Below are 57,671 nucleotides of genomic sequence, written 5' to 3' on the forward strand. Positions count from 1 at the left end.
GGCGACCGCCACTTCCTGCTCATCGCCGACGCCTACGGGGCCGTCCTGCACCCTGCAGGCGCCGAAGAATTCGCGCGCGCGGATTCGGCGCAGCGCCCTGTCGATCACAGGCTGGATGACGGCGTGCTGGTGCTGGGATGCCGGCGAATCGCGCTCGATGTGCCGGAGCAGGGTCTGGCGGTGTGCGCCACCGCCGCGACGATCGCCGTCACCTCGCCGTACACGCACGCGATCCGCCTGCTGGCCCGGAGCGAACGATGAGTCTTGACGCGCGTTCTCCGGGCGCCGAGGCGCTGATGCAGAGCTGGCGTGCCGCCTGGCCCCGTGCCCTCGATGCCTGGAGCCGCTACACGCGCCTGCACGATGCGCGTCTTTGCCGCAGTTCCCTCGAAGCGGCGCGGGAGGGCTTGAGCGGCAGCTTCGCCATGATCCGACTGCTCGACCAGACCGTGGTGATCGACCTGGAAGCGGTCGCCGCCCACGGCCTGCACGACCATGCCGTGGAAATCCTCGCGCACGAGATCGGACATCATGTCCTGGCGCCCGCCAACGCCACCGATCACCTGCGCATGCTGGCGCGGATGCGGCGCGCGTTGCCGACGATCGAGGCGCAGGCGCCGATGCTCGCCAACCTGTACACCGACCTGCTCATCAATGACCGTCTGCAGCGCCAGTCAGGGCTGCGCATGGCGGATATCTACCTCGCCCTGGAACGCGGGCGGCAGGGGCGGGCAGGGCAAGCGCCTGCGAGCGCGGTCTGGACGCTCTACATGCGCATGTATGAGCACCTGTGGAAGCTCGACAGAGGCTGCCTGGCAGGCCGCGCCATCACCGATGCGATCGATACCGACGCCTGGCTCGGCGCACGGCTGATCCGCTCGTACGCGAACGACTGGATGACCGGGGCTCCACGCTTTGCCACGTTGGTGCTGCCCTACCTGCTGGACGATGCGAGCGCGCTGGACGCGCTGTCCATGCTCCACGACACCGGGACTGCGGCGGCGGGATGCACCCCCGGCGCCGTGCACCAGATCGACCCGGACGAACTCGACCCCGTACCGCACCCGGTCCACGATCCGCGGGTCACCGGGGAGGATGCTGCGGCCCCGGCCCCCGGGCCAGGGCACCCGGCGCAGCCGGTCGGACAGGCCCGTGAACCCTTCGAGTATGGCGAGATCCTGAAGGCCGCCGGGATCGCCCTCGACGACCACGAGATCGCGGTGCGCTACTACCGCGAGCGCGCGTTGCCGCATCTGGTGCCATTGCGGGCGAAGGCCACGGCGCGCGAACTCGAACCGCAACCGGCAGGTGTCGAACCCTGGGAGCTCGGCCAGCCGCTCGAGGACATCGACTGGCTGCACAGCCTGGCCTTGAGCCCGCGGCCCGTGCCGGGCCTCACCACGGTCCGTCGCCAGTTCGAGCACGACGCCAGCCGCGAGCGCCAACCGGTGCCGGTCGATCTCGACATCTATGTCGACAGTTCCGGCTCGATGCCGAACCCGCAGCAGCGGGTGTCCTACCTGGCACTGGCCGGCGCCATCATCGCCCTGTCCGCCCTGCGGGCAGGCGCGGCGGTGCAGGCGACGCTATGGAGCGGCAAACGCCAGGTCCTGGGGACGAAGGGCTTCGTGAATCACGGCGACGACATCCTGCGTGTGCTGACCGGATTCTTCGGCGGCGCGACCTGCTTTCCCATCCACCGGCTGCGCGACACCTATCGGGAGGGGCTGGTCCTGCGCCGACCGGTGCATATCCTGATGATTTCGGACGATGGCATCACCACCATGTTCGGGCAGGATGAGCGGGGCAATAGCGGTTGGGACGTCGCTGCCCGGGCCTTGCGCATCGGCGCGGCGGGCGGCACGATGGCCCTGAACCTGCGCGAAGACTGGGCCTCTGCAGGGAATCCAAGCCGCGGTTCTCCGACGCGCGATTTGCTGCGCGCCAGGGACGAACAGGGCTGGGACATCCACGCGGTGGCCGACATGGCGCAACTGATCACGTTCGCGCGCGCCTTCAGCCGGCGTCACTATGGGCGCCCGGCGCCGCAAGCTGCAGCCGAACACGGAAAGCGATCATGAACCAGCCCGGACCGGACCTCGAAACGCTCACTCGCCGGCTGGCCGATACGCCGGTGGACTTCCTGGACGAGCCCCGCGTCGCGGCCAGCGGCCGGGTCGCGGTGCCGGCCCTCGTCAATGACCTGGCGCGCATGCATGGCGGTCGTGCCCAGCGCGAAGCGCTTGCCGGATTCGAAGGCCAGAGCGCACGCGGCGACAGGAACCGGCTCGCGGTGGCCATGATCGGCGCGTGGCTGCTGGCCGATCCGTGGTTCCTGGCGCAGCGCCTTGACGTGGCGGCGCTGGTGGAGACCCTTGCGCAGCTGTCGGCGGAACTGGCCGCCGTGACCCCTGCCCACCGTTTCGCATCGGATCCCGAGCGGCGCGAGGAGTTCGCGCGCGCGATGCTGGCCAGGCTCGGCTACAGCCCGGCCGGGGAAACCGATGCCCAGGCCACCGACCGCCTGGCGGCGATCAGTGCGAGCGAGCGGCGCCGCCTGCTGGAGGCCAGCAGGGCCGCGGAGCAGCGGGCACGCGAGATCCGCGAGGCCCTGGCCCGCAAGCTTGCCGAGGAATCCGCCGACAAGTGGACGCGCGAATGAAAGCGGCCAGCTGCGACGGCGATCCGCTTCACCGCGAACGCTTCCCCACGCTGACGCCCGACGGCCAGGGCATGCTGGACTTCATGCTCGGTCATCCGTGCGCGCCGGTGTACCGCAACAAGAGCGGTAACCGCCTGCTGGCGCACGAGGTCGAAGCGCTGCGCGCCTACGAAGGCGAAGTCGCGGCCGCCCCGGTGGGCTGGCTGCCGGGCAGGGCGCCGGCCTGGGTTCCGGGCTTCATCGAGGAGGTGTTCGCGCAGGTCCCGCATTACCGTGCGCTCGGTTCGCCGCCGCGCTCCCTGGAGGACGTGGCGCCTGTCGGTCGTGCCGATTTCGCGGCCGGCATCGCGCATTTCGTGCCGGACGACGTGCCGCTCGAGCGCATGATCCATTTCCGCACCACCGGCACCACCGGTCATCCCTTGCTCCTGCCGTCCCATCCTGTCGTGGCGGGGCGTTACGCGGCCTTCCACAAGCGCGCCCTGCGCCGTGCCGGCATCGCGCCCGCGCATGGGCGCGGACAAGTCGGCGTCGTCCTGCTTGGTTACCAGCGGCAGTGCTTCACCTATGTGTCGGTGACGCCGACCATGAACGAGGCGGGGCTGGCCAAACTGAATCTTCACCCTGACGACTGGCGCGATCCGGATGACCGCGCCCGCTACCTCGACGCACTGGCGCCGGAGATCGTCTCCGGCGACCCGATATCCTTCGCGGAATACCTCAAGCTGCCGGTAACCCACGCGCCGCGGGCCTTGATCTCGGTGGCCATGACTTTGCTGCCGGGCTTGCGCCAGCGTCTCGAGCAGCGCTTCGGCTGCCCCGTGCTGGACATCTATTCGCTCAACGAGGTGGGCCCTGTCGGGGTGTTCGACCCGGGTCTGGGCGGACACCTGCTGCTGCAGCCCAGGCTCTACGTCGAGATCCTGGACCACGCCGGACGACCTGTCCCGGCCGGTGCAAGAGGCGAGATTGCCGTCACCGGCGGCTTCAATTTCTGCCTGCCCCTGCTGCGCTACCGCACCGGCGATCATGCGTCGCTGGGGTTCTCTGACGAAGGTCCGGTGCTGCTCGGTTTGTCCGGACGCCGGCCGGTGCGCTATCTGGCGCGCGGCGCCTGGATCAACAACATCGACGTCACGCACGCGCTCCTGCCGTTCCCGATCTCCCATTTCAATGTGCACCAACGCGCGGACGCCAGCGTGGTGCTGCGCCTGGCGCCGGCTGCGATGGCGCATGCCGGCGCCGCCGTGACCGCGCTGGAGCGCCTGTTCGGCCCGCACAGCCTCACGGTAGAACCCTTGCATGCGGAGGGCAAGACCCTGCAGTACACGTCCGACCTGGAAGGAGCCCACTCGTGAGCCCGGACCAGGCCCTTGCTCCTGGCGCGTCGTCCAAGCCCTTCCGGCACGGGCTGGTGGTGGGGAAGTTCTGCCCGCTTCACCTGGGCCACATGCACCTGATCCGGAACGCGATCGCCGCCTGTGGCGAAGTGCTGGTCATCAGCTATACCAAACCCGAGTTCCCAGGCATGGGGCGGGCCACGCGAGAAGCGTGGCTGGGGCAACTCTTCCCCGAAGTGCGTGCGCTGGTGCTCGATGATGATGCGCTGGGCAGGCTGTGCGCCAGTCGCGGTCTTGCGCTCCGAAGGCTTCCCGACAATGACGACGATGCCGACGTGCACCGCGAGTTCACGTTCTGGCTGTGCTGGGCGGTCTGCGAAACGACCGTCGATGCCGTGTTCACGAGCGAGGACTATGGCCATGGTTTCGCCTCGGCGCTGTCGACCTACTTCAGCGCCGTTCAGCCTGGCTCGGCGCCGGTACGTCATGTCTGCGTCGATCTGTCGCGCACCACGGTGCCGATTTCGGGAACCCGCATCCGCGGGGACGTCCATCGTCATCGCAGCTTCCTGCACCCGGAGGTCTACGCCAGCTTCGTGCAGCGTATCTGCCTGCTGGGCGGCGAGTCCAGCGGCAAGTCGACCCTGGCCCAGGCGCTGGCGCAGCGCCTGGGCACTGTCTGCGTGCCGGAAGTCGGGCGGGAACGCTGGGAAGAACGGGGCGGTGCGCTCACTTACGCAGACATGCGCCTGATCGCCGAAGGCCAGGCGAGGCGCGAGGATCTCCTTGCACGGGAAGCCCGGCAGTGGCTCGTCTGCGACGGCAGCGCCCTGAGCACGGTGTTCTACAGCCTGGACGGGTTCGGCCGGGTCGATCCCGCCGTGCGCCGCCTGGCGCAGCGGCCGTACGCATGGACCTTCGTGTGCGCGCCGGACTTCCCTTTCGTCCAGGATGGCACCCGGCGCGACGCCGCATTCCGCCAGCGCCAGCACCATTGGTATTGCAGTGTGCTGCGGGCGCGCGGCCTGCCCTTCGTGGTGCTCGAGGGGCCGGTGACACAGCGCCTGGATGCAGTCTGCAAGATCCTGGGCTCGCCGGTAGGCGAAAGCAGCTGATGCAAGGAGTCGCGGCGCGACGTCCTGGCTTGCCGCAGGCCGTCTTCCGCGTTGCGGGCCGGCCGTCTAGCGATTCAGCCTGTTGAGCAGATGGCTGCGCAGCGCCCGCGCGCCATCCTCGTCCAGCGGCGCCAGCATCCGCCGCGCGGCGGGCGGAATATGCTCCGCCTCGGACCCGTCGCTCTCGAAGATGTAGTGCCGGAACAGCTCTTGCCAGGCGCGCCGCTGGGCCGGCGGCAGCTCGCGCAGGGTGAGCAGTCCCAGCATCAGTGCGCTGATCGGCGAGTCCATGTAGGCGGGCGTCGCGCGCCACCAGTAATTGACCAGGGCGTTGAAGGGCGCGAGCGCTTCGATGTGGTGCCACCACATGGAGGGGATGAAGATCGCGTCGCCCGGCTCCAGTTCGGCCACCTGCGCGCTTTCCATGGCCTGGGCAAAGCGCGGGAAGCGCTCCAGATCGGGTTTGGCGAAGTCCACCAGGCTGATCGCCTGTCCGGCAGGGTTGAAGTCGAGCGGTCCGATGTAGAGGTTGGACACCTGCTCCGGCGGGAACAGGGTGAAGCGGCGGCGGCCGGCTGCGACCACCGCGATATTGTCGGGCACGTCGTGGTGGGCGGCGATGCGCGAGCGGTTGCCGATCCAGATGCTCACCAGGGGCTGGCGCGCGCCCAGGTCGAGGTCGTTCTCCCCGCGAAAGCCCGGCAGGTAATGGTCGATCATGGTCGAGCCGACGTAGACCGAGGAAGGACGCGGGTCGTCCCTGTGCTTGTCCAGTTCCTCCAGCACCCGGTCGAGCGGGGCCTTGACGGTGGCGTAATTGAAGCCGCTCAGGTCCTCGTTGTAGAAGTAGCGTCCTTCGATCTCGGGCGCCCCCAGGAAGGCCAGCACCTGCTGGCCACGGTAGAAGCGGCGCAGGTAGTCGCCCGCTTCGCGCTGCGAGGCGCGCGCCGCTGCGACCATGGGCCAGCTGGAGGCCAGGCCGCGCAGCACCACCGGTTCGGTCGAGCCCATGAGCGCGTCGTCGAGCACGCCGGGCGCGAGGCCGTCGAGCTCGCGGATCGGCGCCGGTTCAGGCAGCCTGGCGGCCATCCCGGGCCTCGCGGCGCGCGATCAGCGCGCGGAACTGCGAGAGCGATGCCACCGCCATGTACATGGCCTCCAGGTGGCCGTCGCGGCTCAGGCGTTCGAGCACCGGGCCGGGCAGGGCGCGCAGGCGCTCCTCGTTGATCGTGTAAAAGCCCATCAGGCGGTGCTGCGCGCCGCTCTCGAGTTCGATGTCGGCGACGAAGGACTCGAGCAGCTCGTGCTCCACCAGGGCCGCCACGAAGGCCGGCATGGTCTGCAGGCCCTGGTGCAGGGTCAGCAGCACCGAATGGATGCGCTCCAGGTAGGGGCTGGTGCCGCCGTAGGGCAGGAACAGCGCCTCGCCTTCGGTGCGGCTCACGCGCGGGTGTTCGGGGTCGATGTGGACGTTCAGCTCGTCCCCGTGGCGGCCGATCAGGAAAGGCCGGCGCTCGACATTCAGCGGGATGTAGTGGGCGTCCCAGCCCTGCGGACCGAGGAACAGGTTCTCGCCGGTCTCGAAGCCGAACAGCGCCAGCGCTTCGTAGCCATCGGCGTCGTCGGTGCGGCGGAAGACGATGGGGTAGTGGGCCTGCACATGGCGGAACTCCTGCGGGAAGGTCAGGGTGAACATCAGGTCGTCGCCGTAGGCGGCGCCGCGCTCGGTGATCACGCGCAGGTCCTTGTGTTCCAGGTTATGCAGCAAAACGGATTGGCTCATGGTCTCCTCTGCTTTTGTTTTTTTCTGTGGTCTTGAAAGTTTCGCACACGCATAGCCATGCGTGTGAAAAAACAGGCCGTACGAAGACGGCCTGTCGGAAAAAGGCGGCTATGCGACACCGCCCGGCACCAGGAGTGCTACACCTCAGAACTTGTAACGTGCACCGACCATGTAGCGGCGTCCGCCGGTCGAGATCGACAGCACCTGCATTTCGGTGCGGCCGTGCACGCGCTGGGTCTCGTCGTTGACGTTGATCGCCTCGAGCGACAGGCTCAGGTTCTTGCTGACGTTGTAGCCGATCGAAATGTCCAGCTGGCCGTAGGGCTCGACATAGGTCGGGTTCGGACGGTTGTTGTTGTTCGTAGACGAGAGGAACTTGTCACGCCAGTTGTAGGCGGCGCGCACCGACCAGGTCGGGTTCTCGTAGATACCGACGAAGTTCGCCGAGTCTGACAGGCCGACCAGCGCGAACTGGTTGCCCACACCCAGGTTGTCGAAGGTCAGGTCCGACTTCACGTAGGTGTAGTTGGCCTGGAAGCCGAAACCGTTGGCGAACATGTGCTGCCAGTTCACCTCGGCGCCCTTCAGGGTCGCGCCCTGCGAGTTGACCAGGGTGGACACCTGGTAAGGCAGGGCCGGGTCGCCCGCGATGCCACGGATCGTGCCTTCCGCATTGCCCGCCGAGTTGATGCCGGTGCGGGTCACGCCTTCCTGACCGTTGAAGTTGTTCAGGATGTAGTTGCGGATGCAGGTACGGTCCGAGGACGCGCAGCCGGCAGCCAGCGCTGCGTTCCAGTACCTGCCGCCCACCGGGGTGGTGGCGGTCGGCGAACCTTCGGTGATGACGGTCGAGCCGGTGTAGTCTTCCAGTTTCTTGTGGAAGGCGCCCAGCGAGAACATGCTCTGCTTGTTGTAGTACCACTCGGCCGACAGGTCCAGGTTCTTCGACTTGACCGGTTCCAGCGCCGGGTTGCCGCGGCTGACCGTGGTGCCGGTGACGGTGGCGGTGGTGCCATAGGTGCTGCCGCCGGCGATCTGGTCATAGCGGGCGCGGCCGATCGACACGCCGTAGCTGGCGCGCAGCTTCAGGTCGGAACGCAGGTCCATGTCCCAGTCGAGGCTCGGCAGGAAGTTGTTGTACTTGCCGGTCAGGGTCTCGAACACCTGCGAGCCGAAGTCCACCGGCAGTTCGTTCGCCGAGATCCAGCGGATGCCGGTCGGGACCTTGGTCAGGCCGGTCGAGGCGACCCGGGTCTGCTCCCAGCGGAAGCCGATACCGGTGTGCATCGGCAGCGCGGTATCCCAGTCGGTGTTGAACTGGAAGTAGACCGACCGGGTCCGCTCGATGGTGGTGCGGTTGTAGGCCGGGTTGGCCAGGCTCGGGGTGTAGCCTGCCTGGTCGCCGGTGATCGCGATCGCCTGGTTGCGCACCGCTTCGAAGTCGAACGGGTTGATCTGGGTGAACAGGGCCGGATTGCCCGCGCCGCCCAGCTTGCCGAAGTAGTCGCGCAGGTCGGCCGGATGCCACAGGCTCTGGTCATAGGCGGCCGAGGTGTTCGGCACGGTGCCGGTCCAGGTGTCGCGCTGCACCTGCTGGAAGATCGAGAAGTTCTCGTTCTTGGTGAAGGCCGTGCCGAAGTTCAGGCCCGAGCGCTCGAACAGCTTCAGCTTGCCGCCCAGCTGGAGCTGGTCGAGCTTCATCTTGTTGCGGCCATCCTGGAACCAGGAGCCGGCGACCTGGTGCGGCGCGCGGTTGAAGTCGATGCCCGTGACCGACAGCACCGGCATCTCGTTGGTGAAGTCGGCGCGGGTGGTGCGGCGGCTGAAGCTGGCGGTGGCCAGGTCGTTGTTGATGCCGTAGGGGCTGTCCGACTTCGCTTCGGCGACCGAGTGGTGGGCGTCGACGGTCAGGGTCAGGTCGGGCGTGGCGCGCCACTGGGTGTTGAAGCCGATCGAGTTCAGGGTCGACTTGGTGGCCGAATCGCCGCCGTTCATCGACAAGTCCTGGTCGGTGTTGTGGCGCTCTTCGTAGTACAGCGGCGAAGCGATGCCGCTGCCGTTGCCGGTGAAGCTGGCGCCCTGGATGTCCACGTTGTGGCCGAACCAGGCCGACAGCTCGCTGTAGCGGTGCTCGATCTTGTTCTCGGCGTAGGTGTAGTCGAGGGTGGTGGTCAGGTCCTTGGTCGGGCGGAACTGGAAGGTCAGCTGGCCGTTGGTGCGCTTGCGCTGGTAGCCGTTCATCTTGTACGACAGATTCTGCGGCAGCTGGTACAGGGTGTCCCCGGTCGGCGGGTTCACGATGTTCGGGAAGTTCGGGTGGCCCGGCTGCGTCAGCGCGCCGTCGCCGGTCTGGCCGATGCGGTAGGGGCCCAGCCAGCCGTTGATGACGGCGGCCGTGTTGACGCCCATGTTGCGTTCCTGGTAGCTCGCGCTGGCGGACAGGCCGAACATGCCGTCGTTCCAGGTGGTGCTGTACAGGCCCGACAGTTCCGGGGTGTAGGAACGGCTGGCCTTTTGCTGCTGCGGCAGGTTGTCGTTCGAGCTGTCGTACATCACCTTGGCGCCGAAGCTTGACTGCTTGCCGAGGTCGAGCGGACGGCCGGTCATGACGTTCAGGGTGGCGCCGATGCCGCCCGGGGTAACGTCGGCGCGCACGCTCTTGTACACCTGGATCTGCGACACGGCTTCCGCCGCCAGGTTGCTGAAGTCGAAGGCGCGGCCGGACTGGTCGCCCAGGTTCGCGGTCGGCATCTGGCGGCCGTTGAGCAGCACCAGGTTCAGGTCCGGACCGACGCCGCGCACGGTCACCAGGGCGCCTTCGCCCCGGTTGCGGTCGATCGACACGCCGCTGATGCGCTGCAGCGCTTCGGCGAGGTTGGTGTCCGGGAATTTACCGATGTCGTCGGCCGCGATGCCGTCGACGAAGCCGTCCGAATTGCGCTTCAGGTTCAGCGTCGATTGCAGGGCGGCGCGGATGCCGGTCACGACGACGGTGTTGGTAGCGGCCGGCGCCAGCGGATTGCTGGCGCCCTCCGTGTTCGCCTCCTGCGCATGGGCCTGGGCGCCGACGGTGGCGCAGGCGCTGGCGACCGCCAGGGCGATCAGGCGATGCCGGGTGAGCGGGTGGAGTGAGTTTCCCTTCCGATTCTTGTGCAGCACAGTGTCTCCTTTCTTCTTCTACAAAATATGGCGCTGAGCCCTGATGGGAACGTGCCACTCGTGGTGGTGCCGCGGGGCACCTTGTATTGCAACTTTTTGTAGGGGGCTGGTCCGGGTGGCGGGGGATCTCTCGTCCCTTTCAGAAAATTCCACGCGGACTCACATTTACTGTAGATTAATCATCAATTTTTAATTAGTCAATTCATCGAACAAATTAATTCGCGTCGTGTCGCAGCGAGGCGCTGCCGAGGGAGCTGTCGGACTCGAGCGGCATTCTGGATCCGACATGGGCGCAAGTCATACTACCTGAAATCGATTTCATAAACAAATCAAAGACTTCCCGCCTAGGAGGACAATGATCAATGTGGAAAGACGCAGTTATAATTGCCCTTCTTCAATCGGCCACGCATGATCCGCAGCGGTTTGGCAAGCTCTGCTTGGTGTCGGAAAAAACACACACTCATCTCTACATTCGCGTATGCCAGTCACCGGTGACCACCAACTGCTGAAGCAACTCAACCGGATGGCGCTGGTGCGACAAGTGAGCACCCAGCCTGGTTTGTCGCGGGCGTCCCTGGCCGAAGTGCTGGGACTGACCAAGTCGACTGTCAGCATGCTGGTGCGCGAACTGATGGACGAAGGCTGGCTGGTCGAACGCGACCTGATCGCGACCGGCGACGTGGGCCGGCGCGCCACGCCCCTGCATCTCGATCCGGGACGCCTGGCCCTGCTCGGGGCCGAGATCGGCGTCGACGAAGTGCGCGTGGTCGCCACCAATCTGCTGGGCGAGGTGCTGGACATGCGCGTGCTTCCCTATGACGAGAGCCGCGATCCGGCGCATTGCATCGAGCTGGCGGCCGCCGGCCTGCTGCGCCTGGCGCGCCGGCTGGGAAGCGGCGCGGGCGGCGGCGGGGCGCGCCGGGTGCTGGGCATCGGCGTCGGCCTGCACGGCGGGGTCGACGAGATGCTCGGGGTGCTGCGCTACGCTCCCCACCTGGGCTGGCGCAACGTGGACGTCGACGAGCAGCTGCGCGCGCACTTCGCCGGCACCGCGCTCGAAGGGCTGCCGCTGTACATGCAGAACGAGGCGAACGTCGCGGCCCTGGCCGAATTCGAGTTCACCGGGCAGTCGGGCACCGATCCCCTGGTCTACCTGTCGATCGGCTATGGCGTGGGCGCCGGCGTCATCGTCGGCGACAACCTGCTGACCGGCCTGAACGGTTTCGCGGGCGAGGTCGGGCACGCCATCCTGCAGGAAAACGGCCCGGTGTGCTCGTGCGGACGGCGCGGCTGCGCCGATGCGCTGATCGGACTGGCCTCGCTGCCGGGCATGGAAAAGCCGAGCCGCGCGGCGCTCGAGCGGTTGGTCGAGCAGGTGGCGCAGGGCCAGCACGAGGCCTGCGCCGCGGTCGCGGCGGCCGGCGGCCAGCTCGGCGTCCTGCTGAACAATCTGTGGGTCGCCTTCGATCCGATGGCGATCGTCATCGGCGGGCCGGCCCTGCGCCTGGGCGACGCGCTGGTCGAGCCGGCTTGCCGGGTGCTGGCGGCCTATGCGGACGCGGCGATGCTGAGCGCGCCCGAGCTGCGCACCTCGCGCTTCGGCGCGGACGCGGTGGCCATCGGCGCCGCCGCGCTGGCGCGTCACCGCCTCACCCGGCCCCTCGACCTGCAGAGCATGGCGCGGCGCACCGACAAGGCGGGGCGCCACAAGCCCGCCTACTTCCTCCAGTAAGCCGGAAACTCCGCATGGCGCTCCGTTCCTGCCTCGCCCTGCTGGTCTTCGCCGCCGGGATGGCGAACGCCGCGGAGCGCTTCGACATCGCCATCACCGTCGACGACCTGACCGCCCACGGACCCCTGCCGCAGGGGATGAGCTGGACGGGCGTCGCGCAATCCACCCTGGCCAGCCTGAAGCGCCACGGTGTGCCGGAAGCCTATGGTTTCGTCAACGCCGCGCTCATCGCCCGGCATCCGGGCAGCGGGCAGGTCCTGGCGCGCTGGCGCGAGGCCGGCTACCCGCTGGGCAACCACACCTACAGCCACATGAACATCAATGCGGCGCCCTCGCTGCAGGCCTGGCTGGACGACGTGAAGGCCGGCGAGCCGGCGGTCGCGGCGCGCATGCAGGACGGCGACTGGCGCTACCTGCGCTTTCCCTACCTGGCGGCGGGCGAGGACCGCGCGCGCCGCGAGGGCGCGCTGGCCTGGCTGCGGGCGCGCGGCTACCGGATCGCCGAGGTCACGCTCAGCTTCAACGACTGGGCCTACAGCGAGGCCTATGGGCGCTGCCTGGCCAGCGGCGACCAGGCCGCGATCGCGGCGATGCGCACGCGCTACCTGCGCGAGGTGGACCAGGAGATCGCGCGCGTCAAGGCCTTGTCGCAGCGTGTCTACGGCCGCATGATCCCGCAGGTGCTGCTGACCCACATGGGCGCCTTCGGCGCCTTGACCCTGCCGGAAGTGCTGGCCAGGCTGGACGCCGCCGGCGCGCGCTACGTCGGCCTGGCCCAGGTCCAGTCCGACCCGGCCTACCGCGAGGCCGGCGGCGCGCCGGGGCAGGGGACCCTGATCGAGCGCCATGCGCGCGCCGCCGGGATCCCGCTCGCGGGCCTGCCGCAAGCGGCCTCGCTGGACGGCATCGACGCGCTATGCCGGCCCGACCCTGCTGGGGCCGGGCCGGCGCAGCCATGACGGTCGCGGGCGCCGGCCGCCAGGTTCAGGCGCGGCGCACCGGCATGCCGCGCAGCGAGGCGGCGATCGCCTCGCGCATCGGCTTGGCGCGCAACTGGGCGTCGTAGGGCGCCGGGCGTTGCGGCAGGCCGTCCGGGCGTTTCGCCTCAGCCCAGTATTGCAGCCAGTTCAGGTGGTCGGCCATGCCCCACAGGAGGAAGTCGCGGCAGGTCGGATAGCTCAGGGTCAGGTCGAGATAGTCGCGCGCCAGCGCCGCGGTGGCCCCGTCGCGCTTGGCGACATCGGCGGGAAGTCCCCTGTCGTTGACGTCGAACTCGGTGATCAGGAGTTCGTAGCCCATGCCCGTGACCTCGTCGAGGAAGTCGCGCCAGGCCCGTTCCACCGCCTTGCCCTCGGATCCCGACATGGCGTCCTTGATGCCCACATGGCTTTGCAGGCCCAGCGCATCGACCGGGGCGCCGCGCGCCTTCAGGTCGGCAAGCAGCTTGAGCACGCCCTTGCGGTGGGCGGCGTTGTCCAGGGCCGGCCCCATGTAGTCGTTGTACACCAGCTGGGCATGTGGCGCGTATTCGCGCGCCAGGCGGAAGGCGAGATCGATCTGCTCCAGGCCGCCCATGCGCTGGCTGAACACGTTCTGCACCAGGCTGCCGTCGGCGGGCGTCACCGCTTCGTTGACCACGTCGTAGCTGATCACGTCCTTGCCGAAATGGCCGCAGACGGTCTTGATGTGCTCGCGCAGGATCCCTTCCGCGTGGCTTACCGGCTTGCCCGCCAGATCGAGCTCGTTCACCCAGGCGGGCAGCCACTTTGGCGCCTGCCAGACCAGGGTATGGCCGCGCACCAGCATGCCCTCCTTGCGCGCCCAGGCGAACATCTCGTCGGCGGCGGCGAAGCGGTAGGGCCCCGGTTGGGGCGCCAGGGCCTGCCACTTGGTCTCGTTCTCGGCGACGATCATGTTGCACTCGCGCGCCATCAGCTGGCGGTAGGCCGGGTCCTGGAACACCTTGTGGGCCGCGCCCTGGGGCGGCATGCCCATGGCGTTCCCGAAGCGCATGCCCTTGATCCGGGCCAGGTCCTTCAGGGCGGTGCCGGTGTCGGCGGCCGGCGCCGGCGCCGCCAGCATGGCGCCGGCCGCGGCGCCGAGCAGTTTGAGGGTGTCGCGTCGGGTCGTCATGCTCCCTTGTCTCCTGGTCTGGTCGCCGGCAGGTTCAAGCCTGTTCCTGGCGGTAGGGCGAGATGGTGAGGATCTTGCCGTCCTCGTCGTAATGCAGCTCGGTCACCTTCACCGAGCGCAGGTGGGTGACGCCGCCGGACAAGCTGCTGTCGTGATAGAACAGATAGGTCCGGCCTTCGAATTCGCAGATCGAATGGTGGGTGGTCCAGCCGATCACCGGGGTCATGATCTGCCCCTGATAGGTGAAGGGGCCGTAGGGGTTGTCGCCGGTCGCGTAGCACAGCAGGTGGGTGTCGCCGGTCGAGTACGAGAAATAATAGGTGTCGCCGCGCTTGTGCATCCACGAGGCTTCGAAGAAGCGGCGTTCGTTGTCGCCCGCCAGCAGGTCCTTGCCGTCGGCGTCGAGGATGCGCACGGCGCGCGGCGCTTCGGCGAATTCCAGCAGGTCCGGAGTCAAGCGCGCCACCCGGGGCTGCAGCGCAGCCTCATGGGCCGCCGGCTCCTGGTTGTCCTCCGCATAGACGTTGTCGCGGTACTTCTGGAGCTGCCCGCCCCAGATGCCGCCGAAATAGAGGTAGTACTCGCCGCCGTCCTCGAACACGGCCGGGTCGATCGAGTAGCTGCCGGCGATCGCCTGCGGCTGGGGCGTGAAGGGGCCGGCCGGATGCTCGCCCACCGCGACCCCGATCTGGAAGATGCCGTCGGCGCGCTTGGCCGGGAAGTAGAGGCAGTACTTGCCGTCCTTGCTGGCGCAGTCGGGCGCCCACATCTGGCGCTCGGCCCAGGGCACGTCGCGCACGTGCAGCGCCACTCCGTGGTCGACGGCCTCCGCGCCCGGGTGCGCCATCGACACCACGTGGTAGTCCTCCATCGCGAAATGGTCGCCGTTGTCGTTGAAGGGGACGCCCGCCTCGATGTCGTGGGACGGATAGATGTAGATCCTGCCCTCGAACACGTGGGCCGAGGGATCGGCGATGTAGATGTGCTCGAGCAGGGGTTGCGAAATGGCGAGCGCCTGCAGGGCCTGCACTTGCTCCTTGTTGATGATCTCGGACATGAGTGTGGATAGGGTCTGGGTTGATCGTGGATGCGGTGGCTCAGTGGGCCGCCACCGAACGGCGGGCGCCGAGCTCGCGCTCGATCTGCAGTTCGGTGGACTTGCGGATGTCGTACAGGACCAGGCTGCACACGCCCAGCAGGAAGGGCAGGCCGGCATAGACGCTGATCGACATGCGGATGCCGTCGGCCACCGCGGGCGCCTGGACCGCCTGGGCGGCGTCGTAGCCGAAGGAGGACAGGAGGGCGGCCACCAGCGCGCCGCCGATGCTCAGGCCGGCCTTCAGGCCGAAGATCATGGCCGAGAACAGCAGGGCGGTGGCGCGGCGGTTGTTCTTCCATTCCGAGTAGTCGGCGACGTCGGCGATCATGGCCCACAGCAGCGGAATCGTGATGCCGTAGAAGAAGCCGTGGAAGAACTGGGCGCCGAAGACCAGGCCGATCGAGGTCGGCGCGAACCAGTAGAAGGCCAGCATGAACAGGGTCGAGACCAGCAGGGCGGCGCCGAACACGTCGCGCTTGCCGAAGCGGTCGGCCAGGGGCTTGGAGAAGCCGATACCGACGATCATCATCACGATGCCGACCCCGTTGAACAGGCTGAAGGCGGAGGTGGCGGCGTCTTCCGGCCAGTGGAACTTGGTCAGCCCCATGCCGGTCAGCGTGGCGTTGACGCCGTCGATGAAGGCGACGAAGCCGGTGTCGCGAAGAAAACCCGCCAAGGCCGCCTGGTCCAGGTAGACCCGGAAATAATAGATGTACATGCCGCCCTTGAGGGCCAGGGTAATGAACACCAGGATGGTCAGGGTCAGCATCACCAGCCAGGGCCGGTTGCCGATCAGGTCGGCGAGATCCTGGCGGATGCTGGAGCGCTGGCCCGGGCTCGGGACCACCCGCTCCCTGGTGGTGAAGAAGGTGATCAGGAAGCAGATGGTGCCGGCCACGGCGAAGATCATCATGGTGTTCTCGAAGCCCGCCACCTTGTCGCCGCCGCCGAGGATCAGCACCAGCGGCAGCAGCAGCACCTGGATGATCAGCTGGGCCACCAGCACCGCGACGAAACGGTAGGACGACAGGCTGTTACGCTCGGACATGCTGCCGGTCAGGACGCCGCTCAGGGCCGAGTAGGGCAGGTTGTTGGCCGAGTACACCAGCATCAAGAGGATGTAGGTCAGCAGGGCGTAGATGTACTTGCCGCGCTCTCCGAGATCGGGCGTGCTGAAGGCCAGGATCGCCACCAGTCCGAAGGGCACCGAGGTCCACAGGATCCAGGGGCGGAACTTGCCCCATCGGGTCGAGGTGCGGTCGGCGATGATGCCCATCACCGGGTTGAAGCAGGCGCCCACCAGGCCGCCGACGAAGATGATGCCGGCCGCCGCGTCCGGCGCGATCTGGTAGACGTCGGTGTAGAAGAACGCGATGAAGGTGAGCAGGGTTTGGAAGATCAGGTTGGCGGCAAGGTCGCCAAGCGAGTAGCCGATTTTTTCGAGTGTCCCCAGCGTCGGCAACGCCTTAGTTGTTGTTGTCATGTGCAGCCATTCTCATTCTATGTGTTAAGCGGCGCAGGACCGTTGCCGGGGCAGCGGACCGGCGCACCCGCGACGGCCATGTTACTGTTAGACGATGCGCCAATTCTTCAAGAAGAGATAGCGCAATCATCGCGTCGATTCTGGAGCAAGACCCCGTCAACGTCAATCGATTTTGTTGACATCGCGGCCACGTTCTCCTTGCTGGCGCGGGAAGCCGTGCCGGCAGGGCGCTGATAAAGGCTGCATACTCTCCGCGCTGCCGGAACGCGCCTGACAATGCGTTTCTAGGCTAAGATGATTGCGCTAACTATAACGCTGCGCCAGCCGTCGCCGCCCCCGGCCACGGCAGGGCCGCCTGACGGAGACATCACGTGAATTTTTTCCATCGAGCTTACCTGGCGGTCCTGTGCGTCGCCCTGTTCGGCCTGAGCGCTTGCGCGACCTCGCCATCGCGGGAGCCGGCAGCCGGCCAGCACTGGGTTGCGAGCTGGGGAACGTCCCCGCAAGCCCTGGGCCAGCCCGAGTCCCTGCCGGCCACCCTGTGGCGCGACGGCACCGTGCGCCAGATCGTGCGGCTGTCGCTGGGCGGCTCCCGGGTCCGGGTCCGCGTCAGCAACGTCTACGGCACCCAGATGATGGTCCTGGGCGAAGCCAGCATCGGCCGCGCGCTGCGGGCTGGCTCTTCCGAGGTGGTGGCGGGCTCGCTGCAGCCGCTGCGCTTCAATGGTCAGGCCGCGGTGCGGATCCCGGCCGGCGGCGAATACCTGAGCGACCCGGTCGAGATGCCGGTGGCGGCCGGCCAGGACCTGGCCGTCACGCTGCACCTGTCCGGCGATCCCGGGCAGCAGACCGGCCACGCCGGCGCGCGCACCCACAGCTTCCTGGCGCCGGGCCGGCAGACCAATGCGCCCAGCCTGGACGGCGCCCAGGCGGTGACGCGCTGGTACGCGCTGGCCGGGGTCGAGGTCAGCGCCGACTCGCCCGCGCGGGCCCTGGTGGTGGCCGGCGATTCGATCACCGACGGCTACGGCGCCACCACCGACGGCAACAACCGCTGGACCGACTACCTGGCGCGGCGCATCGCGCGGGAGCGCAAGCAGCCGCTCGCCGTGATCAATGCCGGCATCGGCGGCGGGCGTTTGCTGCGCGATGGCCTCGGCAGCAACCTGGCCAGCCGCTTCGAGCGCGACGTCCTGGGACGCGCTGGCGTGAGCCACGCGATCGTCTTCATCGGCGTCAACGACATCGGCGTGCTGCGCCGCGCCAAGGAAGACACGCCGGAAGCCCTGGCGGCCATGCTGGACGACTTCAAGCAGGCCCACCTGCAGATGATCGCCCGCGCCCACGCCAGAGGGGTATGCGTGATCGGCGCCACCATCACGCCCTTCATGGGGAGCGGCTACTACCAGCCGGCGGCCGCCAACGAAGCGCTGCGCCAGGCCGTCAACGACTGGGTGAGGCGGTCCGGCGCCTTCGACGGCGTGCTCGATTTCGACCGGGCGCTGCGCGATCCGCAGCAGCCGTCCTACCTGAGCAAGACCTATGACAGCGGCGACGGCCTGCATCCCTCCCATGCGGGCTACGCGGCCCTGGCCGAGGCGGTGCCGCTGGAGAGCCTGGAGCGCTGCGCCTACTCCAGGCGCGTGGGGTCGACGCAGTAGGGACGCTCGCGGTAGTCGAAATAGTCGAAGTCCGCATGCAGGCCGGCGCCCGACATGTCCTGGCAGGCCATGCCGACGAAGGCGCCGGTGAAATTGGGCTGGCCGGGGGCGCTGGCTTCGTCCGACAGGATGCTGGCGTCGAATTGCTGCGCCAGCCATTGCCAGGGGCCGCCGTCCAGGCGGTAGGCGAACAGCAGGCGTTCCTCGTCGACTTCCACCCGCAGTTCCAGCGGCACGCCGGCGGGCAGGGCCAGCGGCGCGCTGAAGCTGTCGGCCTGCACGTGGTTGGGCAGGCTGCTCATCACCCGCAGGTGCTTGCCCAGGACCTCGTCGTGCGAGACGTAGAGGTAATGGAACTTGGCCGCGCCGTAGTAGCAGACCAGGCCCGCCTGTTGCTGGAAATGCTCGGGTTCGAAGTCGAGCAGGGTGCGCGCGCCGTAGCAGTGCGCCTGCTGGCGGCGCGCCACCAGGGCCTGGCGGAACTGGCTGCCCAGGCTTTCGCGGCCGTACAGGCGCAGGTAGCCGGGCCTGGCCGTGAGGCTGAACAGCTCTTCCGGCCAGGGGGTGCGCAGCCACTGGAAGTCGATCGGCAGTTCCGGGGCGTCGAAATCGGCGCGCGCGGGAGCCTCCTCGAAGCGGTGTTCCGGCAGGCCCGGCGCGGGCGCCTGCGACTGCGCCGTGCCCTGGGCGTCGAGGGTGCGCAGCCAGCCGTCATCGCCCCAGACGACCGGCTGGATCGCGGTCTCGCGTCCCAGCGTGCAGGCGCCGCGGTTGCGCAGCGGCCGCCCGCACAGGTAGGCCATGTAGGTCTGGCCGTCCTGGGTTTCGACCAGGTCGGCGTGGCCGGCGCGCTGCAGTGCAACGTCCGGGCGGTGGCGCGAGCTGAGGATGGTCCGGTCGGGGTGCAGCTCGTAGGGGCCGAGCAGGGAGCCTGACCGGGCCATGGTCACGCCGTGGTTCCAGCCGGTGCCGCCCTCGGCGGTGAGCAGATAATAGTAGCCGCCGCGCTTGTACAGGTGCGGCGCTTCGGTCAGGCCGTGCTCGGTGCCTGCGAAGATGTTGTGGCGGCTCCCGACCAGGCGCCGTTCCTCCACCGAATACTCCTGCAGCACGATGCCGGCGAAGCGCTTGCCGCCCGGACGGTGATCCCAGAGCTGGTTCAGCAGGTACTTGCGGCCGTCCTCGTCATGGAAGAGCGAAGGGTCGAATCCGCTGCTGTTGAGGTAGACCGGATCCGACCAGGGACCCTCGATGCTGCTGCTGGTGACCAGGTAGTTGTGGAAGTCGCGCAGGGACGCGCTGCCGCCGGCCGCGCCGGTGGAGGTGCGGCCGTAGCGCTTGACGTCGGTGTAGATCAGCCAGAACAGCCCGTCCGCGTGGGTGAGGCAGGGCGCCCAGACGCCGCAGGAATCGGGCGCCCCGAGCAGGTTGAGCTGGCTGGCGCGCGAGAGCGGCCTGCCCAGCAGGCGCCAGTGGACCAGGTCGCGCGAGTGGTGGATCTGGACCCCAGGATACCACTCGAAGGTGGAGGTGGCGATGTAGTAGTCATCGCCCACCCGCAGGATGGACGGGTCCGGGTTGAAGCCGCGCAGGATGGGGTTCTGGATCATGGGTCTTGGCTAGGACGGGTTGAGGTGGTTCGGGTTCGCGCACCAGGCACCACAGCAGGACGGCGGCGACCAGGTCGAGCACGGCCAGGCTGACGAAGAAGGGCGTGTAGCCGACGCTGGCCATCAGGCCGCCGATCAGCAGCGAGAAGATCAGCAGGCCCAGGTTGCCGAAGGTGCCGCACATGCCGGCCACGGTGGCCACTTCGTTGCGCCGGAACAGGTCGGAGGACATGGTGATGACGGTGACCGACAGGGTCTGGTGCGCGAAGCCGGCCAGGCTGAGGAGGGCGATCGCGGTGTACGGGCTCTCGACGTAGCCGACGAAGGCCACGCCCATCATCATGCAGGCGCCGAGCGTGAAGGCGCCGCGCCGCGCATTGATCAGGCGTACGCCGCGCTTTTGCAGGAACAGCACCACCAACGGCCCGAACAGGCAGCCCAGGTCGGCCGCGAGGAAGGGCAGCCAGGCGAACATGGCGATCTGCTTGAGGTCGAAGTTGCGCACCGTGGTCAGGTAGAGGGGCACCCAGAATGCCAGCGTGCCCCAGGCCGGGTCGGCCAGGAAGCGCGGCAGGGCGATGCCCCAGAAATTGCGCAGCTTGAGGATGCTGAGGATCGAGGGCCGCGCGCCGTCGCCCTCCAGGTGGCGCTCCTGGCCGGCGGCGATGTGCTGGGCCTCGGCGGCCGACAGGCGGCGGTGGCGCGCCGGGGCGTCGTAGAGCAGGAGCCAGAGCGCCACCCACACCAGGCCGAGCGCGCCCGTGATCACGAAGGCCGATTGCCAGTTGTAGTGCAGGATGGCCCACACCACCAGCGGCGGCGCCAGCATCGAGCCGAAGGAGGCGCCGATGTTGAAGACGCCGCCCGCCATGCCGCGCTCCTTGGCCGGGAACCATTCGGACACCGCCTTCATGCCGGCCGGATTGGCCGAGCCTTCGGCCAGCCCGAGCAGGCCGCGCAGGACGGCCAGGGTCTGCCAGTTGGTCGCCATGCCGTGCAACATGCAGATCACCGACCAGGCGGCCGCGAAGATCGCGAAGCCGGCCTTCAGGCCGATCACGTCCAGCACGTAGCCGCACAGGGGCTGGAGCATGATCGCGCCCTGGAAGGCGGCCGTGATGTACGAATATTCCTTGGTGCTGATGTCGAGGTCGGCGAGCACGGTGGGCGCCGCCACGGCCAGCGAGCTGCGGGTCAGGTAGTTGATGACCGCCCCCAGCATGATCAGGATGATCATCCACCAGCGCAGTCCCTTGATCGTCTTGCGCAGCATGATCAGCGTCCCAGGCTAGGGCGTTTCGGGTCGTAGACCCAATCCGGCACCAGGTAGCGCATCGCCATGGCGTCGTCGCGCGCCCCGCCGGCGACCCGCTTGTACAGGTCGTGGGCGTCGGCGATGCGCTCCATGTCGGGCTCGATGCCCAGGCCCGGGCGTTCCGGCACCGCGACCTGGCCGTCCTCGATGCGCAGCGGCTCGCGGGTCAGGCGCTCGCGCCCCTCCTGCCAGATCCAGTGGGTGTCGATCGCCGTGATGGCGCCCGGCGCGGCCGCCGCGCAATGGGTGAACATCGCCAGCGACACGTCGAAGTGGTTGTTCGAGTGCGAACCCCAGGTCAGGCCCCAGTCGTGGCAGAGCTGGGCCAGGCGTACGGAACCGTGCATGGTCCAGAAGTGCGGGTCGGCCAGCGGGATGTCGACCGCGCCCAGCAGGTGCGCGTGACCCATCTGGCGCCAGTCGGTGGCGACCATGTTGGTGGCGGTGCGGATGCCGGTGGCGCGCTTGAACTCGGCCATGATCTCGCGCCCGGAATAGCCTTTCTCCGGGCCGCAGGGGTCTTCCGCGTAGGCCAGCAGATGGCCCTGGCCGCGGCAGGCCGCGATCGCCTCGGCGAGCGACCAGGCGGCGTTCGGGTCGAGCGTCACGCGCGCCTGCGGGAAGCGGCGCTTGATTTCCGCGACCGCGGCGATTTCCTCCTCGGCCCGCATCACGCCGCCCTTGAGCTTGAAGTCGCGGAATCCGTAGCGCTCGACCGCCGCCGCGGCCTGCTCGCCGATCGCCTCGGGTGTCAAGGCTTCCTGGTTGCGCAAGCGGTACCAGCCCTCGCGGCCGGCGTCATCGTCGTAGGGCAGGTCGGTGCGGCCACGGTCGCCGATGTAGAACAGGTAGGCCAGCACCGGCACGTGGCTGCGCTGCTGGCCCGCGCCCAGCAGTTCGCACAGCGGCAGGCCGAGGTGCTGGCCGAGCAGGTCGAGCAGGGCCGCCTCGACCGCCGTCACCACGTTCTCGAGCCGCAGGTTGATCTCGTGCGGCTGGGTCATGACGGCCGCCTCCTGGCTCGAGGTGACCCGGTGGCTGGGACCGGAAAGGCTGGCGCGCAGCCGGTTCAGGGTCTGGTGGTGGCGTGCGATCTCGGTTCCAGTGACCAGCGGGACCAGCTTCTGCAGGGCCAGCAGGATGCCGTTCGAGCCCGGCACTTCGCCCATGCCGGTGTTGCCCGCGCTGTCCTTGAGCAGCACCAGGATGCGGGTGAAGTAGGGCGCGTGGGCGCCGCACAGGTTGAGCAGCATGCTGTCGCGGCCGGCGACCGGGATCACCTGCATCTCGACGACGGTGGGACTGGTGGCGCGCTTCACAGGGATCATCGATGGACTCCGGTCTGGCGGTGGCGGTGGCGGTGACGGAAACGGGGCGCGGCGTTCAACCGTGTCCCGGGGCGTAGGGGAAGCTGAGCGAGCGGTAGTGCTCGAGCGGCTGCGCGGGCGGGCGCACGCCGGCGGGCAGGGGCAGGCCGGAGGCCTGCTGGAAGTAGGCGAGGCAGGCGTCGCGCCACCACTGCGCCTCGCGGTGCTGCTGGGCCAGGCGCTGCGCCACTTCCTCGAAGCGCTCGGCATCGACCAGCGGCCGCAGGCGCTGCCACTCGGCCTGCATGGCCGCCACCTCGGCCACGCCATGGTCGTAGCGGGCCACCAGCTCCTCCCACAGGGTGCGCCCGGAGGCCATGCGATGGTCCCAGGGCAGGCGGTGGAACCAGAGCAGCAGCGAAGGCGGGGTGGTGGCCGGCGAGGCGAAGCGGCGCGCCACTTCGGGCGCGTACTGGGCCACCGCATTGCTGCCGCGCGGACCGCGGTCGAAGCCGATGCCGTCGCGGCCGGCGCGGTGGTAGTAGACCGGATTCCAGTCGGCGCGCTCCAGGTTGTCGACCCAGGGCGCGGGGCCGTGGTGATGGCCGGTGCCCATCAGGTGGTGCAGGCCGAGCGGCGTCATGTAGTCCACCACCGCTTCGCGCGAGCGCATCATGATGTCGGTCACCGGATCGAGCAGGCGACGGTCCGGCGAGAAGGTCTGGGCCGCCCATTCGCGCGCGATGGCGCGGCTGTCCAGGCCCTGGTCCCAGGCCAGGCGCCCGAAGGCGTACCAGTTGGCCTGGTCGAAGGTGGAACCGCTCCAGTTGCGGCTGCTGCCGATGTTGGCCACGCCGGCGATGCCGCCCACGCGTCCGGCCTGTTCGCCGCGCACCACCTGGGCCACGCTCAGGCTGCGCCCTCCGATGCGGGTGTCGAAGCCCAGGGTCTCCTGGAACATCGGTCCCAGGTAGGCGAGGTGGGTGGCGAAGCCGAGGTACTCCTTGGTGATCTGGAATTCCATCATCAGCGGCGTGCGCGGCATCGCCCCGAACAGCGGATGGGCCGGTTCGCGCGGCTGGAAGTCGATCGCGCCGTTCTTCACCTGCACCAGCACGTTCTTGTCGAACTTGCCGTCCAGCGGCTGGAACTGGGCGTAAGCCTCGGTGGCGCGGTCGTGGATCGCGCCGGGGGCGTCCTTGCCCTTGCTGGCCGCCCTGGCTTCTTCCGGCGAGGCGTAGACGAATGCGCGCCACATCACGATGCCCTGGTGCGGGGCCAGCGCGCGCGCCAGCATGTTGGCGCCGTCGGCGTGGTTGCGGCCGTAGTCCTGGGGCCCGGGCTGGCCTTCCGAGTTGGCCTTGACCAGGAAGCCGCCGAAGTCGGGAATGCTGCGGTAGATCTCGTCGGCCTTGCGTTTCCACCAGGCGGCGACCTCGGGGTCGAGCGGATCGGCGCTCCGGGTTTCCTTCAGTTCGAGCGGGGTCGACCAGCGCACCGACAGGTAGACCTTGATTCCATAGGGGCGCAGGAGGCCGGCGACGGCGGCGGCCTTGGCGATGAAGGGCGCGCCCAGCACTTCGGCCTTGGCGTTGACGTTGTTCAGCACCGTCCCGTTGATGCCGAGCGAGGCATTGGCGCGCGCATAGTCGAGGTAGCGCGGATCGAGGATGCCCGGCAGTTCCCACCAGTTCCAGATCGACTCGCCAGCGTAGCCGCGTTCCACGCTGCGGTCGAGGTTGTCCCAGTGGTTCAGCACCCGCAGCGGCAGGGTGGGGCGGGAGGCGAGGGCGATGCCCTCGGCCGGCGTTCCGAGCTGGAGCTGGCGCAGCCAGGCGAAACTGCCGTACAGGAGGCCGATGTCGGCATTGGCGGCGACCAGGGTGACCGGCACGCCGTTCAGGCGCGCGCGCCGCACCAGGTAGCCTTCGTTCCCGAGCTGGCGCAGGGCTGCGCGCACGGCGGGGGCGTCGTCCAGCGCGGCCGGCAGGTCGGCGCCGCGCGCCAGCACCAGGGTGTTCGCGCGGGCCTGCGGGACGAGGGCAAGCTCCCGGCCGAGCAGGCCCTGGAGGCCACGGCGCAACTCGGCGCGCGCCGCCTCCACGGTGGGGCTGGTCACGCCGACGGCCAGGATGGAGTCGGGAACATGCGCGCGTTGCGCGTCCGGCAGGGGGCGGTAACGCAGCCACAGCTGGTACCCGTCTTCCGCCACGGCGCCCATCGGAATGCAAGCCACAGCCAGCACCAGGGCGGCGCGCAGCCACCTGAGAAGTCCTCGCATGTCGTCTCCAGTATTTTTGTTACGGGACCACGTCGAGGTGATACCCGCTGCGACGGATGTTAGCGCGAACTTTACGAATTTGAAAGCTTTTTCTAGGGACAAGCTGGGGGCGGGACGGCGACTTTGTGTGATGGTTGTGGTAAGGTCAGTGTATTAAGATTGCGCAATCACATCCAAAAGGCCAGCACGTGAAGAAAAATAAGATCGACGCCTTCCAGGGAGCATCCGGGCGGCGCGCCGCGCCGACCATGGTCGATGTCGCAGCGCTGGCCGGGGTGTCGGCGATGACGGTCTCGCGCGTCATGAACGGCAAGGGCCTGGTGAGCGAGAGCACGCGCCGCAAGGTGGCCGAGGCCGTGGCCGCGCTGAAGTACGCGCCCAACCAGGAGGCGCGCAATCTCGCCGGTTCCAAGCCGATCCGGATCGGCTTCGTGTACAGCAATCCTAGCGCGGCCTACCTGAGCGAGTTCCTGGTCGGCCTGCTGGCCACCTCGGGCCTGAACAACGTCCAGCTGGTGGTGGAGAAATGCGACGCCGACGCGGCCGGCACGGCCCTGGCCAGCCAGCTGGTCGGGAGCGGCCTGGACGGCGTCCTCCTGCCGCCGCCCCTGTGCGACAACGGCACGGTGCTCGCGGCCATCAAGGAGGCGGGCGTCCCGGCGGTGCTGGTGGCTTGCGGGCTGCCCGATGCCTTGCTGGGCGCGATCAGCATCGACGACTACGAGGCCGCCCACCGCATGACCCGCCACCTGATCGCGCTCGGGCACCAGCGCATCGGCTTCGTGGCCGGCCACCCGAACCAGACCGCCAGCGCGCGCCGCTACGAGGGCTACCGCGCGGCGATCGCGGAGAAGGGCGCCGATGCGGCCGAGGAACTGGTGGTGCAGGGCCTGTTCACCTACCGCTCGGGACTGGACGCGGCCGAACAGCTGCTCTCGCTGCCCGAGCGCCCGAGCGCCATCTTCTGCAGCAACGACGACATGGCCGCCGCCACGGTGGCCGTGGCCCACCGGCTGGGCCTGGACGTGCCCGGCGACCTGACCGTCACCGGCTTCGACGACACGCCCCTGGCCACCACCATCTGGCCGGAACTGACCACGGTGCGCCAGCCGATCGCCGGCATGGCCCGCGAGGCGGTCCTGGCGCTGGTGCGGCGGGTGCGCAGCCTGCGCGACAGCGAACCGGCCAAGCCGGAACACCTGCGCATGGATTTCGAGCTGGTGCGCCGCCAGTCCGACGCCGCGCCGCGGGTGCGTCCGCCGACGCTGCGCCGGCTCGGCTAAGGCCGGCCTGAGATCGATGCGGCCCAACGCGGGCCAATGCGGCCGCGCGCGGAGAGCCCGGCCCTGATTGTGTCGATTCCTTATTTATTCGTTGACAAGCCACATTTTCGCGACTTAGACTCGGATGGTTGCGTTACCATTTTTCGTAGAAAAAATGTTCGTAACATCGTGGTGAATACGACAATAACGAGGAGACAGGCATGCAATATCAGGACGTCAACGTACGGCCGTGCATCCGGGCCGGCGGTCGCATCATTCAACTCACCCTGCTCGCCTCGCTGGTTCCGGCGGCGTGGGCCCAGCAGGCAAGCGAGCTCACGCCGGTCCAGACCGTGACGGTGACTGGCTACCGCGGCAGCCTTGAATCCTCGGCGCGCGACAAGAAGGAAGCGACCGGCTTCCAGGATTCGATCTTCGCCGAGGACCTCGGCAAATTCCCCGATACGAACATCGCCGAGTCGCTCAACCGCATTCCCGGCGTGCAGGTGTCGCGCGAGATCAGCGGCGAGGGCGTGAACGTCCAGATCCGCGGCCTTGGCACCAGCTTCACTAAGATCCTGCTTAACGGCGCCCCGGTCGCGGTGGCTTCGACCGGCAGCACCGACAGCCAGAACACCAACCGCGAGGTCGACCTCGACCTGCTGCCCACCGACCTGTTCACCAAGCTCACGGTCAGCAAGAGCCCGAGCGCCTCCCTGCTCGAAGGCGGCGCGGCCGGCGTGGTGGACATGCGCAGCGCGCGCCCCTTCGACCGCAAGGGCAGCTATACCGCCGTCAACCTGGGCGGCACCCGCAATGCCGTGGCCAAGAAGTGGGGCAACCGCGGCTCGGTCCTGGCCTCGAAGACCTGGGACAACACCTGGGGCATCCTGGGCGGCGTCGCCTGGAGCAAGTCCAAGGTCCTGACCACCGGCTACGAGACCATCGGCTTCACCAACCCCAACCTGAGCGCGGCCCAGAACCCCAGCCCGACCCGCAACAACACCGGCGGCGGCAATTTCAGCATCCCGGCCACGGTGCCCAGCAACGCCGGCAACGGCTTGAGCCCGGGCGCGCCCATCGACCAGGCCTTCCTGCTCGCGCAGAACCCCGGCCTGTCCATCCAGCAGATCGACAACGCCCTGATTCCGCGCCTCGGGCGCGGGATGGCGCAGTACGGCGACAAGGACAAGGTCACTGCGATCCTGTCGGGCGAGTTCCGCCCGAACGCGGACCTGCACTTCTACGTCGACACGATGTACAGCGAGAAGGACAACGACCTGCAGCGCATCGACACCGCCTGGATCGGCCGCAACGGCGCCGTCATTCCGCTCAACATGAAGGTCGACCGCAGCGACTGCGCGGCCGGCTGCGTGGTGGAGAGCGGCACCTTCGCCAACGCCCAGTTCTTCGCCGAGTACCGGCCCTATCTCGAGGACGTGCGCCTGAAGGGCATCAACCCGGGCATGGAATGGCACATCGGCGACAAGCTCAAGCTCAACGCCCAGCTGAACTACACCAAGTCCGAGTTCACCCGCGAATCGCCGACCGTGCTGCCGGTGACCGCGCCGAATTCGGGCACCACCGTCACCTTCACCAATGGCGCGGTGCCGACCATCGCCAGCTCGCGCGACGTCAGCAACCCGGCCAGCTTCCTGCTCGACACCTCGGCGGGCGGGCGCGTCAACCTGCAGCAGGAAAAGCGCGAGACCAGCACCAAGGGCCTGCGCACCGACCTGAGCTGGGGCGATCGCGACTTCAAGCTCACGGGCGGCTATGCCTACGACGACATACTGCGCCGCATCACCGCGCGCGACAACTCGACCGCCTGGCAGAACCTGATCTGCGGCGGCGTCGCCAACTGCCAGGGCGCGGGCACGGTCGGCGCCCGGGTCGGCGAATACCTGACCCGCGGCCCCAACGGCCTGATCGCAGTGGACTGGGCGCGTTTCGCGGCCGACACCAACTACGCCCAGCTGCTGGCCGAGGCGCCGATCACCGGTGCCTCCAACACCGGCGCCTCCACCGGCTTCATCCAGGAAAAGACCCACGGCGCCTTCCTGCAGGTCGACGGCACGACCCAGCTCGCCGGACGCCAGTTGCGCTACAACGCAGGCGTGCGCTACGTGCGGACCGAGCAGAGCGTCGGCGCCTACAACTCGGTGGCCGACCCGCGCAACGCCAACCTGCCGGCCGGCACGCCGCCCTTCCCGAACGTGAACCAGTGGGTCTACGTCGACAAGACCTACAACAATACGCTGCCTTCGGCCAGCGCCGCCCTTGACCTGGCCAAGGACCTGGTGCTGCGCGCCTCGGCTTCGCGTACCATGACCCGGGCCAATCCGGACGCCCTGCGTCCCGGCATCAACTTCTCCAACCCCTCGGCCGATATCGGCAGCCTGGGCGCCCCCAACCTGGAGCCCTACCTGTCGGATAACCTGGACCTGGGCCTGGAGTGGTACACCGGACGCGAAGGCTATATCGCGGCGACGGTGTTCCAGAAAAAGCTGAACGGCTTCACCGTGAACCAGAGCACCACGCAGCCTTTCTCCAGCCTGGCCCAGTACGGCGTGACCTATGCCAGCCTGACACCGACCCAGCAGCAGGCGCTCGATACCCGCGGCGGCCCGGACCAGGCCACCGTGGTGATGACCGCCCAGCGCAACGCCGGCGGCAAGCTGAAGATCACCGGCCTGGAGCTGGGCTGGGTGCAGCCGCTCGACCGCCTGCTGCCGTGGCGCGGCTTCGGCTTCTCCGAGACCCTGACCCTGATCGACCAGAAAGCCAGCGGCGAGGGCACCCAGGGCTTCGTCGCGCTCGGCGTGCCGAAGCGCAGCAACAACTTCCAGTTCTATTACGAGAACCGCGGCTTCATGGCGCGCCTTTCGCACACCTACTCGGAGGGCAGCCAGGTGTCGGGCCTGAACCAGAACGGCATCGCCTCGGCGGCGCTGTTCAGCGACGACTTCAAGCAGCTTGATTTCTCGTCCAGCCTCGACCTGGCCAGCCTGCTCGACCGCGACGGCCTGCCGACCCTGACCTTCGACGTGGTCAACCTGACCGACACCGTGCGCCGCACCTATTTCCAGTTCCCGAACGCGACCTTCAACAGCTACAAGCCGGGACGGACGCTCGCGATCGGCCTGCGCGGGAGGTTCTGAGCGGCGCGGCGCCTTTCGCCGCGGCGGACAAGCTGCGGCGGATAACACGCCCCGGCGCCTGGCGGCGCGGGGGCACATGACAACACCACAAGGAGACGTAGCAGATGGGTATCAAGCGCAGGGAATTCTTGGCCTCGGTCGGCGGCATGGCCGGCATGGCAGGCGTGGCGGGCGTGCCGTTCGCGGCGACGGCCGCCGCCGCTCCGGGCAAACCGGAGGCCAACGCCGTCTACAAGCAGGCAAGGGCGCCGATCGCTGCGCGGGTCGAGGACCTGCTGGGGCGCATGACCCTCGAGGAGAAGGTCGGGCAATTGCTGTGCGTGTGGCAGAAGAAGGCCGCGATCCAGAACGAGGACACCAGTTTTTCGGGCGCCAAGGCGGCCGCCGCCTATCCGCACGGCTTCGGCATGCTGGGACGCCCGTCGGACCGGCGGGTCGGCAAGGCCAGCGCGGCCGGCGACGCCGGCGAGGTGGAGAACCGCGGCCCGCGCGAAACCGCCGACTACGTCAACGCGGTGCAGAAGTGGGCGGTCGAGGGCACCCGGCTCGGCATCCCGGTGCTGATGCACGAGGAAGCCCTGCACGGCTACACGGCGCGCGAGGCGACCAACTTCCCACAGGCGATCGGCCTTGCGTCCAGCTTCGACCCGGGACTGGTGACCGAGGTGTGCGCGGTGGCGGCGCGCGAGATGCGCGCGCGTGGCGCCCACCTGGCGCTGGCGCCGGTGGTCGACGTGGCGCGCGACCCGCGCTGGGGCCGCATCGAGGAGACCTATGGCGAGGATCCGCACCTGGCCGGCGAGATGGGTAAGGCGGCGGTGCTCGGCTTCTCCGGCGACACGCTGCCGCTGGCCAGGGACAAGGTCTACGCGACCCTCAAGCATATGACCGGCCACGGCCAGCCCGAGAGCGGCACCAACATCGGCCCGGCCAACGTCGGCGAGCGCGCGCTGCGCGAGATCTTCTTCCCGCCCTTCGAGAAGCTGATCCGCGAAACCAAGATCGCCGCCGTCATGCCCTCGTATAACGAGATCGACGGCCTGCCTTCGCACGCCAACCGCTGGCTGCTGACCGAGGTGCTGCGCAAGGAATGGGGCTTCGACGGCATCACCGTGTCCGACTACATGGGGGTGGCGGAGCTGGTGTCGCGCCACGGCCTGGCCGGCAGCCCCAAGGAAGCGGCGCTGCAGGCCTTCAAGGCCGGCGTCGACATCGAGACGCCGGATCCGCTGGGCTACCCGAGCCTGGTCGAGCTGGTGCGCGAGAACCGCGTCGCCATGCAGGAGATCGACGCCTGCGTGCGCCGCGTGCTGAGGCTGAAGTTCGAAGCCGGCCTGTTCGAGCAGCCCTATGCCGACGCCGCCGGGGCCGCCGCCCGCACCGCGACCCCGGAATCGATCGCGCTGGCGCGCAAGGCGGCCCAGCGCAGCGCCGTGCTGCTCAAGAACGACAAGGGTCTGCTGCCGCTGCAGCCGGCCAAGGTGGGCAAGATGCTGCTGATCGGGACCCACGCCAGGGACACGCCGATCGGCGGCTATTCGGACATCCCGCGCCGCGTGGTCTCGGTCTACGATGGCTTGCAGGAGGAGGCGCGGGCCCAGGGCTTTTCGCTGTCCTACTCGGAAGGCGTGCGCCTGACCGAGGAGCGGATCTGGGGCCAGGACGAGATCAGGTTCACCAAGCCGGAAGTCAATGCGCGCCTGATCGCCGAGGCGGTCAAGGCGGCCGCCTCGGCCGACACCATCGTCATGGTCCTGGGCGATAACGAGCAGACCGCGCGCGAGGCCTGGGCCGACAACCACCTCGGCGACCGCATCACGCTCGACCTGATCGGCCAGCAGAACGACCTGGCGCGCGCCATCTTCGCCCTCAACAAGCCGACCGTGGTGGTGCTGCTGAACGGGCGTCCGCTGTCGGCCAATCTGCTGGCCGAGCGCGCCGACGCCCTGCTCGAGTGCTGGTACCTGGGCCAGGAGACCGGGCACGCGGTGGCCGACCTGCTGTTCGGCCGCGCCAACCCGGGCGGCAAGCTGCCGGTGACGATCGCGCGCGACCCGGGCCAGCTGCCGATGTTCTACAACCGCAAGCCGAGCTCGCGCCGCGGCTACATCGACGGCCCTGCGACGCCGCTGTACCCCTTCGGCTACGGGTTGTCCTACACCCGCTTCGAGCTCTCGGAACCGACGCTGGAGCAGGCGCGCATCGCGCCGAACGGCAGCACCAGGGTAAGGGTCCAGGTGCGCAACGTGGGCAAGCTGCGCGGCGACGAGGTGGTGCAGATGTACATCCGCGACGACGTCAGCTCGGTCACCCGTCCGCTGCTGGAGCTGAAAGGCTTCCAGCGCGTCAGCCTGGCGCCGGGCGAGACGCGCACGGTGGTGTTCACGATCACGCCGGCCGACCTGCAGTTCTATAACGCGGACATGAAGCGGGTCGTGGAGCGCGGCAGCTTCACCGTGTTCACGGGCCCGAACAGCGTGGACCTCAAGAAGACCACGCTGACGGTTGTCTGAGCGCAAGCGGCGCCTTCCCACGGCTCTGCAACAAGGCAGAGCCGGCCCTCTTCCTGCCGACGGTGAAGGGGCGCCGGGGCCGGCCACGGGCCCCCGACCTGGTGTAGAGTAGTTTGCGCCGCCGGGTATCCGGAGCTCGCACAGGGAAGGGGGCTGGCAATGCTGACGCAAGAGACCAAGGACATCGTCAAGGCCACGGCGCCGGTCCTCGCCGCACACGGTGTCGACATCATCCGGCACTTCTACCGCAGCCTGCTGTCCGCCCATCCCGAACTGAAGAACGTGTTCAACATGCGCCACCAGGAGCGCGGCGAGCAGCAGGAAGCCCTGGCGCGCGCGGTGTACGCCTATGCGGCCAACATCGAGGATCCGTCCAGCCTGGCGGCGGTGCTGGAGGGGATCGCCAACAAGCACGCCAGCCTGGACGTGCGGCCGGAGCAGTACCCGATCGTCGGCGAGCATTTGCTGGCCTCGATCAAGGCCGTGCTGGGCGTGGCGGCGACCGATGCGATCATCGGCGCCTGGGCCCAGGCCTACGGCGAACTGGCCGACATCCTCATCGCGCGCGAGCGCACCCTGCGCGCGCAGCGGGGCGAGGTCTCGGGCGGCTGGGTCGGCTGGCGCGACTTCATCGTCACCGCCAAACAGGCCGAGAGCGAAGTCATCACCTCCTTCGTGCTGGACCCGGCCGACGGCGGCGCGCTGGCCGATTTCGAGCCCGGACAATACATCAGCCTCAGGATCGCGGTGCCGCGCCTCGGCCTGCAGCAGATCCGCCAGTACAGCCTGTCGGACGCCCCGAACGGGCGCAGCTATCGAATCTCGGTCAAGCGCGAGGAGGGCGCCGTGCCGGAGGAGAAGGGCTATGTCTCGACCCTGCTGCACGACGAGGTCGGGGTGGGCGACCGCCTCCAGCTCGCGCCGCCCTACGGCAACTTCTTCATCGACGTCAACGCCAGCACGCCGGTGGTCCTGATCAGCGGCGGGGTCGGCCTCACGCCCATGATCAGCATGCTCAACCGGGTGCTGCAGTCGCCGGGACGCGAGATCGTGTTCGTCCATGGGGCGCGCAACAGCGGGGTGCACGCGATGAAGGACCACCTGCGCGCGACCGCGGCGCGCCATCCGAACTTCAAGGTCATCATCTTCTACGACCAGCCGCTGCCGCGCGACCAGGCGGGCAGGGATTTCGACTACGCCGGCATGGTCGACCTCGACACCGTGGCCGACGCCATCCTGCGGCCCGACGCCGACTATTACATCTGCGGTCCGATTCCTTTCATGCGCAAGCAGCACGACGCCTTGACTGCGCGCGGCATCCCGGAGACCCGGGTGCATTACGAGGTGTTCGGCCCGGACCTGTTCGCGCAGTGAAACCGGCCACGCCCGCCGGCCACGGTCCTGCTCAGAGCGGGCGCACCCAGACGTTGCGGAAACTGACGGCGTCGCCGTGGTCCTGCAGCTTGATCGGCGCCGGGCCGTGCTTGCGGTAGGACGGCTTGCCCACATACAGGGTCTCGCCCGGCAGGGCGACGTGGTGCTGGACCAGCACCCCGTTGTGCAGCGCCGTGACGTAGGCGGGCGAGAGCAGGGCGCCGTCGGCGGCGAAGCGCGGCGCAGTCCAGATCACGTCGTAGCTCTGCCACTGGCCGGGGGCGGCGCAGGCGTTGACCAGCGGGATGTGCTGCTTGTAGATGCTGGCGGCCTGTCCGTTGGCATAGGTCTTGTTGTCGGCGCAGTCGAGGATCTGGAGCTCGTAGCCGCTGCCCTTGCCGGTCGAGGCGAGGAACAGGCCGCTGTTGCCCCTGGCCTGGCCGGCGCCGGCGAGCGTGGTGGGCGCCCGCCATTCGAGGTGGAGCTGGTAGTCGGTGAACAGGCGCCGGGTCTGGATGTCGCCACTGCCGCCGCGCACGCTGAACGCGCCATCGGCGACGGTCCAGCCGGCGGGCTTGTCGGGCGCGTCCGCCGAGACCCATTCGCGCAAGTCCTTGCCGTCGAAGAGCACGATCGCGTCCGAGGGGGCGGACGCCGGTCCGCCGGGGACCACCCGCTTCGGTTCCGGCGACCACACCTCGGTCGCCGCCGGGTCCTGGACGGGCTGCTGCTGGGCGAGGGCGCCCAAAGCCAGGCTTGCGGCGCATGCCGCCACACAGGTTTTTGCAATCATCGTCGAACCATCCTCATCCAAGAGAGGGGAGCAGCATAGCATGCGGTCCGTACAGGCCGGCATGGGCCCTGATCAGCTGGACCGGCGGCCGGAACGGGGCCGCCGGGGGCGGCGCATGTGCGCAGAGGCAGCATGTCGAGCGCTGACCTACCCAGAGTGAATGAGCCGCGCCAGTCCCGTTGCGCATTTCCCCGCTAAACTGCGTCCCGGACAGCGAATCCTTGCCTGCGCCGTCAATGTTGCGATTAAGATATGTGGTTAAACCACATGACAGCCCTGTCAAGGGCGCAACCGGGGCACGCAATGTCGACGCACACCCAGCAACGCATGCATCTGCTGTTCCTGACCGCGGTCTGCGGACTCGGGGGACTCCTGTACGGGATCGACATCGGCATCATCGATCCCGCCTTGCCTTACCTGCACCGGGCCACCAGCCTGAGCGAAGCCCAGCTCTCGCTGGTGGTGGCGGCCGTGATGGGCGGCTCCATCCTGGGGTCGGTGGTGGCCGGCATGCTGGCGGACTGGCTGGGGCGCCGGCCGATGATGGTGGTCAGCGCGCTGCTCTTCGTCGGCAGCGTGGCCGTGATCTACCTGTCGCAGTCCTTCGTCCCGCTGATGCTCGGGCGCCTGCTGCAGGGCCTGAGCGGCGGCGTGATCGCGGTGGTGGTGCCGCTCTACATGGCCGAGTGCCTGCCGGCCGACCAGCGCGGACGCGGCCTCGCTTTGTTCCAGTTCGCGCTCACCGCCGGCATCGTGCTGGCCGCCTTCATCGGCAACCACTACCTGGGCAACGCCGAGCTGGCGATCCAGGCCGCCGGCAACGACGCCGTGGCGGTGGCGGCCGCCGCCGACCGGGCCTGGCGCAGCATGTTCCTCGCGGTGCTCTACCCGGGCAGCCTGTTCCTGCTCGGTTGCCTGTTCGTCGCCGAATCGCCGCGCTGGCTGATGCGGCGCGGGCGCGACAGCCAGGCGGCGGCCGTGCTGGCGAAACTGCGCCCGGCCGACCAGTCGCAGGCCGAGCTGGCCGAGATCCGGGCCGCCCTGGCGGAAGAACAAAGCCGGCCCAGGCCGGGACGCGTGGCCGCCCTGGCCGAGATGCTGACCGAACGCCGCTACGTGCTGCCCTTCGTGCTGGCCTGCGTGATCCTGGGCTGCAACCAGGCCACCGGCATCAACTCGATCCTCCAGTTCATGTCGACCATCCTGCAGCACGCCGGCCTCGATCCGGTGAGCGCGGCTGGCTACGGGACGGCGATCAAGATCCTCAACATGGTGATGACGGTCTTCGCCATCATGTTGGTCGAGCGCAAAGGCAGGGTATTCCTGCTCAAGATCGGCACCGCCGGCATCATGGTCTCGCTCTGCCTGCTGGCGCTGCTGTTCCACCGCTTCGAGTCGCAGCGGGTCGACGTGCGCGCCGAGGTCAGCGCGCTGGTGCGCGGCAATGCGCTCGACCTGAACCTGCTGGACGCGCGCTTCGCGCAGTCCGCAAGGGGGCCGGTGCAACTGACCGTGCTCTACCAGTTCGGCGACAAGCAGCAGGTGGCCGAAGCCTATACGCCCACGCCGGAGGCCAAGGCCGTGCTGGCGCGCGAGCAGGCGCTGGTGCGCAGCCTGCCGGGCGAGCAGCAGGCCTTGCTGGCGCGGGCCAGGGACGCCTGGGCCGGGCGCGGCGACCCGGCGGCGGCGGAGGCGGCGCTGCCGCTGATCGCCGGCCTCGCGCCCGAGGCGCGCGCCACCCTCGACGCCGCGCGCCGCGTCCACCTGTCCCAGCGCATCGCGATCAAGGCCGATGGCTTGACGGGCGCGCCGCTCGAGATCGTGCGCGCGAGCGTGACGCCGATCCCCGACAAGGACAGCGGGCTGCTGGCGGCCCTGTGCATCGCCGGCTTCATCGCCGCGTTCTCGATCGGCCCCGGCGTGTGCGTCTGGCTGGCCTTGTCGGAGCTGATGCCGACCCGGATCCGCTCGGTGGGCATGGGCGTGGCCCTCCTGATCAACCAGGGCACCGGCACGCTGATCGCCGGCGCCTTCCTGCCCATCGTCGGCAATTACGGCTTCCACATGATGTTCCTGTTCTGGGCCGCCTGCACCGCGGTGTACTTCATCACGGCCGCCTTCTTCCTGCCGGAGACCAAGGGCAAGTCGCTGGAAGAGATCGAACGGGTATTCGCGCGTCCGGGCGCGGCCGGGCGCGGCCGGGTGCGCACAGGGAGAGGGATGTGACGAACAAGACGATGTCGCGGGGCGCGAGCGCGCTGCTCTTCATGGCGGCGCTGGCTGCGCCCCTGGCTGCGGCCAGTGCCGTGGCGCAGGGCGTCGCGGACCCCGCCAGGCTGCAGCTGCGCTGGGAAATGCAGCGGGCGCCGGCCGGCCCGCAACTGGCCCAGGGCGGTTCGCCGGCCCGCTTCGTGCTGAGCAATGGCGACAGCCGCGCCTTGCCGGCGTCCGCATGGTCGATCTACTTCAGCGGCATCGACCGCATGCCGGCCGGCGCCCAGTCGAACGGCCTGGTGATCGAGCCGGTCGCCGGCGGCCTGTTCCGCCTGCGCCCGACGCCGGCCTTCCAGGGCCTGGCAGCGGGAGAAACGCTGGAATTCTCCTACCGCCATCCGGATTCGGTGTTCATGCCTTCGCGTTCCCCGGCCGCGCCCTATCTGGTGTACGACGCGGCGCCGGAGACGGGCGTCCCGCTGCGCTACACGGTCACGCCCTTGAGCGAGCCGCCCCAGCGCGGCAAGGTCGGCAGTCCCCATGCGGCGGTGACGCCGGAAGACACCTACTGGCGCAACGCCCGCGCCGGGCTGCTGCCCGCCGACCAGGTGCCGCCGGTCTTGCCGACGCCGCTGGAACTGCGCCCCGGCGCCGGCCGCCTGGCGCTCGCGGCCCGGCCGCGCATCGCGGCGGGACCGGCCCTGGCCACGGAAGCGGCGCTGGCGCGCTCGCTGTTCCCGGCCGGGCTGCCGGCGGGCGAGGGGCCGCCGCTGCGCCTGGCGGTCGGCAGGGTCGAGGGCCAGGATTCGCCGGAAGCCTACCGGCTCTCGGTCAGGGCCGCCGAAGGCATCGAAATCGTCGGCAACAGCGCCGCCGGCGTCGCCCATGGCCTGCACACCCTGCGCGAGCTGATGCCGCTGCCGGGCGCCGTCTCGCCGTCCCTTCCGGAACTGGAGATCGTCGACGCGCCGCGCTTCGCCTACCGCGGCTTCATGCTCGACGTCGCGCGCAACTTCCATGGCAAGGAAACGGTGTTCAAGTGGCTCGACCTGATGGCGCGCTTCAAGCTGAACAAGTTCCACTTCCACCTGACCGACGACGAGGGCTGGCGCATCGAGATCGCCGGCCTGCCGGAGCTGACCGCGATCGGCGCGGTGCGCGGCCACAGCGCCAGGCCCGGCCTGCGCCTGCCGCCGGCCTATGGGTCCGGGCCCGACCCGGTTGATGCCGCCGGCAGCGGCCATTACACGCGCGAGGACTACAAGGAGATCCTGCGCTACGCGGCCGCCCGCCACATCGAGGTGATCCCGGAAATCGAGATGCCCGGCCACGCGCGCGCCGCCGTGCAGGCGATGGAGGCGCGCTACCGCCGGCTGCAGGGGGAGGGCAGGCGCGATGCCGCGCGCTACCTGCTCAACGATCTGGAGGACCGCTCCGAGTACGTCTCCGCCCAGTACTTCAGGGACAACGTGATCAATCCGGGCCTGGAGTCGAGCTACACCTTCATCGAGCATGTGGTCAAGGAGGTGGCGGCGCTGCACCGCGAGGCCGGCGTGCCGCTCAGGACCATCCACATGGGCGGCGACGAGCTGGCCAGCGGGGCCTGGGAAAAGTCGCCCGCCAGCCTGGCCATGATGCGTAAGCAAGGCCTCAAGAGCAGCGCCGACCTGTGGGACTATTTCTACCAGCGCGTCGACGCCATCGTGCGCAAGCACGGGCTGCGGACCGCCGGGTGGGAGGAACTGGCGGCGCGCAAGACCACGCTGGACGGCGCGCCCAAGCTGATCCCCAACCCCTATTTCACCCGCCAGGGCTTCGTCGCCTATGTCTGGAACAACACCACCGGCGCCGAGGACCTGGCCTACCGGCTGGCGAACGCCGGCTACGACATCGTGCTCGCGCCGGTCACGCGCATGTACTTCGACATGGCGCGCAACCCCAACCCCGAGGAGCACGGCGTCAACTGGGGCGCCTACGTCGACCTCGACACCGTGTACGACTTCGTGCCCTTCGACCTGATGCGGGACATGCCGGAGGCCGCCCGCGCCGGCAAGGACCGCCTCACCGATTACGGCAAGCGCCGCGTCCTCGGCATCCAGGCGACGCTGTTCACGGAAGCGGTGCGCGACCCGGCACGGATCGACTACATGCTGATGCCGCGCATGCTGGCCCTGGCCGAGCGGGCCTGGGCGGCCGACCCCGGCTGGGCCACTGCCAAGGATCCGGCCAAGGCCGCCGCGCTGCACCGCGCCGCCTGGACGGGCTTCGTCAACGCCCTCGGTCAGCGGGTGCTGCCGCGCCTGGACCTGGACGGCTCAAGGGTCGCCTACCGCATCGCCCCGCCGGGACTGGTGCTGGACAAGGGCCGGGTGCTCGCCAACCACCTGCTGCCGGGGATGGTGCTGCGCTATACCAGCGACGGCAGCGATCCGACGCCCGCCAGCAAGGAGGTAGCGGGCCCGATCCTGGAGAAGGGCAGGATCCGCGTGGCCGCCTTCGACCGCAATGGCCGGCGCGGCGCGATCGCCAGCATCGACGCGCGCTGATCAGCCGGCCAGCCCGAGTTCCGTCGCCACCTGCTGGCGCAGCAGGTACTTCTGGATCTTGCCGGTCACCGTCATGGGGAAACCGGGCACGAAGCGCACGTAGCGCGGAATCTTGTAGTGCGCAATCTGGCCCTGGCAGAACTGGCGGATCTCGTCCTCGTCCGCCTGCATGCCGGGCCGCAGCACGATGCAGGCGCACAGTTCCTCGCCGTACTTCGCGTCCGGTACGCCGACGCACTGCACGTCCAGCACCTTCGGATGCCGGTACAGGAATTCCTCGACCTCGCGCGGATAGATGTTCTCGCCGCCGCGGATGACCATGTCCTTGGCGCGGCCGACGATGGCCGCGTAGCCCTGGGCGTCGATCACGGCGAGGTCGCCGGTGTGCATCCAGCCGGCGCGGTCGATGGCCTCGCGCGTCTTTTCCTCGTCGTCCCAGTAACCCAGCATCACCGAATAGCCGCGCGTGAGCAGCTCGCCCTTGACGCCGCGCGGCACGATGCGCCCGTCCGGGTCGACGATCTTGACCTCGAGGTGAGGATGGACGCGGCCGATGGTCGAGACGCGCAGATCGACAGGGTCGTCCACCGCGCTCTGGAAGCTGACCGGCGAGGTCTCGGTCATGCCATAGGCGATGGTGATCTCGGCCATGTGCATCCTGGCGATCACCCGGCTCATCACTTCGGCCGGGCAGGGCGAGCCGGCCATGATCCCGGTGCGCAGGGTCGACAGGTCGTAGCGGGCGAAGTCCGGATGGTCGAGCAGGGCGATGAACATGGTCGGCACGCCGTGCAGGCCGGTGCAGCGCTCCGCCTGCACCGTGGCCAGCACCGACTGCGGCTCGAAACCCTCGCCCGGGAAGACCATGGCCGCGCCGTGGGTCACGCAGGCGAGGTTGCCGAGCACCATGCCGAAGCAGTGGTAGAGCGGGACCGGGATGCACAGCCGGTCCGCGCTGGTGAGGCGCATCGCCTCGCCGACGAAGAAGCCGTTGTTCAGGATGTTGTGGTGGGTGAGGGTGGCGCCCTTGGGCGCGCCGGTGGTTCCGGAGGTGAACTGGATGTTGACCGGCTCGTCGAACTGCAGCGCGGCCTCGACGGCCTCAAGCCGGGCGCGCTGCGCCTCGTCCGGCGCCGCCAGCAGGCTGTCGAAGTTCAGCATCCCGGGCGTGCGTTCGGCGCCGAGCCGGATCACGTGGCGCAGCGCCGGCAGGCGCGCGCAGGCCAGCCGCCCGGGCTCGCTGGCGCCGATCTCGGGCGCCACGTCCTGCAGGATGGCGAGGTAGTCGCTGGACTTGAAGGCGGGCGAGAGGATCAGGCAGGCGCATCCCACCTTGGCCAGCACGTATTCGAGCTCGGCGCGCCGGTAGGCCGGGTTGATGTTGACCAGGACCAGCCCGGCGCGCGCGGTGGCGAACTGCGCCAGCACCCATTCCGCGCAGTTCTGCGACCAGATGCCGACCCGTTCGCCCGGCTGCAGGCCGATGGCGAGCAGACGGGCCGCCACTGCCGTCACGCGCTCGTCGAACTCGCGGTAGGTCCAGCGCACGTCCTGGTGTGGCACCACCAGGGCCTCGCGCTCGCCGTGGCGCGCGGCGACCTTCCTCAGGAAAGGGCCGATGGTGTCGCCGATCAGCGGCACATCGTGGGCGCCGTGCACATAGCTCAGGTTCTCGGGCATGTCGTCTCCTCGTTTCTTGGGAAACTCTAGCAGAACCGGCGCAGCCTCCGCCACGCGCCAGGCCGGCCGTAGCGCCATTCGTTTTGGATACTCGCCTCGTAAAGAAAACATGGACATCGCTTCTTGTTGATAATGAGTTCTCATTATTGCATAATTGGGATCCTTATCAGACAAGAGAGCTTCGACATGCCATGCACTCCTGCGCCGGCGGCGCTCGCCGCCGGTCTGTTCCTGTGCGCCCCCGGGGCGCAGGCCACCGATCCGGTCGTCGTGATGGGCGAGGTGCGGGTCAGCGCCCAGCGCGCCGGCGGGCCGCTGCGTGCTTCCAGCGTCCTGAGTTCGGTCGACGTGCTGGGCGCGGACAAGGTCGAGGACAAGAACGTCATGAACAGCTGGGAGCTGGTGGGCCAGCTGCCCGGGGTGCAGCTGACCGAGACCCGCATGGGCGCGGAATCGGGCAAGGCCAGCTTCCGCGCCTTCAACGGCGAAGGCTATATCAACGGCATCAAGGTGCTGATCGATGGGGTGCCGAGCAACGTCAACAGCGGCAACCAGCGCTTCATCGACATGATTTTTCCGCTGGAGATCGACAGCATCGAAGTGGTGCGCGGCACCAACGACCCGCGCTATGGCCTGCATAACATCGGCGGCAACATCAACTTCAACACGCGCCAGGGCGGCAACTACCTCGACGGGCGCGTCAGCGCCGGCAGCTTCGACACCCGCGAACTGCAACTGGCCGTCGGCCGCGAGCAGGACGGCTTCGCCCAGAACTACATGGTGGCAAGGCAGGACAGCCATGGCCACCGCGCGCACAGCGACTCGGGCAAGCATACGCTTGGCGCCAAATGGTTCCTGAGCTCCAGCGACCGGCGCCTCAGCGCGGGCCTGGTGCTGCGCAGCTACCGCCACCAGGCGGATGAGCCGGGCTTCCTGACCGCCGCCCAGCTGGCCGCCGACCGCGACCAGTCGCCGCCCAAGAACGCGCGGGACCGGAGCAAGCGCGAGATGCACCACGCGAGCGCCCACCTCGACTGGCAGATCGGGCCGGACGCCTTCCTGAGCAGTAAGCTCTACACCAACCGCTACCACGACGACCGCCGGGTCACCTTCACCAGCAACCCGCTCGGCACCGCGCCGCGCCAGCGCCGCCTGTGGGACGAGGACCAGCTGGGCTTCATGAGCACCCTGACCTGGCGCGTCGCCCCACGCGTCACGCTCGACGGCGGCGTGAATACCGAGCGCCAGGACAACCGCTACCGCCGCTACCGCTTCGCGTTCGCGCTGCCGACCGACTTCGGCAGCCCGGCCGCGGTCCAGAACGACGACAGCTATACCCTCAACAACCTCGGCGCCTACGCGCAGGCGGTCCTGACGCCCTTCGACTCGCTCAAGATCGTCCCCGGCTACCGCGTCGACCGCTTCACCGGCCGCAACACCTTCAACCGGACCGGCGCGAGCGCCGCGCTGCAGGACTATGGCTGGATCAGGCAGCCCAAGCTGAGCATGGTGTACAGCCCGCTGCCTGCGCTCAGCCTGTACGCCAACTGGGGACGGACCTTCCAGATCCTGACCGGCTCGGGCGGGCCGGCCTACCTGGTCCCCGGCCAGGCCGCCTATGCGCCGTCCACCAACACCGGCAAGGAGGTCGGCATCAAGTTCAAGCCCGGCGCCGCCAGCGAGCTGCGGCTGGCGCTGTGGCGCCAGGACGCCGAGGACGAGGTCGCGAACATGCCTTCCACCGGCACCACGGTGGGCCTGGGACGCACCCGGCGCGAAGGTCTCGACCTGCAATGGTCCGGGCGGGTAAGCAAGACGCTCGCGCTGTGGGCCTCGCACTCGCTGCAGAAGGCCGAGGTGGTGAGCGCCTTCGGCGCCGATGGCGCTTCGCTGGCGGGCAAGGAGGTGTTCTCGACCCCGCGCTACATCGCCAATGCCGGGGCCGAATTGCGCCTCTCGGAGCGCTGGCGCGCGGGGCTGCAGGGCAGGGCCCAGGGCAGCTACTACATCGACAACGCCAACGCGGCCGGCAAGTTCGGCGGCTTCGTCCTGTTCGACGCCAGCCTGCGCTACGCGCTGTCGGAGCGCGTGAACCTGGACCTGCAGGTGAAGAACCTGGCCGACCGGCGCTACGAATACGCCTGGTACGACAACTTCTTCTGGCCCGCCGCCGAGGCCCAGGCCATGTTCTCGCCGGGGCCGGGGCGCGCGGCCTACCTGTCGCTGAGCTTCAAGCTGTGAGCCTGGGCATGGATCCCGCCCTGGATCGCCAGCGGATCGCCGCCATCGACGCCCTGCGCGGCCTGGTCATGGTGCTCATGCTGGCCGATCACGTGCGCGAGACCTTCCTGCTGCACCTGCAGGTGGCCGATCCGATGGACGTCGTGTCCACTCCCGGCTGGCTGTTCCTCTCGCGCCTGGTCTCCCACCTGTGCGCCCCGGTGTTCGTGTTCCTCACCGGCCTGTCGGCCTGGCTGTACGCCGCGCGCCAGCCGGACGGCCCGGCCGCCGCCTCGGCTTTCCTGTTCAAGCGCGGCCTGTTCCTGGTCGTGCTCGAACTGACGGTGGTGAACTTCGCCTGGACCGCGCGCTTCCCGCCGACCGTGATCTACCTGCAGGTAATCTGGGCCATCGGCGTGTCGATGATCGTGCTGGCGGCGCTGGTGCGCCTGCCGCGCAAGGCGCTCATCGTCCTGGGCCTGCTCATCGTCGCCGGACACAACTTTCTCGATCCGCTGCACTTCGCGCCCGGCCATCCCCTGCACATGCCGTGGGCGGTGCTGCACGACCGCGGCTGGCTGGAGTTCGGCCAGACGCTGCGCGTGCGCACCTCCTACCCGGTGCTGCCCTGGATCGGCATCATCTGCCTTGGCTATGCCTGCGGTCCCTGGTTCGGCCCGGGACGCGATGCCCGTGAGCGCCGCGAGCGCCTTGCCGGCTGGGCGCTGGCGCTGCTGACGGGCTTTGGCGCGCTGCGCTGGGCCAATGTGTACGGCGACCAGCCCTGGGTGGCCGGCGCGACCGGCATCGAGACCTTGCTGAGCTTCTTCAACGTGAAGAAATATCCGCCTTCGCTCCTGTTCGCCATGCTGACCCTGAGCGTCGGCCTCGGCCTGCTGGCCTGGCTGGACGCACGCAGGGGCGTCCTGGTTCGCGGCCTCGCCGTGCTGGGATCGGCGCCGATGTTCTTCTACCTCGTGCACCTGTACGCGCTCCAGCTGCTCGCACGGGCGGCCATTGCCGCAGTTGGCGAAGATGGGGCGCGCCTGGACAGCGTCTGGCCCGTGTGGCTGCTGACGCTGGCGCTGACGCTGCTCCTGTTCCCGGCGGTGCGGGCCTTCGCCAGGCTGAAGGCGCGCCGGCGCGACCTTGCCTGGCTGAAGTACCTGTAGGCGCCGGCGCCGGGATCATGCCGCCCTGAAGCGCGCCGGCTCGAGCGGCAGGGAATACGCCCGCACGCCGCTTGCCGCGCCCACCGCATTGGCGACCGCCGCGATCGTGCCGGGCGTGCTGAGTTCGCCCGCACCGCCCGGATTCTCCCGGTTCTCGACGATGTGCACCTCCACCACGGGCGCCGCATGCATGCGCAGGACGGGATAGGTGTCGAAGTTCGCCTGCGCCACGCGCCCTCCCTGGACGATCACGCGCTCCAGCAGGGCGGCCGAGACACCGAACACCACACCGCCTTCGATCTGCGAGCGCACGATGTCGGGATTGACCGCCAGCCCGACGTCGACCGCGCAGGTCACGCGTTCGACCGCGATCTCGCCGCCGGGCGCGAGTTTGACCTGGGCGACGATCGCGGCGTAGCTGCCGAAACCCTCGTAGACCGCGACGCCGCGCCCCGAGCGTGGCGGCAGCGGCGAACCCCAGCCGGAGCGGGCCGCGGCCAGCTCCAGCACGTGGCGGATGCGTGGCTGCGCGCCCCGCATCAGCGCCAGCCGGTAGGCGACCGGGTCCTGTCCGGCGCGCGCCGCCAGCTCGTCCATCACGGTCTCGACGATGAAGACGTTGCGGGTCGGCCCCACGCCGCGCCAGTTACCGACGTTCATGCCGGGCGGCGGCTCGTGGCGGGTGAATTCGATGAAGAGGTTCGGAATGTCGTAGGGGCCGCTGGCCCCATGGACCACACTCAGGTCGACCCCGTTGCGCTGAAAGCTGGGCAGCCAGCGCTGCATGATGTTGGGGCCGACGATCCGGTGGTGCCAGCTGAGCGGGCGCCCCTGGGCGTCGAGGGCCACCCGCACCCGGCTGTGGTTGTGGGCGCGGTAGTAATCGTGCTGGAAGTCCTCGGCGCGGTTCCAGGTGACTTTCACCGGCGCCGCCACCTGGCGCCCAATCGCCACCGCCTGGGCGACGTAGTCGACTTCCAGCCGGCGTCCGAAGCCGCCGCCCAGCAACTGGTTGTGCATGCGGACCCGCTCCAGCGGCAGCCCGGCAGCCTCGGCGGCCGCCTTGTGGGCGCGCCCCAGGATCTGGCTGCCGCACCAGACGTCGCAACGGCCTTCGCGCAGATGGACGGTGCAGTTGAGCGGCTCGATCGCCGCGTGGGCCAGCGACGGCAGGCGGAACACCGATTCGTGCACCCGGGCGGCGGAGCGCTCGGCCGCCGCCACGTCGCCGCTGCGCAGGTGCGGCAGGCCGGCCTCCTCGAGGGCGGCGTCGGCCCGCGCCACCAGCGCGGCGCTGTCGAGGGTGGCGTCGGCGCCGCCTTCCCAGGCGATGTCCAGGGCCTGCACGCCCTGGAAGGCAGACCAGGTGGAGTTCGCGACCACCGCCACCGCATCGGGCAGGCGCAGCACCTGGCGCACGCCCCGGACCTGCAGCGCGCGCGCGTCGTCGACGCGGCCCAGTCGGCCGCCGAAGACCGGGCAGGCGGCGACGGCGGCGTACAGCATCCCTGGCAGGCGCACGTCGATGCCATAGCGGGCGCTGCCATTGACCTTGGCTGGCGCGTCCAGCCGCCGCAGCGACTTGCCGACCAGTTTGTAGTCGTCCGCCTGCTTGAGCGGCGGCTCGGCCGGCACCGGCAAGCGCGAGGCGGCATCCACCAGTTCGCCGTAGGCCAGGCGCCGTCCAGAGCCCGGATGCTGGACCGCGCCGCCGGCGGTCCGGCAATCCGCTACGGCGACGCCCCAGCGCTGGGCCGCTGCTTGCACCAGCATCGCGCGCGCCGCGGCGGCCGCGCCGCGCATGCTGCGCCAGCTGCCGCGCAGCGAGGCCGAACCGCCGCTGATCTGCGCGCCGAGCAGGGGATTGGCGTACAGCGTGTCGTCCGCCGGGGCAGCCTCCAGCACGATGCGCTGCGGATCGAGATCCAGTTCTTCCGCCACGATCATCGCCTGGGACATCATCGCGCCCTGGCCCATCTCGGCATAGGGCATGAAGAGCGTCACCTTGCCGTCGCGGGCGATGCGCAGGAAGGCGTTCGGGGCGAACGCGCTCGCGGAGCCGGCCCCGTTCGCGGGCTCGGGCGCCATGCCGATCACCAGCGCGCCGCCGGTGGCGAGGGAGGCGAGCAGCCAGGCGCGCCGTCCGTGGTCGATCGCCTCGGGCCGATCGGGGTAGTGGTCGGGAAGTGGCTTCATGAGGTCTCTCCACGGGCGGGCGCGCCATCAGCCGGCGCGCGCACTATTATCTTCTTTGCACCTGCCGGCTTGTAGGAAGCGATTGCCTGAATTTGGTACGCCATTGCTGTGTGCCGCGCCCTCATTCCAGACCTTCCTGGCGGCGCGGGCTGGCGCCAAGGGCGAACGCGAGGGCGCAGGCCAGCGCGCCCAACGCGCACACCCCATGCCAGCCGAAGCTGGACCAGCTCAGGGCGCTCAAGCCGGCCATCGTGCCGCCGCCGATGAAGAGGCCCAGGATGTAGATGGTGGTGACGCGGCCGCGGATGTCCTCGCCGAGGCGGTAGATGATGGCCTGGTTCGACACGTCGGAGGCGGTGACGCCGAGGTCGAGCAGCAGCACGCCGGCAGCCAGGCCGGCCAGGCTGTCGCCCCAGCCTGCGAACACCAGCCAGGAGGCGGTCGCCATGCCGGTGCCGGCGCGCACCGCGAAGCGCGCGCCGCGGCGGTCGGCGAGCTTGCCGAACAGGGGCGCGGCCAGGGCGCCGGCGAAGCCGATGACGCCGAACAGGCCCGCGGTGTCGCTGCCCAGATTGAAAGCCGGTCCTTCGAGCAGGAACACGAGGCTGATCCAGAAGGCGTTGAAGGCGCCGAACACCAGGCCCTGGCGCGCCGCCGCGCGGCGCAGCTCGGGCTGGGCGCGGAAGATCGCCAGCAGGGAGCCGAGCAGGGCGGCGTAGCCGAGCCGCGCCTGCTGGCGGATACCCGGCATGCGGCGCGCCAGCACGAGGCCGAGCACGATCATCGCCGCCGAGGCGATCCAGTAAATGGTTGACCAGCCCAGGTGGTGGCCGACGAAGCCGCTCGCGGTGCGGGCCAGCAGGATGCCGGCGAAGCTGCCCTGGGCCAGCAGGCCGGCGACCTGGCCGCGCTGCGCGGGACCGGCGAGCTTGGCGGCGTAGGCGGGCAGCAGGTAGGGCGTGACGGTGGTGAGACCCATCAGCACCATCGCGCCGAGCAGGGTGGGCGTGTCGGGCGCCAGCGTCACCAGGACCAGGGCGCCGACGTGGGAGGCCACCATGCCGAGGATGAGCTTGCGGTCGTCGACGATGTCGCCCAGCGGCAGGAACAGCAGGGCGCCCAGGGCGATGCCGAGCTGGGTGAACATGGGGATGGCGCCGGCCAGCTGCTCGGACATGTTGAAGGCGCGTCCGATCTCGCCCAGCAAGGGCTGCGAGTAGTAGGCGCTGGCGATCGACACACCGCACATCAGGGCTAGCAGGCGGATCAGCCCTGCCGGCAGGCTTGCGGGAACGGTCGCTGCCTTGGGCAGGGCCGGGGATGGCGCACCCTGGACGGCGCCGGTCAGCTTGAGCAAGAGCGCTTGCATGATGTCTCCTGGTGGATGGTGGCGGGGCGGCGGACCGGGTTCAGATCGGGTTGTCCCAGGCTTCGGCCTGATGGCGCTTGAGCATGTCCTCGACAGCCTGAGGGACCACGTTGCGGAATTTGCCGCTGTCGGCGGGAACGATCTCGATCATGCGGTCGATCATTTCCTGGGCGTCCATGCTGCCCTCCGGGGTGGCGAAGAAGTCGTCGAAGGCCTGGCGCAGCGCGGCCGGGCGGGTGAGGTGCCTGCTCTCGTCCAGCCAGCGGAAGGGGTTGTCGGCCATGGTCTCGTTGTAACCCGTGTAATAGGCGCCCGGGTTGATGGTCTGGATCTTGATGCCCCAGGGCGCCAGTTCCTGCTGCAGCGCCTCGGCCACCGACTCCAGCGCATGCTTGGTGGCCACGTAGGTGCCCCAGTTGGCCGGCGTGAACAGGCCGCCCATGGACGAGGTGAACACCACCTTGCGGCCGGCCGCGCGGCCGTCGTCGATCCATTTGCGCACCACTCGCTGGGTCAGGTCGAGCGGCAGGAAGACGTTGACCTCGAAGTTGTTGCGCACCAGGTCGAGCGGGATCTCCCACACCGGTCCGGCCTCGCCCATGCCGGCGTTGTTCCACAGGACGTCGAAGTCCCAGCGCAAGGCCTGGGCGATGTCGTAGCGGTCCGTCAGGTCCAGTCGGGCCACCTTGATGCGCTCGGACAGTCCAAGGCGCGCGACCTCTTCGCGCAGCGGCGTGACCTGGGACGACACGTGCACGGTGGCGATGATGTTGTGACCCTTGCGGGCCATGCCGATGGCTGCGCCGCGTCCGAAGCCGCCTGCGGCGCCGGTGATCAGGATAGTCTTAGACATGTTGCTTTCCTTTCGCTCGATGGGTGGTGGGCTTTGGCGCCGGGCCTGAGGTCCGACGGCAGGGCCAGTGTAGGCCGGCGCATTTCCCAGCACTAGAGCGGGTAAAGGAGAATGATTTTCAGCTTTTCGTTGAAAATGCGGGGGTGTCGCGCACCATTTCGGGGCAGGCGCGGCCAGATGATTGAAGCGGCTTTCCTCATGTTTTCCGCATACTGTCTTTGTGCTAACCTAGCCCGTAGTCTGGTAGCGTTCACTGTGCGCGGCAGGAGCCCATCATGATGACGAGCGCCTACGGCGGCCTGGAAACGTCCCTCGCCGTCCCACCCGTGTTATCGAGTCTCGACCGTCCCTGGGACGGCATGGAAGTGCGGTGTTTCGAGTGGCGCTCGCCCGGCGCGGCGCTCTGGCACGCGCAGGATCGGCACCTGCTCGCCGTTCACTTGGCCGGACCGATGTGCGCGACCCTCGGTCGCGGCGCGATGCTCGAAACGATTCCGGTCGGCGCGGGCAGCGTGGGCTGGCACCCACGCGGTACGGTCTCGAGCTGGACCTGGGAATCGCGCTGCGCGCTGGCCCTGGTCTGCATCGATCCGGCGCTGTTGCGTCACTTGGCGATCGCAAATGGCTGCGCGGACTGGCTGGAGCGCGAGACGCAGGCCTGTCCGGCGCGACGCGACCCTTTCGCGGAACGCCTGGTCGCACTGTTCGTGGATGAACTCAGGAAGCCGCCCCATCCTTTCCAATGCCAGATCAGCCAGGCCCTGACCCAGGCGCTGGGGCTGCATCTGGTGCAGCGCTTCCACGCCAGGCCGGCCCTGCTGGGGCCAGCCCCTCACGGTCTATCGCCGCAGACGCTGGAGCGCGTGCTCGACTACATCGAAACGCACCTGCACGAGCACATCGCGCTGCAGTCGCTGGCCCAGGTAGCCCACGTCAGCCGTTTCCACTTCGCCCGGCTGTTCAAGGAGAGCACGGGCTGCTCTCCCATGGCCTATCTCGAGCGCCGCCGCATCGCCCGGGCCCAGCTGCTGATGCGCCAGGGAGAAGCCTCGCTCGGCAAGATCGCGGCCATGGTTGGCTACGCGGACCAGAGTTACTTCACCCGGCGCTTTCGCCTCAACGTCGGCATGACGCCGGCGGTGTTCGCCCGCCGCCATGCGCGCGCGGCCGCGCAGGAAGCCTAAGCGGCCTGCCGCGGCGAGTCGACGGAGGGCAGGCGCTCCATGTCGGCGGCCAGGCGGTCGACCCGGGCGCGCAGGGCCGCAAGCACCTGGTCGTGCTCGGGCTGTCCCATGCCGCCCACCGCGTAGGCGATGAAGGGTTCCTCGACCTCGATACCGGAAAAGGCGAGTACGCCGCCGGTGAAGGGTTTGAGGAACTGCTCCACGCTGCCGGTGTGGACGGCGTCGGCGTCCAGCTCCGCGCGGGTGCCGCCGGTGGTGATCGACAGCAGGGCGCGCTTGCCGCGCAGCAGGCCGGTCTCGAACATGTGGGTGTCGTCGTAGGCGAAGCCCTTGCCGAACACCCGTTCGACCCAGCCTTTCAGGATGGCCGGGACCGCGTACCACCAGAGCGGGAACTGGAACACGACCAGGTCGGCGGCGCGCAGCGCCTTGTGCTGGTACTGGATGTCGCAGCGGTAGCCGTCGCTGTGCTGGGCCAGGCGCTGCTCGTGCGCCAGCGAGAAGCGCACTGGATCGTGCAGCATCCGGAAGTCGGCGCTCGAGGGCGCTGCGCGGAAGCGCTGGGCGTAGAGGTCGGAGACCGCCACGCTCCAGCCTCGCGCTTCGAACTGGTCCTGCATGGCTGCGGCCATCGCATGATTCATGCTCTTGGGTTCGGGGTGGGCAATCACGATCAGGACGTTCATTATTGTTCCTCGCAATCAGGCCGGACCGGGATGGCCACGGTGTCCTCCAGGTCGGCGCGGCGGCGTCCGAGATCCGGTGGTAGTGAAGCGAGTGTAGGCAGCGCGGCGGCACGCGACTAGTGGGCCTTCGCGCACAACATCTTTACCTGCCGGTTGCGAATCCGGCGGATCGGCTCGGCCAAGCCGGCGCGCTGGTGCCGATCGCTGCCGGGCCGAGGGCGGATGCCATCCCGGCGAGCGCCATCCTTTGCCCGACCGCCTGCCCCGATCCTCGGTGCCGGGCGCCGGTGGTGTCGCCGGCTGGTCGCGGCTGCAGGAAGGCGGTTTCAGGCCGTTGGAATGCGCGCAACCACCTTGAGTTCGAGATCGAAACCGTAAAGCCAGGTAACGCCGACCGCCGTCGCCGTGGGGTACGGGGCCTCGCCCCAGAACTCTCGCACCACGCGCCAGATGCGTTCGAACTTCTCCTGCGGATCGACGATATAGATCGTGAAGTCGACAACGTCGTCGAAGCTGCATCCTCCGGCTTCCAGAACGGCGTTCAGGTTCGCGAACGCGCATCTGACTTGCGCCTCCAGGTCCGGCTCCGGCGTGCCGTCATCGCGATTGCCCGTCTGTCCCGATACAAACAGGAACCCTCCGGACCGCACGGCAGGGGAATAACGATTCAGCTCATACAGGCCGCGCGGACCTGGCGGGAACACGACGTCGCGCTTGTTCATGGCTGGCTCCTGGCGCAAGAAGAGAGGGATTCAAGTCTAGTACGGCGGCGGCCAGCCAGCTATTGGGCGAAAGGCTCAATCCAGGCGCAAGCCAGGAGAGCCTGCCTCGTTGGGCCAGCGCGACCCGTCCCGGGCGAAGGCGACAGGTCCGTCGTAGGCCGCCCGTATCGAGGCCAGTACCGCTTCCTTCGCATTGTCGATTCCTGGATTCAGGTGGGTGAGCAGGAGTGCGGAGACCCGCGCATCGCGGGCCAGCTCGCCGATGGCCCGCGGGGGCGTATGGAGCTCATAGAGCTGGGCCGGGGAACCTGGAGGGTCCAGCACCACCGAATTAAACACCAGCAAGTCCACCCCGCGAGCCAGTCGCCTCAGGGCGGCATGTCCCTTGTTGTCGATATCGCCGCTGAAGCAGATGCTTCGTCCCTGGTACTCGATACGGTAGATGATCGCCGGCGCCTCTCCATGGTGGCCGGCGCTGGCGAGAATGCGCAGGCCGTCGCGGGCAACTAGGACCCTCTCGCTTGCCGAGGAAGCCACATCCCGTACGTGAAAGCGCAGGGGCGCGGCGAAATCAGGAAGATAGGCGAAGGCGCCACCTTTGCCGAATAGCAACGCAATCAGCCGCGTCGTCGACGGGAAACCGGGGCCGCCGCCTGGACCGACGACGGTGAGCGCAGCGGGACCGCCGCCGCCCACAACACGCGCCTTGAGCAGGGCTGGCAGTCCGCCCGCATGATCGGCGTGCAGATGGGTCAGCAGTATGGTGTCGAGCTTGGCCAGGCTCAGTCCGGTCTCACCAAGGCGGGTGAAAGCGCCGCCACCCGCGTCGACCAGGATGCGGGGCACGCCGTCGAGCAGCACCAGGAAGCTGCTGCCGGCGCGACCGACGGCGCCGGGGCCGCCTGACCCGAGTACCACGAGTCCAATCCCGGCGTCCTGCTGGGCGGAGGCTGGAAGACAGTTCGCAAGCATGGCGGCGGCAAGCGACAGCACTGCGCGGCGCGAAACCCGATGTGGACGGAACATGGCGCTCTCCTGCGGTCTCGGAAATGCATGATCGCACATTCTGGCGCGCCGCATGAGGATCGGGCTGGCCAGGGGGCAGCGGCGGCGGCGGATCCGATGCGGTATGCTGTCGACCTTTGTGGAATGCGGTGACGAGAGGCGTGAATGAGGAAAGCGCAAGTTGCGGACCAAGGCCCGTGGGACAAGCGCAAGGACGAGGGGCGCCTGCCGCCGCGCTTGGCGATGCCCGCGTCCGAGGCGGAGCGGGAGGCGCTCGACTCCGGGCGCGCGCGCCGGGTGGAGCAGGCGCGCGGCATCGCTTCGATTCCGGCACTGCGCGAGGCGATCCGCCAGGCGTCCGAGCGACTACCTGCGGCAGACACCATTCCGAGCCTGGGCCGCCTGGACAGCGCGGCTTTCCGGCTTCGCGCAGCCGAGGGCCTGCCTTTTCTGATCGAGGGGGTGGTGAACCGCTGGCCGATCGCGGCGCTCGACCGCTCGGTGCTGCGCGGACGCTTCGGCGCGTTGCCGGTGCGGGCCCGGGTCGGCGACTACGTCGGGACCGCGTTCGCGCCCGACCGCGCGATGCGGGACATGAGCATGGCGAACTATCTCGACCTGGTCGCGCAGGATTCCAGCCCGCTGCCTCCCTACGTGGGCAACCTGGGTCTACGTGAGCTCAACGCGCTGTGCCATTGGCCCAACTACTTTGCCAAGCCTGGCCCGGCGCGCTTCTGGATCGGCCCGGAGCGCACGGTCACACCCCTGCACTGCGACTACGACGACAACCTGTTCGCCCAGGTATGGGGGAGCAAGCGCATCTTTCTGGCGCCGCCGCATCACGACCGCTACCTGTACGCCCGCGAAGCCAATCCTTTGCTGTTCGCCTCTCCTTTCGACCCCGAAGCGCCGGACTACGCGGCCTACCCGCTCGCCCGTCATGCCACGTTGGCCGAATGCATCGTCGGGCCGGGGGATCTGCTCTACGTGCCAGCGGGCTGGTACCACCAGGTGCGGGCGCTGAGCTTCTCGCTGTCTTCCAACCGCTGGTCGAGGGCCCTGCCGATGGCACTTGGCGGTCGAATGCCCTGAGCGCCATTCCGGCCGGGTAGCAAGGCGAATGTTCACCCCGGCGAAATAATGTATTGCAAGCAGTGGGTATTCCGGAGGCCCGCATTATTGCTGACAATGATCTCCACGATGATCCAAACCAGGCCGACCCAGGCCGACTTTTTATGTGGAGACGCAGCATGACGATGACATCGGTTTATCATGAAGGCGAACGGGCCGTGCAGCAGTCGGCGGGCGAGGTCGCCATTGCCGACCGCAATGGCGTGGTCATCGCCGACACCATCCTGGGCGGCGCCCGGCCCTTCCTGCAGAAGCAGTCCATGGTGGTGCTGGGCAGCGTGGACGCGGAGGGCGCGCCCTGGTCGACGGTGCTGTACGGGCCGCCGGGCTTCGCCCACGCCGACGTCGCCGACGCCGTGATCCTTGACCTGCCACTCGCGCGGCGCGACCCGGGCGATCCGTTCTGGGCCAACATCGGCGCCAATCCGGCCATCGGCATGCTGTTCATCGAACTCGGCTCGCGCCGCCGCTACCGCATCAACGGAACGCTGGCGCGCCTGGACGACCAGGGTATCGAAGTAAGCGTGCGCGAAGCCTACCCGAATTGTCCGAAATACATCCAGCGCCGCCAGCTGCGCGGCATGGACGGCGAATCGTCGCCGGCGCTCCTGGGCGAGGGCAGGGCCGTGGTGGGCGAGGTGCGCGACATCGTGCGCAGCGCCGACACCGTGTTCGTGGCCAGCAACCACCCGCAGCGCGGCGCCGACGCCTCGCATCGGGGCGGCAACCCGGGCTTCGTGCAAGTGGTGCACGAAGGCCTGCTGCGCATCCCCGACTATCCCGGCAACAGCCTGTTCAACACTTTCGGCAACTTCCAGGTCGACCCGCGCGTCGGCCTGTGCGTGCCCGACTTCGCCGGCCAGCGCATGCTGCAGCTGAGCGGCCGGGCGCGCGTGCTGCATGGCCAGGACGACGGCGCCCACCTGAGCGCCGGCACCGGCCGCTTCTGGGAAATCGAGGTCGATCGCTGGCTGCTGCGCCGCGTGCCGCAGCGGCTGGAATGGGAATACCTGGACGCCTCGCCCTTCAACCCCGCCGTCGTGGAGGGCTGAATCATGCGCTACCGTATCGACGCCATCATTCCCCACGGGCCGGCGGTCAAGGAGTTTCGCCTGGCTCCGCTCGACGGCGCGCCGCTTCCGCCCTGGCAGCCGGGCGCCCACGTGGAACTCCGCTTCCGCTCGCGCGCCGGGAACACGCACACCAATGCCTATTCGGTGGTCGGTGAAGCCGAGGGGCTGCTGCGCATCGCGGTGCAGCGCGAGGACCAGGGACGCGGCGGCTCGCGCGTGCTGCACGAGGAATTCGCGCCCGGCATGGAGCTGGAGCTGAGCCAGCCCCTGGACAGTTTCCGGCTGCATGCCGGCAGCGCGCGCACCGTCCTGATCGCGGGCGGCATCGGCATCACGCCGATCCTGCCGATGGCGCGCGCGCTCGAGGCCTCCGGCGCCGCCTACGAGTTGCACTACATCGCACATGCTCCCGAGCGCCTGGTGCTGGCCGAGGACTGGCAGTCACTGGACCAGGGCTGCGTGCGCACCTACGTGACGCAGCGCGACGGGCGCCCCGACCTGGATGCGCTGATCGGCCCATGGGAAGAGGGCTGCGAACTGCATGCCTGCGGGCCGGTCTCCCTGCTGGAGGCGATCCGCGCCAGCGCCACCGCCCAGGGCTGGCCGCAACAGCACATCCGCTTCGAAAGTTTCGGCGCGCGCGCCCAGGACCAGGACCGTCCGCTGCGCGTGCACCTGGTCCAGAGCGGAATGACGCTCGATGTCGCCCCAGGCAAGTCGATCCTGGACGCCATGATCGAGGCCGAGGCCTTCGTCTCCTACGAGTGCAAACGGGGCGAGTGCGGCAACTGCTACGCGGCCGTCGTCAGGGGCGATCCCGTGCACCGCGACGTCTGCCTCACCCCCGACCAGCGCGCACAGGGCATGACCCCCTGTGTGTCCTGGGCCAGCGGTCCCGAGCTTGAGCTCGATCTCTAAGCGCCATCTGATCCATTTTTTTCCACACGACCTACGAGGTAAAGCATGTCGACCAATCAAGAAATCCGTCCCCCGCTCCCGCCCTTCACCCGCGAAACGGCGATCCAGAAGGTGCGCCTCGCCGAAGACGGTTGGAACAGCCGCGACGCCGCCAAGGTGGCGCTGGCCTACAGCCTGGACACCCGCTGGCGCAACCGCGCCGAGTTCTGCAACGGCCGCGACGAGGCGCGCGCCTTCCTCGAGCGTAAATGGAACAAGGAGCTCGAGTACCGCCTGATCAAGGAATTGTGGGCCTTCACGGACAACCGCATCGCGGTGCGCTACGCCTACGAAAGCCGCGACGACTCGGGCAACTGGTACCGCTCCTACGGCAACGAGAACTGGGAATTCGGCCCGGACGGCCTGATGATCAACCGCTACGCCTGCATCAACGACATGCCGATCAAGGAAGAGGAGCGCAAGTTCCGCTGGCCGCTGGGACGCCGCCCCGACGACCACCCCGGCCTGTCCGAGCTCGGGCTCTGATTCCTTCCGGCCCGCAGGGCCGTCCAAGAGCAAGGCCAGCCGTCCCGTATCCGGGCGCCTGGCCTTGAATGCTTGCGCCTGCGGTTTCAGCGCGGGCCGGCCCCAAGCTGGCGCAGGAAGGCGCGGGTCAGCGCGCTCACTTCGTCGAGCCGGGTGTCCATCACGAAGTGGCCGCCGTCCAGCACGTGCACCTGGGCCTGGGGCAGGTCGCGCCGGAAAGCGTGGGCGCCGGCTTCGACGAAGGCCAGGTCGTGTCGGCCCCAGACCACCAGGGTGGGGAGCTGGCGCTGCCTGAGCCAGGCCTGCCATTGCGGATAGGCGGCCAGGTTGTGGCGGTAGTCGTAGATCAGGTCGGCCTGGATGCGCGCCTGGCCTGGACGGTTCAGGTAGGCGACTTCGTCCATCCACAGGTCGGGATCGTAGGCTTCCACGTTCGGGTCGCTGCCGACATGGCGTGCGCGCGTGAGCGCCACGGACTGGTGTGCGGCCACCACCTCGGCCTCGTGGGCGGCGCGGTCGGCCCAATACGGTTTGCGCTTGGCCCACATGGCGCCAAGGCCTTCCTCGTACACGTTCCCGTTCTGGAACACCATGGCGCGCACCGCCTGCGGACGCGCCACGGCCAGGCGCATCCCGACCGGGGCGCCATAGTCCTGCATCAGCAGGACGTAGCGCCGCATCCCGAGCGCGTCGGCGAATTGCCCCATGGTCTGCGCCAGGTGCTCGAAGCTGTAGGCGTAGCGCGCCGGATCGGGCGCCTGGCTGTTGCCGAAGCCGGGGTAGTCCGGGGCCACCAGGTGGAACTCGTCGCCCAGGCGCCGCATCAGCGCGTCGTACATGCGCGAGGAGCTGGGCACGCCGTGCAGTAGCAGGACGCTGGGCTTGGCGGGATCGCCCGCCTCGCGGTAGGCGATGCTGACCCCATCGACTTGGACGCTGCGGTAGGCGATCGGCGCGGCTTGCGCCGCCTGACTGGCGCCGGCCAGGACGAGGGCGGCGGCGGCGAGAGTATGCATGGGGAACTCCTGTGTCGTTGAGGGGAATGGCGCTGTCGCGCGCAGGTCCGCGGCGCTGCAGCGGATGCAAGAATTCTAGGTTCGCGCCGGCCCGGGGAAAACCGCCCGCGCATGAATACAATCTTTCGCCAGGCGCAATGCCCGGCCTAGCGCTTCCCCTCCGCCGGCGCCTCGGCGTCGTGGCGGCGGCAGGGCGCGACCTGGGCCCGCACTTCGGCGATCTGGTCCGGGCGGTAACCCACCTGCGCCATGCGCGCCAGGTCTGCGGCAGCGGGCGCGCCGGGGTCGTCGAGCAGACGGCCCACGAAGGCCAAGCAGGCACTTCCCTTCGCGTCATGGCTGGTGCCGCCGGCGTTGGCCGCCATCTCGGCGCGGTTCATGCCGGCCGCGCGGCCCCATTCCTGCAGCAGGGCCGGCGACATGCCCGGGCAACCGCGCTGGGCGAGGTAGAGCGCGATACGGATGCGGGTCGGCGCGCCGAGCGCCGCGTCGCCCGCCTGCGCGTCGAGCGCCGCCGGAGGGCGCTGATCGAACGAGGGAGTGTCCGGAACGGTATGCTGTGTCATGATAGGAATGGGTTCGGATGATTGCTGACACGTGCATTCTGCGAAATAATGGGGCGCAGAGAAATCGCCCCTGCAACAAAGCTGTCTTTCGCTCGGAGAAATAAGTGGACCAGATTCACCTGATGCAGGTCTTTGCCGCCGTCGGCGAGGAAGAGGGTTTCGCCGCGGCCGCGCGCCGCCTCGACCTGTCGCCGGCGGCGGTCACGCGCGCGATCGCCAGCCTGGAGGAGAAGCTGGGTGTCAAGCTGCTGCTGCGCACCACCCGTAACGTGAGGCTGACCGAGGCCGGCCAGCGCTACCTGGACGACGTGCGCAACATCCTGGCCAGCATCGAGGAAGCCAACGAAGCGGCGGCTGGCGTCAACGCCGCGCCCAAGGGCAACCTGACGATCACCGCCTCGGTGCTGTTCGGGAAAAGCTTCGTCATGCCCTGCATCGTGCGCTACCTGAGCGAATATCCCGAGGTCGAGGTGACGGCGCTGTTCCTGGACCGGATCGTCAACCTGGTCGACGAGGGCATCGACGTCGCGGTGCGCATCGGCCACCTGCCGGATTCCAGCCTCAAGGCGCTGCGGGTGGGGCAGGTGCGGCGTGTGCTGTGCGCCTCGCCCGAATACCTGGCCAGGCGCGGCGTGCCCCAGCACCCGTCCGACCTTCTGCACCACACCGTGATCGCCGCCAGCGGCGTGTCGCCCCGGGTCGAGTGGAAGTTCGGCGCGGTCGACGACCCCACCATGGTGCGCCTGCGCCCGCGCCTGACCGTCACCAGCAACGACGCGGCGATCGAGGCGGCGTCGGCGGGCCTGGGCATC

42 protein-coding genes (2 of these 42 cut by a window edge) are annotated in these 57,671 nt (G+C 68.8%); 22 read left to right on the forward strand and 20 right to left on the reverse strand.

Translation table 11 applies throughout. The features are described 5' to 3' along the window. The 5 genes in view from B0920_RS04515 to B0920_RS04535 are tightly spaced (each overlapping or abutting the next) and all read left to right on the forward strand, a layout consistent with a single transcriptional unit that may run on beyond the window. A protein-coding gene (locus tag B0920_RS04515; RefSeq protein ID WP_078031365.1) for a hypothetical protein crosses the window boundary here: on the forward strand, positions 1 to 261 show its final stretch. The gene continues 738 nt to the left of window position 1, outside the view; the window shows 261 of its 999 coding nt (coding positions 739-999); its start codon lies off the left edge, out of view; it ends in the stop codon at positions 259 to 261. Beyond that, positions 258 to 2,081: a hypothetical protein gene (locus B0920_RS04520; protein ID WP_078031366.1), complete on the forward strand. Its 1,824-nt coding sequence runs from the start codon at positions 258 to 260 to the stop codon at positions 2,079 to 2,081. Before B0920_RS04515 ends, B0920_RS04520 begins: the two co-directional genes overlap by 4 nt. Further along, positions 2,078 to 2,662, forward strand: a complete 585-nt coding sequence (locus B0920_RS04525; protein WP_229455169.1) for a hypothetical protein — start codon at positions 2,078 to 2,080, stop codon at positions 2,660 to 2,662. The genes B0920_RS04520 and B0920_RS04525 overlap by 4 nt, the downstream gene beginning before the upstream one ends. Next, positions 2,659 to 4,020 carry an AMP-binding protein gene (locus B0920_RS04530; protein ID WP_078031367.1) on the forward strand — a complete coding sequence of 454 codons (1,362 nt, stop codon included), beginning with the start codon at positions 2,659 to 2,661 and terminating at the stop codon, positions 4,018 to 4,020. The genes B0920_RS04525 and B0920_RS04530 overlap by 4 nt, the downstream gene beginning before the upstream one ends. Then, positions 4,017 to 5,117 (forward strand): AAA family ATPase, encoded by a 1,101-nt coding sequence (locus B0920_RS04535; protein ID WP_229455171.1) that lies wholly within the window; start codon positions 4,017 to 4,019, stop codon positions 5,115 to 5,117. The genes B0920_RS04530 and B0920_RS04535 overlap by 4 nt, the downstream gene beginning before the upstream one ends. A gap of 66 nt (positions 5,118 to 5,183) precedes the next feature. Here the strand turns inward: B0920_RS04535 and B0920_RS04540 are convergent, their stop codons facing one another. The 3 genes from B0920_RS04540 to B0920_RS04550 all read right to left on the reverse strand — a co-directional run bounded on the left by B0920_RS04540 (position 5,184) and on the right by B0920_RS04550 (position 10,059). Beyond that, the gene (locus B0920_RS04540; RefSeq protein WP_143745642.1) at positions 5,184 to 6,206 is read right to left on the reverse strand and encodes a cupin-like domain-containing protein; all 1,023 of its coding nucleotides are present in this window, start codon (positions 6,204 to 6,206) and stop codon (positions 5,184 to 5,186) included. Next, positions 6,187 to 6,900 carry a SapC family protein gene (locus B0920_RS04545; protein ID WP_078031368.1) on the reverse strand — a complete coding sequence of 238 codons (714 nt, stop codon included), beginning with the start codon at positions 6,898 to 6,900 and terminating at the stop codon, positions 6,187 to 6,189. The genes B0920_RS04540 and B0920_RS04545 overlap by 20 nt, the downstream gene beginning before the upstream one ends. A 144-nt stretch (positions 6,901 to 7,044) precedes the next feature. Continuing rightward, positions 7,045 to 10,059 carry a TonB-dependent receptor gene (locus B0920_RS04550; protein ID WP_229455173.1) on the reverse strand — a complete coding sequence of 1,005 codons (3,015 nt, stop codon included), beginning with the start codon at positions 10,057 to 10,059 and terminating at the stop codon, positions 7,045 to 7,047. Positions 10,060 to 10,537: 478 nt separating this feature from the next. On the opposite strand from B0920_RS04550, the gene B0920_RS04555 reads away from it, so the two are divergent. Continuing rightward, the gene (locus tag B0920_RS04555) at positions 10,538 to 11,791 is read left to right on the forward strand and encodes an ROK family transcriptional regulator (RefSeq protein ID WP_078031369.1); all 1,254 of its coding nucleotides are present in this window, start codon (positions 10,538 to 10,540) and stop codon (positions 11,789 to 11,791) included. Positions 11,792 to 11,805: 14 nt separating this feature from the next. Beyond that, entirely contained in the window at positions 11,806 to 12,750 is a 945-nt protein-coding gene (locus B0920_RS04560) for a polysaccharide deacetylase family protein (RefSeq protein ID WP_078031370.1), read from the forward strand. A gap of 25 nt (positions 12,751 to 12,775) precedes the next feature. Here the strand turns inward: B0920_RS04560 and B0920_RS04565 are convergent, their stop codons facing one another. From B0920_RS04565 to B0920_RS04575, 3 genes are read right to left on the reverse strand one after another with little or no spacing between them, the layout of a single operon-like run. Continuing rightward, a complete protein-coding gene (locus B0920_RS04565) occupies positions 12,776 to 13,924 on the reverse strand; it encodes an endo-1,4-beta-xylanase (protein WP_078031371.1) in 1,149 nt (382 codons plus the stop codon). Between the two features lie 34 nt (positions 13,925 to 13,958). Continuing rightward, on the reverse strand, positions 13,959 to 14,981 hold the full coding sequence (locus tag B0920_RS04570; protein WP_078031372.1) for a glycoside hydrolase family 43 protein: 1,023 nt from the start codon (positions 14,979 to 14,981) through the stop codon (positions 13,959 to 13,961). A 40-nt stretch (positions 14,982 to 15,021) separates the two neighbouring features. After that, the gene (locus tag B0920_RS04575) at positions 15,022 to 16,506 is read right to left on the reverse strand and encodes an MFS transporter (RefSeq protein ID WP_078031373.1); all 1,485 of its coding nucleotides are present in this window, start codon (positions 16,504 to 16,506) and stop codon (positions 15,022 to 15,024) included. Between the two features lie 371 nt (positions 16,507 to 16,877). Here B0920_RS04575 and B0920_RS04580 point away from each other — a divergent pair, with 371 nt between their 5' ends. Further along, entirely contained in the window at positions 16,878 to 18,167 is a 1,290-nt protein-coding gene (locus B0920_RS04580; RefSeq protein WP_078031374.1) for an SGNH/GDSL hydrolase family protein, read from the forward strand. Here the strand turns inward: B0920_RS04580 and B0920_RS04585 are convergent. The 4 genes from B0920_RS04585 to B0920_RS04600 are packed head-to-tail and all read right to left on the reverse strand — an operon-like array spanning position 18,137 to position 24,680. After that, a complete protein-coding gene (locus B0920_RS04585; protein WP_078031375.1) occupies positions 18,137 to 19,777 on the reverse strand; it encodes a glycoside hydrolase family 43 protein in 1,641 nt (546 codons plus the stop codon). The genes B0920_RS04580 and B0920_RS04585 overlap by 31 nt on opposite strands. Then, entirely contained in the window at positions 19,713 to 21,050 is a 1,338-nt protein-coding gene (locus tag B0920_RS04590; RefSeq protein ID WP_078031376.1) for an MFS transporter, read from the reverse strand. The genes B0920_RS04585 and B0920_RS04590 overlap by 65 nt, the downstream gene beginning before the upstream one ends. A gap of 2 nt (positions 21,051 to 21,052) precedes the next feature. Beyond that, positions 21,053 to 22,420 (reverse strand): enolase C-terminal domain-like protein, encoded by a 1,368-nt coding sequence (locus tag B0920_RS04595; protein ID WP_078031377.1) that lies wholly within the window; start codon positions 22,418 to 22,420, stop codon positions 21,053 to 21,055. Between the two features lie 55 nt (positions 22,421 to 22,475). Further along, a complete protein-coding gene (locus B0920_RS04600; RefSeq protein WP_078031378.1) occupies positions 22,476 to 24,680 on the reverse strand; it encodes an alpha-glucuronidase family glycosyl hydrolase in 2,205 nt (734 codons plus the stop codon). 188 nt (positions 24,681 to 24,868) lie between these two features. On the opposite strand from B0920_RS04600, the gene B0920_RS04605 reads away from it, so the two are divergent. From B0920_RS04605 to hmpA, 4 genes are all read left to right on the forward strand, one after another. After that, a complete protein-coding gene (locus tag B0920_RS04605; RefSeq protein ID WP_307188897.1) occupies positions 24,869 to 25,963 on the forward strand; it encodes a LacI family DNA-binding transcriptional regulator in 1,095 nt (364 codons plus the stop codon). A gap of 200 nt (positions 25,964 to 26,163) precedes the next feature. Beyond that, entirely contained in the window at positions 26,164 to 29,103 is a 2,940-nt protein-coding gene (locus B0920_RS04610; protein ID WP_078031379.1) for a TonB-dependent receptor, read from the forward strand. A 104-nt stretch (positions 29,104 to 29,207) separates the two neighbouring features. After that, the gene (locus tag B0920_RS04615; protein WP_078031380.1) at positions 29,208 to 31,616 is read left to right on the forward strand and encodes a glycoside hydrolase family 3 N-terminal domain-containing protein; all 2,409 of its coding nucleotides are present in this window, start codon (positions 29,208 to 29,210) and stop codon (positions 31,614 to 31,616) included. Positions 31,617 to 31,775: 159 nt separating this feature from the next. After that, positions 31,776 to 32,990 (forward strand): NO-inducible flavohemoprotein, encoded by a 1,215-nt coding sequence (gene hmpA, locus B0920_RS04620; protein ID WP_078031381.1) that lies wholly within the window; start codon positions 31,776 to 31,778, stop codon positions 32,988 to 32,990. Positions 32,991 to 33,021: 31 nt separating this feature from the next. On the opposite strand, the gene B0920_RS04625 is transcribed toward hmpA, so the two are convergent. Next, positions 33,022 to 33,783, reverse strand: coding sequence for a DUF1080 domain-containing protein (locus B0920_RS04625; RefSeq protein ID WP_078031382.1), 762 nt, complete (start codon positions 33,781 to 33,783; stop codon positions 33,022 to 33,024). 303 nt (positions 33,784 to 34,086) lie between these two features. Between B0920_RS04625 and B0920_RS04630 the strand changes: the two genes are divergently transcribed. Then, positions 34,087 to 36,009 (forward strand): MFS transporter, encoded by a 1,923-nt coding sequence (locus B0920_RS04630; RefSeq protein ID WP_078031383.1) that lies wholly within the window; start codon positions 34,087 to 34,089, stop codon positions 36,007 to 36,009. After that, positions 36,006 to 38,543: a family 20 glycosylhydrolase gene (locus tag B0920_RS04635; RefSeq protein WP_229455175.1), complete on the forward strand. Its 2,538-nt coding sequence runs from the start codon at positions 36,006 to 36,008 to the stop codon at positions 38,541 to 38,543. Before B0920_RS04630 ends, B0920_RS04635 begins: the two co-directional genes overlap by 4 nt. On the opposite strand, the gene B0920_RS04640 is transcribed toward B0920_RS04635, so the two are convergent. Next, on the reverse strand, positions 38,544 to 40,223 hold the full coding sequence (locus tag B0920_RS04640; RefSeq protein ID WP_078031384.1) for an AMP-binding protein: 1,680 nt from the start codon (positions 40,221 to 40,223) through the stop codon (positions 38,544 to 38,546). Positions 40,224 to 40,409: 186 nt separating this feature from the next. On the opposite strand from B0920_RS04640, the gene B0920_RS04645 reads away from it, so the two are divergent. Next, a complete protein-coding gene (locus tag B0920_RS04645; RefSeq protein WP_078031385.1) occupies positions 40,410 to 42,464 on the forward strand; it encodes a TonB-dependent receptor in 2,055 nt (684 codons plus the stop codon). An 8-nt stretch (positions 42,465 to 42,472) separates the two neighbouring features. Beyond that, positions 42,473 to 43,615, forward strand: coding sequence for a DUF1624 domain-containing protein (locus tag B0920_RS04650; RefSeq protein WP_078033290.1), 1,143 nt, complete (start codon positions 42,473 to 42,475; stop codon positions 43,613 to 43,615). Positions 43,616 to 43,630: 15 nt separating this feature from the next. On the opposite strand, the gene B0920_RS04655 is transcribed toward B0920_RS04650, so the two are convergent. From B0920_RS04655 to B0920_RS04665, 3 genes are all read right to left on the reverse strand, one after another. Next, a complete protein-coding gene (locus B0920_RS04655) occupies positions 43,631 to 45,811 on the reverse strand; it encodes a molybdopterin cofactor-binding domain-containing protein (RefSeq protein WP_078031386.1) in 2,181 nt (726 codons plus the stop codon). 121 nt (positions 45,812 to 45,932) lie between these two features. Further along, the gene (locus tag B0920_RS04660; protein WP_078031387.1) at positions 45,933 to 47,180 is read right to left on the reverse strand and encodes an MFS transporter; all 1,248 of its coding nucleotides are present in this window, start codon (positions 47,178 to 47,180) and stop codon (positions 45,933 to 45,935) included. Positions 47,181 to 47,220: 40 nt separating this feature from the next. After that, the gene (locus B0920_RS04665) at positions 47,221 to 48,033 is read right to left on the reverse strand and encodes an SDR family oxidoreductase (RefSeq protein WP_078031388.1); all 813 of its coding nucleotides are present in this window, start codon (positions 48,031 to 48,033) and stop codon (positions 47,221 to 47,223) included. A gap of 275 nt (positions 48,034 to 48,308) precedes the next feature. Here B0920_RS04665 and B0920_RS04670 point away from each other — a divergent pair, with 275 nt between their 5' ends. Beyond that, positions 48,309 to 49,217 (forward strand): helix-turn-helix domain-containing protein, encoded by a 909-nt coding sequence (locus B0920_RS04670; protein ID WP_078031389.1) that lies wholly within the window; start codon positions 48,309 to 48,311, stop codon positions 49,215 to 49,217. Here the strand turns inward: B0920_RS04670 and B0920_RS04675 are convergent. The 3 genes from B0920_RS04675 to B0920_RS04685 all read right to left on the reverse strand — a co-directional run bounded on the left by B0920_RS04675 (position 49,214) and on the right by B0920_RS04685 (position 51,651). After that, positions 49,214 to 49,903 carry an NAD(P)H-dependent oxidoreductase gene (locus B0920_RS04675; protein WP_078031390.1) on the reverse strand — a complete coding sequence of 230 codons (690 nt, stop codon included), beginning with the start codon at positions 49,901 to 49,903 and terminating at the stop codon, positions 49,214 to 49,216. The two genes, B0920_RS04670 and B0920_RS04675, sit on opposite strands and share 4 nt — an antisense overlap. A gap of 326 nt (positions 49,904 to 50,229) precedes the next feature. Continuing rightward, positions 50,230 to 50,625 (reverse strand): RidA family protein, encoded by a 396-nt coding sequence (locus B0920_RS04680; protein WP_078031391.1) that lies wholly within the window; start codon positions 50,623 to 50,625, stop codon positions 50,230 to 50,232. A gap of 75 nt (positions 50,626 to 50,700) precedes the next feature. Further along, positions 50,701 to 51,651, reverse strand: a complete 951-nt coding sequence (locus B0920_RS04685; RefSeq protein WP_229455177.1) for an MBL fold metallo-hydrolase — start codon at positions 51,649 to 51,651, stop codon at positions 50,701 to 50,703. Between the two features lie 144 nt (positions 51,652 to 51,795). On the opposite strand from B0920_RS04685, the gene B0920_RS04690 reads away from it, so the two are divergent. The 4 genes from B0920_RS04690 to B0920_RS04705 all read left to right on the forward strand — a co-directional run bounded on the left by B0920_RS04690 (position 51,796) and on the right by B0920_RS04705 (position 55,277). Next, a complete protein-coding gene (locus B0920_RS04690; protein WP_078031392.1) occupies positions 51,796 to 52,722 on the forward strand; it encodes a cupin-like domain-containing protein in 927 nt (308 codons plus the stop codon). A 158-nt stretch (positions 52,723 to 52,880) separates the two neighbouring features. Continuing rightward, positions 52,881 to 53,813 carry a pyridoxamine 5'-phosphate oxidase family protein gene (locus B0920_RS04695; RefSeq protein WP_078031393.1) on the forward strand — a complete coding sequence of 311 codons (933 nt, stop codon included), beginning with the start codon at positions 52,881 to 52,883 and terminating at the stop codon, positions 53,811 to 53,813. Between the two features lie 3 nt (positions 53,814 to 53,816). Further along, complete coding sequence (locus B0920_RS04700) at positions 53,817 to 54,752, forward strand: PDR/VanB family oxidoreductase (RefSeq protein ID WP_078031394.1); 936 nt, start codon at positions 53,817 to 53,819, stop codon at positions 54,750 to 54,752. Between the two features lie 45 nt (positions 54,753 to 54,797). Continuing rightward, positions 54,798 to 55,277, forward strand: coding sequence for a nuclear transport factor 2 family protein (locus B0920_RS04705; RefSeq protein ID WP_078031395.1), 480 nt, complete (start codon positions 54,798 to 54,800; stop codon positions 55,275 to 55,277). An 86-nt stretch (positions 55,278 to 55,363) separates the two neighbouring features. On the opposite strand, the gene B0920_RS04710 is transcribed toward B0920_RS04705, so the two are convergent. Together B0920_RS04710 and B0920_RS04715 are read right to left on the reverse strand one after the other, a co-directional pair. Continuing rightward, the gene (locus tag B0920_RS04710; RefSeq protein WP_078031396.1) at positions 55,364 to 56,293 is read right to left on the reverse strand and encodes an alpha/beta fold hydrolase; all 930 of its coding nucleotides are present in this window, start codon (positions 56,291 to 56,293) and stop codon (positions 55,364 to 55,366) included. Between the two features lie 146 nt (positions 56,294 to 56,439). Further along, on the reverse strand, positions 56,440 to 56,859 hold the full coding sequence (locus B0920_RS04715; RefSeq protein WP_078031397.1) for a hypothetical protein: 420 nt from the start codon (positions 56,857 to 56,859) through the stop codon (positions 56,440 to 56,442). 104 nt (positions 56,860 to 56,963) lie between these two features. Between B0920_RS04715 and B0920_RS04720 the strand changes: the two genes are divergently transcribed. Continuing rightward, positions 56,964 to 57,671, forward strand: partial view of a LysR family transcriptional regulator gene (locus B0920_RS04720; protein ID WP_078031398.1) — the 5' portion only. 192 nt of this gene lie beyond the right edge of the window; 708 of the gene's 900 nt are visible here — the first part of the coding sequence; the start codon lies at positions 56,964 to 56,966; its stop codon lies beyond the right edge, outside the window.

Origin of the sequence: Massilia sp. KIM, assembly GCF_002007115.1 — a bacterium.
Classification (GTDB): Bacteria; Pseudomonadota; Gammaproteobacteria; order Burkholderiales; family Burkholderiaceae_D; genus Telluria.

Excerpts from the sequence above, each read along its gene's own strand:
- B0920_RS04520 (WP_078031366.1), top strand. The coding sequence starts at position 258 with ATGAGTCTTGACGCGCGTTCTCCGGGCGCCGAGGCGCTGATGCAGAGC.
- B0920_RS04525 (WP_229455169.1), top strand. The coding sequence starts at position 2,078 with ATGAACCAGCCCGGACCGGACCTCGAAACGCTCACTCGCCGGCTGGCC.
- B0920_RS04530 (WP_078031367.1), top strand. The coding sequence starts at position 2,659 with ATGAAAGCGGCCAGCTGCGACGGCGATCCGCTTCACCGCGAACGCTTC.
- B0920_RS04540 (WP_143745642.1), bottom strand. The coding sequence starts at position 6,206 with ATGGCCGCCAGGCTGCCTGAACCGGCGCCGATCCGCGAGCTCGACGGC.
- B0920_RS04545 (WP_078031368.1), bottom strand. The coding sequence starts at position 6,900 with ATGAGCCAATCCGTTTTGCTGCATAACCTGGAACACAAGGACCTGCGC.
- B0920_RS04555 (WP_078031369.1), top strand. The coding sequence starts at position 10,538 with ATGCCAGTCACCGGTGACCACCAACTGCTGAAGCAACTCAACCGGATG.
- B0920_RS04560 (WP_078031370.1), top strand. The coding sequence starts at position 11,806 with ATGGCGCTCCGTTCCTGCCTCGCCCTGCTGGTCTTCGCCGCCGGGATG.
- B0920_RS04565 (WP_078031371.1), bottom strand. The coding sequence starts at position 13,924 with ATGACGACCCGACGCGACACCCTCAAACTGCTCGGCGCCGCGGCCGGC.
- B0920_RS04570 (WP_078031372.1), bottom strand. The coding sequence starts at position 14,981 with ATGTCCGAGATCATCAACAAGGAGCAAGTGCAGGCCCTGCAGGCGCTC.
- B0920_RS04575 (WP_078031373.1), bottom strand. The coding sequence starts at position 16,506 with ATGACAACAACAACTAAGGCGTTGCCGACGCTGGGGACACTCGAAAAA.
- B0920_RS04585 (WP_078031375.1), bottom strand. The coding sequence starts at position 19,777 with ATGATCCAGAACCCCATCCTGCGCGGCTTCAACCCGGACCCGTCCATC.
- B0920_RS04590 (WP_078031376.1), bottom strand. The coding sequence starts at position 21,050 with ATGCTGCGCAAGACGATCAAGGGACTGCGCTGGTGGATGATCATCCTG.
- B0920_RS04595 (WP_078031377.1), bottom strand. The coding sequence starts at position 22,420 with ATGATCCCTGTGAAGCGCGCCACCAGTCCCACCGTCGTCGAGATGCAG.
- B0920_RS04600 (WP_078031378.1), bottom strand. The coding sequence starts at position 24,680 with ATGCGAGGACTTCTCAGGTGGCTGCGCGCCGCCCTGGTGCTGGCTGTG.
- B0920_RS04610 (WP_078031379.1), top strand. The coding sequence starts at position 26,164 with ATGCAATATCAGGACGTCAACGTACGGCCGTGCATCCGGGCCGGCGGT.
- B0920_RS04615 (WP_078031380.1), top strand. The coding sequence starts at position 29,208 with ATGGGTATCAAGCGCAGGGAATTCTTGGCCTCGGTCGGCGGCATGGCC.
- hmpA (WP_078031381.1), top strand. The coding sequence starts at position 31,776 with ATGCTGACGCAAGAGACCAAGGACATCGTCAAGGCCACGGCGCCGGTC.
- B0920_RS04625 (WP_078031382.1), bottom strand. The coding sequence starts at position 33,783 with ATGATTGCAAAAACCTGTGTGGCGGCATGCGCCGCAAGCCTGGCTTTG.
- B0920_RS04630 (WP_078031383.1), top strand. The coding sequence starts at position 34,087 with ATGTCGACGCACACCCAGCAACGCATGCATCTGCTGTTCCTGACCGCG.
- B0920_RS04640 (WP_078031384.1), bottom strand. The coding sequence starts at position 40,223 with ATGCCCGAGAACCTGAGCTATGTGCACGGCGCCCACGATGTGCCGCTG.
- B0920_RS04645 (WP_078031385.1), top strand. The coding sequence starts at position 40,410 with ATGCCATGCACTCCTGCGCCGGCGGCGCTCGCCGCCGGTCTGTTCCTG.
- B0920_RS04650 (WP_078033290.1), top strand. The coding sequence starts at position 42,473 with ATGGATCCCGCCCTGGATCGCCAGCGGATCGCCGCCATCGACGCCCTG.
- B0920_RS04655 (WP_078031386.1), bottom strand. The coding sequence starts at position 45,811 with ATGAAGCCACTTCCCGACCACTACCCCGATCGGCCCGAGGCGATCGAC.
- B0920_RS04660 (WP_078031387.1), bottom strand. The coding sequence starts at position 47,180 with ATGCAAGCGCTCTTGCTCAAGCTGACCGGCGCCGTCCAGGGTGCGCCA.
- B0920_RS04665 (WP_078031388.1), bottom strand. The coding sequence starts at position 48,033 with ATGTCTAAGACTATCCTGATCACCGGCGCCGCAGGCGGCTTCGGACGC.
- B0920_RS04670 (WP_078031389.1), top strand. The coding sequence starts at position 48,309 with ATGATGACGAGCGCCTACGGCGGCCTGGAAACGTCCCTCGCCGTCCCA.
- B0920_RS04675 (WP_078031390.1), bottom strand. The coding sequence starts at position 49,903 with ATGAACGTCCTGATCGTGATTGCCCACCCCGAACCCAAGAGCATGAAT.
- B0920_RS04680 (WP_078031391.1), bottom strand. The coding sequence starts at position 50,625 with ATGAACAAGCGCGACGTCGTGTTCCCGCCAGGTCCGCGCGGCCTGTAT.
- B0920_RS04685 (WP_229455177.1), bottom strand. The coding sequence starts at position 51,651 with ATGTTCCGTCCACATCGGGTTTCGCGCCGCGCAGTGCTGTCGCTTGCC.
- B0920_RS04690 (WP_078031392.1), top strand. The coding sequence starts at position 51,796 with ATGAGGAAAGCGCAAGTTGCGGACCAAGGCCCGTGGGACAAGCGCAAG.
- B0920_RS04695 (WP_078031393.1), top strand. The coding sequence starts at position 52,881 with ATGACGATGACATCGGTTTATCATGAAGGCGAACGGGCCGTGCAGCAG.
- B0920_RS04700 (WP_078031394.1), top strand. The coding sequence starts at position 53,817 with ATGCGCTACCGTATCGACGCCATCATTCCCCACGGGCCGGCGGTCAAG.
- B0920_RS04705 (WP_078031395.1), top strand. The coding sequence starts at position 54,798 with ATGTCGACCAATCAAGAAATCCGTCCCCCGCTCCCGCCCTTCACCCGC.
- B0920_RS04710 (WP_078031396.1), bottom strand. The coding sequence starts at position 56,293 with ATGCATACTCTCGCCGCCGCCGCCCTCGTCCTGGCCGGCGCCAGTCAG.
- B0920_RS04715 (WP_078031397.1), bottom strand. The coding sequence starts at position 56,859 with ATGACACAGCATACCGTTCCGGACACTCCCTCGTTCGATCAGCGCCCT.